The 41,186-nt window shown below is 34.0% G+C and carries 45 protein-coding genes and 1 pseudogene (1 of these 46 cut by a window edge); 37 read left to right on the top strand and 9 right to left on the bottom strand.

The genetic code is table 11. The annotated features are described in order from the left end of the window. From BWGOE10_RS10630 to BWGOE10_RS10640, 3 genes are all read left to right on the top strand, one after another. Window position 1 carries a 1-nt sliver of an aspartate/glutamate racemase family protein gene (locus tag BWGOE10_RS10630; RefSeq protein ID WP_070142369.1) on the top strand. 698 nt of this gene lie to the left of the window's left edge, so a 1-nt sliver of its 699-nt coding sequence is all that appears in the window; the start codon falls outside the window, past its left edge; its stop codon straddles the left edge of the window (only 1 of its three bases is visible, at window position 1). 90 nt (window positions 2–91) lie between these two features. Then, window positions 92–565 (top strand): SAM-dependent methyltransferase, encoded by a 474-nt coding sequence (locus tag BWGOE10_RS10635; RefSeq protein ID WP_070142370.1) that lies wholly within the window; start codon window positions 92–94, stop codon window positions 563–565. Further along, window positions 562–1,002: a GNAT family N-acetyltransferase gene (locus tag BWGOE10_RS10640; protein WP_060750294.1), complete on the top strand. Its 441-nt coding sequence runs from the start codon at window positions 562–564 to the stop codon at window positions 1,000–1,002. Before BWGOE10_RS10635 ends, BWGOE10_RS10640 begins: the two co-directional genes overlap by 4 nt. Window positions 1,003–1,057: 55 nt before the next feature. Here BWGOE10_RS10640 and BWGOE10_RS10645 read toward each other — a convergent pair whose 3' ends face one another. After that, window positions 1,058–1,585: an HAD-IIIA family hydrolase gene (locus tag BWGOE10_RS10645; protein WP_070142372.1), complete on the bottom strand. Its 528-nt coding sequence runs from the start codon at window positions 1,583–1,585 to the stop codon at window positions 1,058–1,060. Window positions 1,586–1,614: 29 nt separating this feature from the next. Next, window positions 1,615–2,046 (bottom strand): GNAT family N-acetyltransferase, encoded by a 432-nt coding sequence (locus BWGOE10_RS10650; protein WP_070142432.1) that lies wholly within the window; start codon window positions 2,044–2,046, stop codon window positions 1,615–1,617. Between the two features lie 167 nt (window positions 2,047–2,213). Between BWGOE10_RS10650 and BWGOE10_RS10655 the strand changes: the two genes are divergently transcribed. From BWGOE10_RS10655 to BWGOE10_RS10695, 9 genes and pseudogenes are all read left to right on the top strand, one after another. Beyond that, complete coding sequence (locus tag BWGOE10_RS10655) at window positions 2,214–2,924, top strand: ABC transporter ATP-binding protein (protein ID WP_070142374.1); 711 nt, start codon at window positions 2,214–2,216, stop codon at window positions 2,922–2,924. Next, a complete protein-coding gene (locus BWGOE10_RS10660) occupies window positions 2,917–4,116 on the top strand; it encodes an ABC transporter permease (RefSeq protein WP_070142376.1) in 1,200 nt (399 codons plus the stop codon). Before BWGOE10_RS10655 ends, BWGOE10_RS10660 begins: the two co-directional genes overlap by 8 nt. A gap of 282 nt (window positions 4,117–4,398) precedes the next feature. After that, window positions 4,399–4,986, top strand: a complete 588-nt coding sequence (locus BWGOE10_RS10665; RefSeq protein ID WP_002031682.1) for a YpjP family protein — start codon at window positions 4,399–4,401, stop codon at window positions 4,984–4,986. A gap of 105 nt (window positions 4,987–5,091) precedes the next feature. Beyond that, window positions 5,092–5,727 carry an HAD family hydrolase gene (locus BWGOE10_RS10670; protein WP_070142378.1) on the top strand — a complete coding sequence of 212 codons (636 nt, stop codon included), beginning with the start codon at window positions 5,092–5,094 and terminating at the stop codon, window positions 5,725–5,727. 1 nt (window position 5,728) lies between these two features. Then, a pseudogene (locus BWGOE10_RS10675) lies at window positions 5,729–6,109 on the top strand (VOC family protein). An 11-nt stretch (window positions 6,110–6,120) separates the two neighbouring features. Next, a complete protein-coding gene (locus BWGOE10_RS10680) occupies window positions 6,121–7,053 on the top strand; it encodes an aminoglycoside phosphotransferase family protein (protein ID WP_070142380.1) in 933 nt (310 codons plus the stop codon). Between the two features lie 140 nt (window positions 7,054–7,193). Beyond that, entirely contained in the window at window positions 7,194–8,075 is an 882-nt protein-coding gene (locus BWGOE10_RS10685) for an AraC family transcriptional regulator (protein WP_070142382.1), read from the top strand. Window positions 8,076–8,187: 112 nt separating this feature from the next. After that, the gene (locus BWGOE10_RS10690; protein WP_070142384.1) at window positions 8,188–9,297 is read left to right on the top strand and encodes an alpha/beta hydrolase; all 1,110 of its coding nucleotides are present in this window, start codon (window positions 8,188–8,190) and stop codon (window positions 9,295–9,297) included. An 8-nt stretch (window positions 9,298–9,305) separates the two neighbouring features. Then, window positions 9,306–10,169, top strand: coding sequence for a phosphatase PAP2 family protein (locus BWGOE10_RS10695; RefSeq protein WP_070142434.1), 864 nt, complete (start codon window positions 9,306–9,308; stop codon window positions 10,167–10,169). Window positions 10,170–10,364: 195 nt separating this feature from the next. Here BWGOE10_RS10695 and BWGOE10_RS10700 read toward each other — a convergent pair whose 3' ends face one another. Continuing rightward, entirely contained in the window at window positions 10,365–11,822 is a 1,458-nt protein-coding gene (locus BWGOE10_RS10700; RefSeq protein ID WP_070142386.1) for a serine hydrolase, read from the bottom strand. Window positions 11,823–12,020: 198 nt separating this feature from the next. Here BWGOE10_RS10700 and BWGOE10_RS10705 point away from each other — a divergent pair, with 198 nt between their 5' ends. From BWGOE10_RS10705 to BWGOE10_RS10725, 5 genes are all read left to right on the top strand, one after another. After that, window positions 12,021–12,977: a thymidylate synthase gene (locus BWGOE10_RS10705; protein ID WP_070142387.1), complete on the top strand. Its 957-nt coding sequence runs from the start codon at window positions 12,021–12,023 to the stop codon at window positions 12,975–12,977. Window positions 12,978–12,996: 19 nt separating this feature from the next. Further along, a complete protein-coding gene (locus BWGOE10_RS10710; RefSeq protein WP_070142388.1) occupies window positions 12,997–13,485 on the top strand; it encodes a dihydrofolate reductase in 489 nt (162 codons plus the stop codon). A 156-nt stretch (window positions 13,486–13,641) separates the two neighbouring features. Continuing rightward, window positions 13,642–15,627 (top strand): penicillin-binding protein 3, encoded by a 1,986-nt coding sequence (pbpC, locus tag BWGOE10_RS10715; RefSeq protein ID WP_070142389.1) that lies wholly within the window; start codon window positions 13,642–13,644, stop codon window positions 15,625–15,627. 235 nt (window positions 15,628–15,862) lie between these two features. Beyond that, the gene (locus BWGOE10_RS10720; RefSeq protein WP_070142390.1) at window positions 15,863–16,498 is read left to right on the top strand and encodes an FMN-dependent NADH-azoreductase; all 636 of its coding nucleotides are present in this window, start codon (window positions 15,863–15,865) and stop codon (window positions 16,496–16,498) included. Between the two features lie 112 nt (window positions 16,499–16,610). Further along, window positions 16,611–17,330 (top strand): lysophospholipid acyltransferase family protein, encoded by a 720-nt coding sequence (locus BWGOE10_RS10725; RefSeq protein ID WP_070142391.1) that lies wholly within the window; start codon window positions 16,611–16,613, stop codon window positions 17,328–17,330. A 37-nt stretch (window positions 17,331–17,367) separates the two neighbouring features. On the opposite strand, the gene trhA is transcribed toward BWGOE10_RS10725, so the two are convergent. Continuing rightward, entirely contained in the window at window positions 17,368–18,024 is a 657-nt protein-coding gene (gene trhA, locus BWGOE10_RS10730; protein WP_070142392.1) for a PAQR family membrane homeostasis protein TrhA, read from the bottom strand. 213 nt (window positions 18,025–18,237) lie between these two features. Here trhA and BWGOE10_RS10735 point away from each other — a divergent pair, with 213 nt between their 5' ends. From BWGOE10_RS10735 to BWGOE10_RS10750, 4 genes are all read left to right on the top strand, one after another. Next, the gene (locus BWGOE10_RS10735) at window positions 18,238–18,417 is read left to right on the top strand and encodes a twin-arginine translocase TatA/TatE family subunit (RefSeq protein WP_002012719.1); all 180 of its coding nucleotides are present in this window, start codon (window positions 18,238–18,240) and stop codon (window positions 18,415–18,417) included. A gap of 53 nt (window positions 18,418–18,470) precedes the next feature. Continuing rightward, window positions 18,471–19,211: a twin-arginine translocase subunit TatC gene (tatC, locus tag BWGOE10_RS10740; protein WP_070142393.1), complete on the top strand. Its 741-nt coding sequence runs from the start codon at window positions 18,471–18,473 to the stop codon at window positions 19,209–19,211. A 328-nt stretch (window positions 19,212–19,539) separates the two neighbouring features. Next, window positions 19,540–19,791, top strand: coding sequence for a DUF2535 family protein (locus tag BWGOE10_RS10745; protein WP_002012715.1), 252 nt, complete (start codon window positions 19,540–19,542; stop codon window positions 19,789–19,791). A gap of 153 nt (window positions 19,792–19,944) precedes the next feature. After that, entirely contained in the window at window positions 19,945–20,787 is an 843-nt protein-coding gene (locus tag BWGOE10_RS10750) for a DegV family protein (protein ID WP_070142436.1), read from the top strand. Window positions 20,788–20,969: 182 nt separating this feature from the next. Here BWGOE10_RS10750 and BWGOE10_RS10755 read toward each other — a convergent pair whose 3' ends face one another. After that, window positions 20,970–21,944 (bottom strand): MBL fold metallo-hydrolase, encoded by a 975-nt coding sequence (locus tag BWGOE10_RS10755; protein WP_070142394.1) that lies wholly within the window; start codon window positions 21,942–21,944, stop codon window positions 20,970–20,972. A 335-nt stretch (window positions 21,945–22,279) separates the two neighbouring features. On the opposite strand from BWGOE10_RS10755, the gene BWGOE10_RS10760 reads away from it, so the two are divergent. Continuing rightward, window positions 22,280–22,867: an SCO family protein gene (locus tag BWGOE10_RS10760; RefSeq protein ID WP_070142396.1), complete on the top strand. Its 588-nt coding sequence runs from the start codon at window positions 22,280–22,282 to the stop codon at window positions 22,865–22,867. 34 nt (window positions 22,868–22,901) lie between these two features. Here BWGOE10_RS10760 and BWGOE10_RS10765 read toward each other — a convergent pair whose 3' ends face one another. Further along, on the bottom strand, window positions 22,902–23,366 hold the full coding sequence (locus tag BWGOE10_RS10765) for an Hsp20/alpha crystallin family protein (RefSeq protein WP_070142398.1): 465 nt from the start codon (window positions 23,364–23,366) through the stop codon (window positions 22,902–22,904). A 217-nt stretch (window positions 23,367–23,583) separates the two neighbouring features. Between BWGOE10_RS10765 and asnB the strand changes: the two genes are divergently transcribed. The 10 genes from asnB to BWGOE10_RS10805 all read left to right on the top strand — a co-directional run bounded on the left by asnB (window position 23,584) and on the right by BWGOE10_RS10805 (window position 32,304). Continuing rightward, window positions 23,584–25,485, top strand: a complete 1,902-nt coding sequence (gene asnB / locus BWGOE10_RS10770; protein ID WP_070142400.1) for an asparagine synthase (glutamine-hydrolyzing) — start codon at window positions 23,584–23,586, stop codon at window positions 25,483–25,485. 91 nt (window positions 25,486–25,576) lie between these two features. Continuing rightward, the gene (locus tag BWGOE10_RS10775; protein ID WP_070142402.1) at window positions 25,577–25,936 is read left to right on the top strand and encodes a GNAT family N-acetyltransferase; all 360 of its coding nucleotides are present in this window, start codon (window positions 25,577–25,579) and stop codon (window positions 25,934–25,936) included. Between the two features lie 45 nt (window positions 25,937–25,981). Continuing rightward, complete coding sequence (locus BWGOE10_RS29800; RefSeq protein ID WP_081338108.1) at window positions 25,982–26,317, top strand: hypothetical protein; 336 nt, start codon at window positions 25,982–25,984, stop codon at window positions 26,315–26,317. A gap of 105 nt (window positions 26,318–26,422) precedes the next feature. Continuing rightward, the gene (locus tag BWGOE10_RS10780; RefSeq protein ID WP_070142404.1) at window positions 26,423–27,424 is read left to right on the top strand and encodes an N-acetylmuramoyl-L-alanine amidase; all 1,002 of its coding nucleotides are present in this window, start codon (window positions 26,423–26,425) and stop codon (window positions 27,422–27,424) included. 290 nt (window positions 27,425–27,714) lie between these two features. Continuing rightward, the gene (locus BWGOE10_RS10785) at window positions 27,715–28,677 is read left to right on the top strand and encodes an ABC transporter substrate-binding protein (protein WP_070142406.1); all 963 of its coding nucleotides are present in this window, start codon (window positions 27,715–27,717) and stop codon (window positions 28,675–28,677) included. A 131-nt stretch (window positions 28,678–28,808) separates the two neighbouring features. After that, window positions 28,809–29,684: a D-amino-acid transaminase gene (dat, locus tag BWGOE10_RS10790; protein WP_070142408.1), complete on the top strand. Its 876-nt coding sequence runs from the start codon at window positions 28,809–28,811 to the stop codon at window positions 29,682–29,684. A 98-nt stretch (window positions 29,685–29,782) separates the two neighbouring features. Next, on the top strand, window positions 29,783–30,430 hold the full coding sequence (locus BWGOE10_RS10795) for a nitroreductase family protein (RefSeq protein ID WP_070142410.1): 648 nt from the start codon (window positions 29,783–29,785) through the stop codon (window positions 30,428–30,430). A 260-nt stretch (window positions 30,431–30,690) separates the two neighbouring features. Further along, complete coding sequence (locus tag BWGOE10_RS10800) at window positions 30,691–31,179, top strand: hypothetical protein (RefSeq protein ID WP_002157997.1); 489 nt, start codon at window positions 30,691–30,693, stop codon at window positions 31,177–31,179. 147 nt (window positions 31,180–31,326) lie between these two features. Continuing rightward, complete coding sequence (locus BWGOE10_RS29805; RefSeq protein ID WP_081338109.1) at window positions 31,327–31,512, top strand: hypothetical protein; 186 nt, start codon at window positions 31,327–31,329, stop codon at window positions 31,510–31,512. Between the two features lie 243 nt (window positions 31,513–31,755). Continuing rightward, the gene (locus tag BWGOE10_RS10805) at window positions 31,756–32,304 is read left to right on the top strand and encodes a cysteine hydrolase family protein (protein ID WP_070142412.1); all 549 of its coding nucleotides are present in this window, start codon (window positions 31,756–31,758) and stop codon (window positions 32,302–32,304) included. Between the two features lie 34 nt (window positions 32,305–32,338). Here BWGOE10_RS10805 and BWGOE10_RS10810 read toward each other — a convergent pair whose 3' ends face one another. Then, window positions 32,339–32,788 carry an NUDIX hydrolase gene (locus tag BWGOE10_RS10810; RefSeq protein ID WP_070142414.1) on the bottom strand — a complete coding sequence of 150 codons (450 nt, stop codon included), beginning with the start codon at window positions 32,786–32,788 and terminating at the stop codon, window positions 32,339–32,341. 362 nt (window positions 32,789–33,150) lie between these two features. On the opposite strand from BWGOE10_RS10810, the gene BWGOE10_RS10815 reads away from it, so the two are divergent. From BWGOE10_RS10815 to adhP, 5 genes are all read left to right on the top strand, one after another. Next, a complete protein-coding gene (locus BWGOE10_RS10815) occupies window positions 33,151–34,044 on the top strand; it encodes a mechanosensitive ion channel family protein (protein WP_070142416.1) in 894 nt (297 codons plus the stop codon). A 173-nt stretch (window positions 34,045–34,217) separates the two neighbouring features. Further along, a complete protein-coding gene (locus BWGOE10_RS10820; RefSeq protein WP_236735960.1) occupies window positions 34,218–35,315 on the top strand; it encodes a GAF domain-containing sensor histidine kinase in 1,098 nt (365 codons plus the stop codon). Between the two features lie 14 nt (window positions 35,316–35,329). Continuing rightward, window positions 35,330–35,965, top strand: coding sequence for a response regulator (locus tag BWGOE10_RS10825; protein ID WP_070142420.1), 636 nt, complete (start codon window positions 35,330–35,332; stop codon window positions 35,963–35,965). Between the two features lie 141 nt (window positions 35,966–36,106). Beyond that, window positions 36,107–36,961, top strand: a complete 855-nt coding sequence (locus tag BWGOE10_RS10830) for a MurR/RpiR family transcriptional regulator (RefSeq protein ID WP_070142422.1) — start codon at window positions 36,107–36,109, stop codon at window positions 36,959–36,961. A gap of 692 nt (window positions 36,962–37,653) precedes the next feature. Then, on the top strand, window positions 37,654–38,691 hold the full coding sequence (gene adhP / locus BWGOE10_RS10835; protein WP_070142424.1) for an alcohol dehydrogenase AdhP: 1,038 nt from the start codon (window positions 37,654–37,656) through the stop codon (window positions 38,689–38,691). A gap of 151 nt (window positions 38,692–38,842) precedes the next feature. On the opposite strand, the gene BWGOE10_RS10840 is transcribed toward adhP, so the two are convergent. Together BWGOE10_RS10840 and BWGOE10_RS10845 are read right to left on the bottom strand one after the other, a co-directional pair. Beyond that, window positions 38,843–39,862, bottom strand: coding sequence for an ABC transporter permease (locus BWGOE10_RS10840; RefSeq protein ID WP_070142426.1), 1,020 nt, complete (start codon window positions 39,860–39,862; stop codon window positions 38,843–38,845). Further along, window positions 39,859–40,761, bottom strand: a complete 903-nt coding sequence (locus BWGOE10_RS10845) for an ABC transporter permease subunit (protein WP_070142428.1) — start codon at window positions 40,759–40,761, stop codon at window positions 39,859–39,861. Before BWGOE10_RS10845 ends, BWGOE10_RS10840 begins: the two co-directional genes overlap by 4 nt. Window positions 40,762–41,186 lie beyond the last annotated feature (425 nt).

Consider the following 41,186-nt stretch of genomic DNA (forward strand, 5'->3'; position numbering starts at 1 on the left):
ATTTTATTATGTAAACAACAATCGCGTATGTGTGGAAAACATTCAGAAAATATTTTATAATGTAAGTGGTTACATTCAAGGGGGAATACGGATGTTTTCAGTTCAACCAATCGCATTTGTACATAATGAAAGAATGGAAATAGTAGATGATGATTGGGGAGAAATAAGATCACTTATTACTTTAAGAGATTCGTTTACAGAGGAAAGTATACAAGGGATTGAAGATTTTTCTCATATTGAGGTTATTTTCTATTTTCATAAAGTAACAGATGAACAAATTCAGTATTCTGCTAGACACCCTAGAAATAATAGTAATTTTCCAAAGGTAGGAATTTTTGCACAGCGTGGAAAAAATCGTCCGAATCGACTAGGAGCGACAATTGTTAAAGTGATAAGAAGAGATGGAAAGACAATTGTTGTAGAAGGATTAGACGCAATCGATGGCACGCCTATTTTGGATATAAAGCCTGTTATGAAAGAATTTATACCGAGAGAAGAAATAAAACAGCCTGAATGGGCAACAGACATTATGAAACAGTATTGGAAGGGGAACGAAGTGAAATGAGAATTTATGAAGCAACAATTGCAGATTTAGATGGACTAGCATCTGTTTTTAATAACTATCGAGTATTTTATCGACAAGATTCCGACATTGAAGGAGCAAAAGCATTTTTACGAAATCGAATTGAGCGAAAAGAATCAGTCATTTTTGTAGCGGTGGAAGACGGGGAATATATTGGTTTCACACAATTATATCCATCATTCTCATCTATTTCGATGAAGGAATTATGGATATTAAATGACTTATTTGTACAAGCGAAGAAACGCGGGGCAGGAACGGGTAAAAAATTGTTAGAAGCTGCTAAAGCGTTCGCTTTAGAAAATGGTGCAAAAGGTTTAAAACTACAAACAGAAATTGATAATTTATCAGCACAGCGACTATATGCTGAAAATGGATATTTGAGAGATAATCGTTATTTCCATTATGAATTAACTTTTTGAAATATATATAGTTAAATGAGACGTTTTCAAAATGAAGACGTCTCATTTAATTTTTTTATTGATGATTTAAAATCCAATTTGTAGCGTCTTCAAAGTTTTCTGCAATGTAATTCGGCTCAATATGTGCCCATTTATCTCGGAAAGTATGTAAAGCGTCATATCCAGCACCAGTTCGAACTAATATTGTTGTTGCATTTACTTTTGCACCAGCAACAATATCAGTCCAGCGATCACCAATTACAGCACATTTTGTTAAATTAAGCTCATGTTTTTCCGCTGCTTGCAGGAGCATACCTGTGCTCGGTTTGCGGCATTCACATCCATCACCATGTTTATGAGGACATAGGTAAATATCATCAAAACCAAACTCTTTTAATTCTTGCACAAAATCATTCGCAGTTGCTTTTCCATCCGCGATACCTGGTTGATTCGTAAAAGAGAATAGTTTAATATTTTGAGCTTTTAACTTTTGTAAAGATTCCTTTGTAAAAGGAAACAATGTGAAAGCACCTGGATAATGTATTGTAGTATCACCGCCAATTGTTCCGTCACGATCAATGAAAATAGCTTCAATGTTTTTCATAGTTATAGTCCTTTCTTTGTACCAGTAGTTTAAAAATGTTTTATAAATCGATACCCATTCACTTCATAGCCCAATTTTTCATAGAAGGGGTGTGCTTCTTTTCGGTTCATTCCACTAACAAGCCAAGTACCAATACAGTTATGCTCTTTTGCTAATTGTTCTGCATAATCCATTAACACTTGTCCAATACCTTTTCGACGTATTGTAGAATCAACACTAATAATTGAAATCTCTCCATAACGAGTTACATCTTCTAAATTTTCACGTATACGAAATCCTAGTAATCCAAAAATAGTATTATCTTCCTCATATACATATAAAAAATCAAAAGGGCTCATTTTTACGAATTGTAAACGATTCTTCATATCGTCATTAGAGATAGAGGATCCTTTTAATTCTTTTGTAAGAGAACAAAGTGAATCTATATCATCTATAGTCGCTTCACGAATTTGAACTGACATATGATCAACCCCATTTACTTTAAAATCTTCAAACATTAAATGTTCTGTTAAAGTATGTATTTTCCTGCTACCGAAACAAATATTTTAGAAATGATATAATACTATATTAAGAGGGATATGTTATCATTTCCCTTGATTGTAATGTAAATGGAAAGAAGGTAAGTATTATGCTAGAGGTGAATATCCGCTCAGCCGGATATGAAATTGGTGAAAAGACAGTTCATGATATTGTATTTGCAATTGAAAAAGGAGAGTTAGTGGCTCTTATTGGTGCAAATGGCGCAGGAAAGAGTACGACAATTAAATCGATACTCGGTTTGCTTGTCAATATGGATGGTGAAATTTCGTTTGGTGAAAAGAAAAATCCATATGCCTATGTACCGGAGCATCCCACTTATTATGATTATTTAACTTTATGGGAGCATATTGAATTGTTAATGGCTGCCCGTGGAAATAAAGTAGGAAATTGGGAGGATAAAGCAAGGGAATTATTACATACGTTTCGAATGGAAAAACATATACACGAATACATATCAAAGTTTTCAAAAGGTATGAAACAAAAATCGATGCTTATATTAGCATTTTTAACAGAGCCAGATTTTTATATTATTGATGAGCCTTTTATTGGTTTAGATCCAGTAGCTACGAAAGAATTCTTGAACTACTTATATAAAGAAAAAGAGCGAGGAGCCGGAATTTTACTTTGTACGCACGTACTGGATACAGCTGAAAGAATTTGTGAAAGATTTTTACTCATTTCGCAAGGTACGTTAGTAACAGATGGACATTTAGAGGCGATACAATCGTTAGCAAAAATGCCAGGAAGTACACTTTTAGATTGTTTCGATGCAATTGTAAGGCGGGAACAGCATGATTAAACAACAGTTTAATAAGAGGTTACGTCATGAGTTGCAAAGAAAATGGAAGGCGATTCGTTCTGTAACAGATTGGACAGTAGCATTATATATTGTTATTCCCGCACTTATATTTATTGTAATGTATTATCGTTCATTATGGGGAAAAGAACTATCAATGGAAGAGACCGTTTATTTTGGATTAGGTTTACTTGCATTTTACTTTGTTACATTTTCAAGAGGAGTTCGCTCATTTTTTGAGCAAGCAGATAGCTTATTTTTAATTTCATATCCAAATCATATGCAACAATTAATGAAGCTGGGCATGATGTATACGTTTATTCGGATTGCAATAACGAACGTATATATAGTATTCATTATGTTACCTATATTGATGAAAAGTATGGGAGCGACAATTATACAAATCGTACTGTTTTGGATTTTCTTTACTGTTTTTCGATTTATGCTATCGTTGTTGACGAGATTCATAAATGTACGTGTGGGGAAACGATGGGTTTTATTGATTATAAAAGATGTTATATTTTCTTTAAGTTTAGTCTATTTTGGAATCAGTGTATTTTTCATTTTTAAAAATCCATTGTATTTCATATTATTTACCGGCCTAGTAGCTGTACTTACTGTAGTCTTAGTAAAAGAAAAGATGAATTATAAAAATTTGTTTTTTAAAGAAGTTGAGAAAGAAAAAGAAGAAAGTATGCGCTGGACTGTAGGGATTATGCAAGTTGGTGGTCATGCTGTGAAGCCGAGTAGTTCGAATAAAAAACCGTGGATGTTCCCTCGTTCTAAAAATATATTAGGAAAAAAATCTGATTCGCGTATTGTAGAATCTTTTTTGAAAGAATTTTTGCGTACAAGTAGTGCTTTAATGTTTTATGTTCAAATTGTATGTATAAGTACTGTAAGTATTATCGTGACTCCGCAGTGGATAACAGCTATTATTCTTGTATTTGCTATAGTTGCTATTTCTCGCTATGCGCGTGATTATTGGAATGAATTTACGAAGAAAATGTTTCTACATTTATATTGTGACGAAGGAGAATTACTATTATTAAGATGGAAGGCGGATCGTTATTTGCTCCTTCCAGTCGTATTTATGTACGGAACAGTCATCCTCTCACAGTTTTATTTATTGCCAGCAGTAATTATTGGAGTTATTTTTATAGTATTCATTGGTTGGATTGTATTTTCGCCATAGAAAAAGAGCCGGAAATGGCCCTTTTTCTAGTCTGTAACACACTGATAAATAAAATATACTAAAACGAGTATGCTTGCGGCGGAGTATATGACATCTAAAGTCATCTGATCGCCTCCTCATTGTTGTTGTATTTATAGTGTATGAAATCTTACAATTTCATATTCAAGTGAAAAACATGTGAACGTTAACAAATTTGTAAAGTGCAAAAATTACAATCATTTTGTATAATAGAAGAAACAACCGTTATATAAAATATAATGAGTGAAAGGGGAGGGAACATAAATGCCAAATTGGTTTAGAAAAACCTTAGTCGCATTAATTACCGTATTTACATTTGGTTTAGTGACGCCTCCTTCCATATTGCTTGATAATGCCAAAGCTGCGGACAAGCCTACGAGCACAGCTGGGCAACAAAATTTGGAGAGTACGTCCTATACATATGAAGAAACGAATGATAGGTTAACCACCGATACTTTTGTTAACTATGCGATGCAAGAAGCAGAGAAGCAATCTATGCAAAAATTTGGCTCTAAAATTGGGCCTGTAATTGAAGATGAATTTAAAGATGTTGTATTACCTAAAATTGAAGAGGCAATTGCGGAACTTGCAAATGATGTGCCAGAAGAATCGTTACAATCATTAGCGATTTCTCAAAGACCAGCTGGCGGAAATAATGAAAAGATTTTTCATGTTTATGACACGAAATCAGGAAATGACTTACTGCGATTTCATGTGAGGAGAGATCATCCACCGCAAGATGGATATTATTTTAATTTCCACTATCATCGTTTTGATGATGGATATTCAGGACACCATGAGTTAGGAAATATTTATTGGAATACCAATGTACCGCCGAAATGGCTTTCTTAAAAAGAACAAGAGAATATCTTGTTCTTTTTTTGTTGATAAAAGGGTAAGACAACTATGTTGTTGAATACCATATGTTTAAGAAAAAGAAGAAAAGGGAGTATGGGGATGCAAAAATATATTGTTTTTGACTTTGATGGCACATTAGTAGATTCACAAAATATATTTGTACCGATCTATAATCAAATTGCTGAAAAGCATGGTTATAAAACAGTAAGGGAAGAAGGAATTGAGCATTTACGTAAATTAACGATGCCAGAGAGATGTAAACGACTCGATGTACCACTGTATAAACTACCGATATTAGCGTTAGAGTTTTATAAATTATATCAACCCGCTATAAAAGATCTCGTTTTGTTCAATGGGATGAAGGATGTATTAGATGAATTACATAAAAAAGGCTACGGGATTGCCGTCATATCATCGAACTCAGAAGAGCATATTCGGGCGTTTTTACACAATAATGGTATCGAAAATATTCAAGAAGTGTATTGTTCAAAAAATTTGTTCGGTAAAGATAAAATGCTAAAAAGATTTATAAAATCGAAAAAAATAACAGAGCAAGATATGTTATATGTCGGTGATGAACAGCGAGACGTAGCAGCGTGTAAAAAGGCTGGTGTGAACGTAATTTGGGTATCTTGGGGATATGATGTCATTGAAACAGTAGAAAAAGATGCACCAGATTATATGGTTAATACGCCTATGGAAATTGTACAAGTCGTACAGGGGGCACATTCTTAATATGAATACACATCGAGTTGGTATTCATCATATCGAATTTTGGGTAGCGAATTTAGAGGAATCCATTTCTTTTTACGATACATTGTTTTCAATAATTGGATGGAGAAAGTTAAATGAAGTAGCATATAGTACGGGGGAAAGTGAAATGTATTTTAAAGAAGTAGATGAGGAAATTGTAAGGACTTTAGGGCCATGACATATTTGTTATCAAGCTATTCATAGAGAAGTAGTTGATGAGGTTACAGAGTTTCTTGCTAGTACGAAAGTTATACGTGGCTCAATTGAAATGAATCAATATTCAGACGGTTACTATACAATCGATTTTTATGATCCGAATGGATTTATTGTAGAAGTTGCGTATACACCGAATGCAGAAATGTAAGGGGAATAGACATGAAGACAATTACGGCATGGAAAAACAATATACAAATAGTAAAAGATGCAGCAAATATTGAAGAAATCTCTAAAGGTTTCTCTCCTGATAAAAAATATATCATTACGACTACTGAAGATGAAATGTATTTGTTACGGACAGGCGATATAAAAGAGTATGAAAGAAAGAAAATAGAGTTTCAAATTTTAAATGGAATGCAAAAATGCAGTGTGCAAGCACAAAAACCAATTGAAATGGGTTTGTTGGCAGAAGAAGGTTTATGCTATAGCATTTTTTCATATTTAGAAGGGGAAGATGCAAAGAAGCTATTGCCTACGTATTCACCAACAGAACAATATGAGATTGGTATAGAGGCAGGAAAAGATTTAGCAAAAATGCATACATATGAAGCTCCTAATGATATACTTCCATGGTATGAAAGAGCCATGAAAAAACATCGAAAATATTTAGAGGCATACAAAACATGCGGAATAAAAATAAAAAATGATGATAAAATTATTAAGTTTATAGATGAAAATGAAATGTATGTACAAAATCGCCCAAATCGATTTCAGCACGATGATTTTCATTTAGAAAATATAATTGTACGGGATGGGAAATATGTAGGTGTTGTTGATTTTAACGGCTATGATTGGGGCGATCCACTTCATGATTTCGTAAAAATTGCACTATTTGCCAGAGATATTAGTATCCCGTATTCTATCGGACAAATTACGGGATATTATAATGGGAAAATACCGGAGGAGTTTTGGAGATTATATGCGGTATACGTTGGCATGACAGTTTTCTCGTCAGTTGTCTGGTGTTTACGAGCAGCACCGCATATGTTAGATGATACGTTAGAACGTCTTACTATAGTTTTAGAGGATCATAAAGACTTTGAGTTATCAAAGCCAATCTGGTTTGATAGTGAAATGATGAATAGAAAATAAGGATAGCAGGTGGGAAATCTCACACCTGCTATTTGTAAATAACTCATGAGACGGTCTCTTTACATACTATATATGTAGTTTTTTTATGAAGGAATGAAAACATTGACGTCTACTTTATAATATAAAAAGGGGGTGGACTATTGAAAATCAGGCAAGGCAAATATGAAGAAATAAAATTACGCGATAGAATTCCAGGAATGGTTGAATATATAGAGGACACAATGTTACCTACTGGTTTTCACTATTATATTCCTCCTCACTGGCATAGAAGTATTGAAATTAGCCTAGTCGTATATGGAGAAGTTTTCTTATATGTGAATGGGCAAAAAAAGAAAGTATCCGCTGGCGAATTTATTTTTGTAAATAGTGGCGATGTTCATGAATTCGAAAAAGTTGAAAATACAAGTTGTGCAGTAATGATGTTAATTATTTCTTATGAATTTCTTAAAGAGGTAAATGAAGATTTTGATAAATATAGATTCAATATAAAGGAATCAGTTGTTCAGAAAACTAACCTCCAGCAAATATTTTATGAATTAAAGGAGTTAGTCACAAATTCTGATGATTTGAGTTACATAAAAATTAATAGTTTAATTTATGAAATTGTTTATATTTTATTGCGATATTGCAAAGATGGAGAGAGTATAGACAATAATTATCAACTTGGAAATAAACAGAAAGAAATGATTACGTATATTTATAAAAATTATGATGAAGAACTTAAACTGAAAGATGTAGCTAAACATTTTTTTGTAAGTGAAGAACATTTTTCACGTATGTTCAAAAAATCATTCGGATCAAATTTCACCACCTTTTTAACGAGATACAGGCTCTATAAAGCGTATGAAGATATTATTAGAAGTACAAATTCTATACAAGATATAGCGCTGAAACATGGATTTCCAACTGTGAAATCATTTATTTCACAGTTTAAAGACAAATATGGTTATACACCATTACAGTATAGGAAAAATATCACATCAAAAAATGACAATAATCGAATCAAATATGAACAACAATAAAAATACGTTCCATGGTACATTTTGTACATGGAACGTATTTTTATTTAGTAAACGGGAAGTTATATAATCCCGAATAATGAAAGCGCTTGAATTTAGAGGGGAGAAATATTAGATGACTAGAAAATATGACATAGACTTATTAGAAAAAATTCAAGAAAAACAAGAAACTATCAATGTGCAGGGGGCAAAAGTCTTAGTAAAAAACATACCGGATTGCGATGAAAAAGGAGCGATGGATCCACGCCTTTATAAGGATACGAAGGTTCAAATGAAAGTAATGAGGTTTATGCCTAAAAATATGATGAAAATGGATGCTTCTGAAAAATCGGTAAAGAATATGCGAAAACAATTTAATGGAATTAAAAGTGTTCCAATTGTCACTAAAGACATAAATATTACGCATAAAACAGTGAAAGCGGAAGATGGATATGATATTCCTATAAGAATTTATAACAGTAGTACTAAACGAGAGAATGCACCAATTTTATACTTTATTCATGGTGGCGGATTCATGGCAGGATCACCAGATGTAGTAGAAGAACTTGTGAAATTGATAGTGGAAAAAACAGATATACTAGCTGTTTCTGTGGATTATCGATTAGCTCCAGAAAATCCTTTTCCAACTGGGCATACAGATTGTTACACTACTTTAAAGTGGATTTATGAGAATGCTGGCACATTAGGCGGTGATAAGAATAATATCTTTGTGGCAGGTGATAGTGCAGGAGGGAACTTAACACAGTATTGTACAACTAAAGATATGGAAGATGGTAGGAAGTACGTGAAGGGACAGTTGCTACTGTATCCTACAATTAATATGTGCGATTATGAAGATGAGTTTTATTCTTGGAGTATAGATAAATATGAAATTGCTCCAAAGTATAAAAAAGGATTAGAAAAAATGCTTAATATTATGCATTCAATGGTTGGAGGTATGTCAGAAGTACTTGGTACGAAAGAAATTAATTCTAAGTATTTAAGTCCATATGTTGATGTATCCCCAGACTATCCAAGTACATTTATTACGGTAGGAGAGCATGATTTTTTAATGATAGAATGCTTAGCTTATGCAGCTAAATTAACTAACAAAGGAGTTGATACCGAAACAGTCCTTTATCGAGGTTTAGGGCACGCTTATGGAGATAACGTAGGTGTTTATCCTCAAAGTGAAGATTTAGCAATTGAAATGGGGAATTTTATATTAAAGCATAGTGGAAAGTAGGGAGAATGGTGAAAAATAGAAAAGTGATATTAATTGCTAGCTTTGCTATTTTACTATGTATCTTTGCATTTACAGACTTACAAATATCCAATAGTTTATATGAACCAACCAATAAGGTTGCTCTTTTTTTACAAGCTATAGGAGAAATTCCAGCGATGCTTATTGCCCTATTTTCTAGTGTGTATTTATTTAAAACTAGAAAGAATCAAGGTTCAAGAGGATATTTTCTATCTGGAATTGGCTATGGAGTAATCATTCTTTTATTCGCTTTTATAGCTGCATTTATGCTAGTACATTATTTAACCATTTCAAAATTCTTAATTCCAATTTTTATGCTTTGCTTTATTGTAGCTTGTTATATGATTTCTAAATCGTGGAGTAAATACGATGATGCAAGATTGAGAGACATTGCATTAATTGGATTATTAAGTGTAGTTATTGTATTAATTACATTCAATCTAATAAAATTAGGATGGGGTAGAGAACGTTATCGTCATATGATTTCTATTGGATCGTTTGAAGGATTTTCAAAATGGTTTATACCGCAAGGAATCGCCAAAAGTGATGAGTTTATGTCGTTCCCTTCAGGCCATAGTGCTAATGCAGCACTAGTCATTTGGTTTAGTTTATTACCGGAATATTTTGCTTCACTAAAAAGAAAAAAAATAGGTGTTTGGATTCTCATTCTTTTATGGATGATAGTAGTACCAATGAGTCGTATTATGGTAGGAGCTCATTTTGCTTCAGATGTTACAGTTGGAGTCGCTATTTCAGTAACTGTGTTTATATGTTTGGAAAAATTTATTTGGAGGGATAAGAAAAATAAGCGTACCAATAGCTCTAATGTTCTCCCATATTCAGTAAATCGATAATAAAAAAGTTATTTCCTTGAGATTATATAACAATTAATGGATAGCTTTTTCATTAAGTTGTTTTTGATTAATAAGTTAGTATTTGGGCTATCCTTAATTCATTCATTCAATTGAATAATAGAATTATTGGTTTATGGATGGATTTCTAATTCCAAAATAATAGAGGGAAGCGCAATCTTCCCTCTATTAAATTAACTATTTAATTTTCGTAAATGTAAGAGGTTGAGTACTTAACATTGCAGGTACATGTAATTGAAGAGCCGGGAATTCACCATTTACATTCATATCATAAGTGAATAAAAGACCCATTTTCATTTGGAACAAACTAATTGATGCTGAGAAGATGTCGTAATGATGGTGCTGTAGTTTAATTTCCGTATCCATGAATTGTACATGTAAGGAATCATCTTGTTTGTATATTTTCAGTGTTCCATAAGCAGGGTGCTCAAAAGTTCCAGCGTAGTCATCTAATGTATGAGAAGGGATAGTCCCATTTATTGCTTCAGGAAGTGATTCATTTGCCTCTTTCATCATTTCTTTCATTTTTTCACTATCTTCTACAGCACGTTCATGCCAGTCGATATATTCTAGTCCGAGAAGTTCGTCGTAAATATGCTTTGTAATATAAGTAGGAAGTAAAGTTTGTCCAGAATTTGTTAGCACGATTATACCGATATTTTCGTTTGGCATAAATGACGCAAGTGCAGAAAATCCATCAATATTACCACCGTGATGAATAAGTTTATAACCGCGGTAAGCACTAATAAACCAACCTAGTCCGTAGCTATTTAATGGTGAATCACTCGTTGATAACATTGGCTGATCTGGGATTGGAGTATGCGGTGTATACATTTCTTGGAGTAGTTCAGTAGAAATTAAATCATGATTTTCTGTTTTTCCTGCGTTTAAATGAAGAAGTACCCAATTTGCCATATCTTCAATAGTAGAGTTAATACATCCAGCAGCTCCAACCGTATCGATATTTCGGAGTGGAATTGCTTTTATTTCACCATTTTCTTCAGCGTAAGGTAATGCATAATCATCTGTATTTTGTGAGTCTGTAACAGAGAAGTTTGTATGCCTCATATTTAAAGGTTCTAAAATATGATCTGTAACGTATTGCTCCCACGTTTGATTCGTAATGTTTTCCACAATATAACTAATTGTTGCATACATTAAGTTGTTGTATAAAAATGCTGTGCGGAACGGTGCATCAAGTGATAAATGTTTTATTTTGTCTACGATATCTTTTCGAGATAAGGAAGAGCTGTACCAAAGAGCATCGTGACGACTTACCCCAGTACGATGAGAAGCTAAATCTCGTCCTGTAACTTGCGAGTTAGCGAGCATATCGGATAAAGAGAAGTTAGGTACGTAAGTTTGGACAGGAGTATCCCAATTAAACTTTTTTTGCTGTGCTAATAAGCTTAATGAAAGTGTACCGAATGCTTTCGTCGCAGAACCGATTGCGAATCGTGTCTGCGGAGTAACAGCCTCTTTTTTCTCTATGCTACGATAACCGAAACCTTCAGACATAATGACCTCACCATCTTTTATAACAGCTATAGCAGCGCCAGGAACGTGTAAATCCTTCATCATCTTCTCAACCTTATGTTGTAACGTACTTAAAACAGGAGTTTTGATTTTAGACATGCTTCCAACCTCCAAATATAATTTTTATGTTCCGCACTATACTTTCTGTAATAGAAAAGTGAAAACCTTTTTATATATTGAAAGTTAATAATTTTGTAAGAAATAGTGAAAGAATTTTTATTAATTTGGATTATTAAATTCGCTGTTTTTCATGTTATGATAAATCTCATATAAGATTGAAAGAAGGTTTTCCTACATATGAAACATGCTGAATATGAATACTTAAATTTATGCCGTCATGTAATGGAGCACGGTACGAAGAAAGAAGATCGTACGGGGACAGGTACTGTATCTGTATTTGGATACCAAATGCGTTTCGATCTAAGTAAAGGGTTTCCTTTATTAACGACAAAGAGAGTCCCATTTCGCCTAGTAGCAAGTGAACTGCTTTGGTTTATGAAAGGTGATACAAATATTCGTTATTTATTGCAACATAATAATAATATTTGGAATGAATGGGCGTTTAAGAGCTGGGTAGAAAGTGACGAATATAATGGTCCTGATATGACAGATTTCGGTCTTCGCTCACAACAAGATGAGGAATTTAAGCAGCAATACGATGAGCAAATGGAATTGTTTAAAAAGAATGTTTTAGAAGATGATGATTTTTCAAATAAATATGGTTATTTAGGAGACGTATACGGAAAGCAGTGGCGTGCTTGGAAAACGACAGCTGGTGAAACACTTGATCAACTAAAAGATGTAATTGACATGATTAAAAAAACGCCAGATTCACGTCGCCTAATCGTTTCTGCTTGGAATCCTGAAGATGTACCAAGTATGGCATTACCGCCTTGTCATACGCTATTCCAGTTTTATGTAGCGGACGGAAAACTTTCTTGTCAGCTATATCAAAGAAGTGGAGATATATTCCTTGGAATTCCATTTAACATTGCAAGTTACTCATTGCTAACACATTTAATTGCACACGAATGTGGTCTTGAAGTAGGAGAGTTTGTTCATACAATTGGAGATGCACACATTTATACAAATCATTTTGAACAAGTAGAAAAACAATTGGCACGTGAGCCACGTTCGTTCCCGAAACTTACATTAAATCCAGATGTGAAATCTGTGTTCGATTTTGAGATGGAAGATTTAACGATTGAAGGATATGATCCACACCCAGCGATTAAAGCACCGGTTGCAGTGTAATTGTAGAGGAGATGACAAGATGATTGTTTCATTTATGGTCGCAATGGACGAAAATAGAGTAATTGGTAAAGATAATAAATTACCGTGGCATTTGCCAAGTGAATTACAGTATGTGAAGAAAACAACGATGGGTCACCCGCTTATTATGGGAAGAAAGAACTATGAAGCGATCGGTAGACCACTCCCAGGAAGACGTAATATTATTGTAACGCGTAACGGTGATTATCATGTAGAAGGTTGCGAAGTTGCTCATTCTGTGGAAGAAGTGTTTGCGCTGTGCAAAGATGAAGAAGAAATCTTTATTTTTGGAGGAGCGCAAATTTATGATTTATTCTTACCTTATGTGGAGAAATTGTATATAACAAAAATCCATCATGCATTTGAAGGAGATACATTCTTCCCAGAAATGGATATGACAAATTGGAAAGAGATTTTTGTAGAAAAAGGTTTAACGGATGAAAAAAATCCGTATACGTACTATTACCATGTATATGAGAAGCAACAATAATAAAAAAGATTGATGTGAGAATTCGCATCAATCTTTTTATTTGTATTCACTAATATAAGTTTATAGATGAGATTCGATAGTGCTATAATGATAGGTAGCATGTGAAAAATGCTAAAATTTTCAAAAGTACTAATATAGAAAGAGGAGGAGAATCGGTTGAGAAAAATATGGGGGATTCTTTTTCTTTGCTTAACATTCATGTTAGTTGGGTGCGGTAAAGAAGAAAAACCAAAAGAAGCGTTTGATACATATGTAAAAGCATGGAATAAACAAAAATTTGCAGATATGTATGATCAATTATCAGAAAATGCAAAAAAAGATATTTCAAAGAAAGAGTTTACTGAGAAATATGAAAAGATTTATTCTGGTATCGAAGTGAAAGACTTAAAGGTAGAAACAGGGGAAGTAAAAGAAGATAAAAAAGATGAAGGCCCTGTTCCTTTTAAGGTAAGTATGGATACAGTTGGTGGTAAAATCACTTTTGGCCATGAAGCAAAAATGGTGAAAGAAAAAGACGGAGATAAAGAATCATGGAAAATAGATTGGACTCCTGATTTTATTTTCCCGGGTATGACAAAGGATAGTAAAGTGCGTATGCAGACAACACAGCCAAAACGTGGTGAAGTATACGATCGTAATGGAAAAGGTCTTGCGACGAATGGTAAAGCTTCTGAAATCGGAATGATTCCAGAACAATTAGGAGATGCTGCTCCACAAACGAAAGAAACTGTAGCGAAGTTGTTAAATGTGTCTGTAGAAGAAATTGATCAAAAACTAGCTGCTAAATGGGTAAAACCAGGGTATCTCGTACCAATTGGAATTTTACCTGATGGGGCAACGCAAAATACGTACATTGATTTACCAGGTGTTGCAACAAAACCTGTAAATGTTCGTACATATCCGTTAGGAGAAGCGGCAGCACATTTAACTGGTTATATCGGAAAGGTAAATGCTGAAGATTTAAAAACGCTTCAAAAGAAAGGGTATCAAGCTGATGATCCAGTGGGTAAAGCTGGTTTAGAGCAAATATTAGAAGAAAAGCTACGTGGTAAAAAAGGTGGCCGTGTCTTCATGGAAGATGCACAAGGAAAAGAAATTAAAAATTTAGCGAAAACAGATGCTGTTGATGGAGAGAATGTAACTTTAACTATCGATAGTGTTGTACAAGAAAAAATTTATAATGAAATGAAAGGAGAAGCTGGATCAAGTGCAGCAATCAATCCGAAAAGTGGAGAAACAATTGCTCTTGTAAGTAGTCCAGCTTATAATCCTAATTTAATTGCACGAGGAACATCAAAAGCACAACGCGAGGCTTGGAATAATGACCCGAAAAAACCGATGACGAATCGATTTACACAATTATCGGTTCCGGGTTCTGTATTTAAGCCAATTACAGGTGCAATTGGTCTTGAAACAAAAATGATTGATCCAAAAGAAGAATTGAAAATTGAAGGATTGAAATGGACGAAAGATTCTTCTTGGGGTAATTATTATGTAACACGTGTAAAAGATGCAAATCCGATTGATTTTGATAAGGCGATGAAATACTCGGATAATATTTACTTCGCACAAGAAGCTTTGAAAATAGGTAAAGATAAATTTATGACTGAAGCGAAAAAATTCGGATTCGATGAGAAATTACCAATCGAATACGGATTCCCTGCTTCTAAAATTGCAAATGACGGCATTAAAAATGATATTCAAATGGCAGATACAGGATACGGACAAGGAGAAGTCTTAATGACTCCTCTTCATTTAGCCTTAACGTATGCACCAATTGTAAATGATGGAACGATTCCGTCACCGTACATCATTAAAACAGATAAACAACCAAAAGCTTGGAAAGAAAATGTGATTTCTAAAGGGAATCAGGATATATTAAAAACAGCATTAACGAAAGTAATTAACGATCCGGATGGTACTGGAAAAATTGCTAAAATTGATGGTATGACTCTTGCTGGTAAAACAGGAACAGCAGAATTAAAAGCATCAAAAGAGGCAGAAGGAAAAGAACTAGGTTGGTTTGCTGCGTTTGATTTAAATTCACCTGATATGGTCATTACAATGATGATTGAAGATGTAAAAGGTAGAGGTGGAAGTAATATTCCGGCTGAAAAAGTGAAACATGTTTTTCAAAAGTAATGATTAATAAAAACTATCTCCATGAAATATGGAGGTAGTTTTTTTATTGGTAAAAATCCTAATGCTTATATACAAAAAAATAAACAATATAATTCTTATTAACTTACGAAAAAAAAGCAACTATTTTTATTGACATCGCGTATGACTTTTTGTATCATACTTACATAAGGTAAGTTATTTACTTTCAAATTATAAATCTTGAATTAAAGATAAAATGCAAAAGGGAGAGAATACAATGACAAAAGTACTATTTATTACAGCAAACCCAAATTCAGCAGAAGGTTCTTTCGGAATGGCAGTAGGAGAAGCTTTCATCGAAGCTTATAAAAACGAGCATCCACAAGACGAAGTTGTAACAGTTGATTTATTCAATACTACTGTACCAGCAATTGATGCAGATGTATTTGGTGCTTGGGGTAAATTTGCAGCAGGTGAAGGCTTTGAAACTTTAACAGAAGTTCAACAACAAAAAGTTGCAGCAATGAACACAAACCTAGAAACATTTATGCATGCAGATCGTTATGTATTCGTAACTCCAATGTGGAACTTTAGCTATCCACCAGTAGTGAAAGCATACTTAGATAACGTAGCAATCGCAGGTAAAACATTCAAATATACTGAAAATGGTCCAGTTGGCTTATTAGAAGGCAAAAAAGCACTTCACATTCAAGCTACAGGTGGCGTTTATTCTGAAGGAGCATATGCATCTGTGGACTTCGGTCGCAATCACTTGAAAACAGTATTAGGATTCATCGGTGTAAATGATACTGAATATATTGCAGTTGAGGGAATGAATGCAAACCCTGAAAAAGCACAAGAAATTAAAGAAGCAGCAATTGCTAATGCACGTGAATTAGCAAAACGTTTCTAATATAGAATACTTTAAAAATGTCCAAACACTTGTTGTTTGGACATTTTTTCTTCTTTTTCCTTCGTTTGTCTAGTATAATGAAGGTCGGAATGATAATAGGTGGGGGTTCTGTATGATTCAAACGTTTTTTAAAATCTTTTATTTAATTTTAATCGTAATTGCGATTACACCAAGGTTGTGGCGTATAAAAAGAAAAGTAAATGCGATGTCACCGCAAGAAAAAGATAGTGTTGTGTATAAAACAACAAACTGGTTTGGTAAGAAAATGGTGCGTGTAACTGGATCGACTGTAGAAGTAAAGGGACTTGAAAATGTTCCGAAAGACAAGCCGGTGCTAGTTGTAAGTAATCATCAAAGTAATATGGATATTCCTGTTTTACTAGGTTACTTAAATAAGCCAATTGGATTCGTTTCAAAAGCAGAAATTAAAAAGTTTCCGGTTGTACCAACATGGATGGAACTAATGAATTGTGTGTTCATGGACCGCAGCGATCGCCGTCAATCTCTTAAGGCAATTAAAGATGGAATTGAACTGTTAAAGAACGGACATTCTATCGTGATTTTTCCAGAGGGGACGAGAAGTAAGGGTGGCGAAATCGGTGAGTTTAAAGCAGGGAGTTTTCACCTTGCTGTAAAATCTGGCGTAGCTATATTACCAGTAACTTTAGATGGTACATATAAGATGTTTGAGGCTAATGGAAATCGTATGAAACCAGCTCATGCAACATTAACAATTTCTAAGCCAATTACACCTGAAGAATATGCAAGTATGGATGCTAAAGAGTTAACCCAGCATACAAAAGATATTATTGCATCTCAATTACATAAGTAATAAAAAAAGTTTCAGCTTAAACAAGCTGAAACTTTTTTTATGCTGCGGGTAAGACATACAACAGTACGCAGAAAAACATCATTGTACTACCGCCTAGTACGAAGAGATGCCAAATGGCATGATTGAACGGAAGCTTTTCCCAAAGGAAGAATATAGCTCCGACAGAATACAAAATGCCGCCTATTAATAGTAGTGAGAAGCCGTGACCGGTTAAATTTTCATAAAGGGGTTTAATGGCAACGATGATGAGCCAACCCATAATGATATAACATAATGTTGATGTTTTAATAAAGCGACGAACAAAGAAGATTTTGAAAATAATGCCACCAATCGCAAGGGTCCAAATAATTGCGAGTAAAGTCCAACCGAGCGGGCCACGCAGTGTAATGAGTAGAAATGGTGTATACGTGCCGGCAATTAATAAATATATGGCGGAGTGATCTAAAATGGTAAATAACTTTTCTACTTTTGGATGATGGATACTATGTAACAGTGTAGAAAATAAGTATAGCAAGAACATGCTTACGCCATAAACGGTAAAGCCAACAACAGCAGATGCTGTACCATGTTTAGAAGCATGAATAATTAATATGATTAAGGCAGGGATGCTTAAAATGGCACCGATACCATGGGTAATTGCATTCGCAATTTCTTCTTTTACAAATTGGGTCATTCTTGTAATTTTTTGCGTCATAATGTTAATCCCTTTCGCTGTTTTGAGATAAGTTATATTTTCCTTAACCATATCATATACAAAAGGAATAGAAAATGATATTTGTATAATTGATTTTATTTTTGAATTTTTTTGACAAAAGACAACGGATACATTGACGTTTACAAAATTTTTTGACAAAATGAACTTATGGAATAGTAGGACAAGGAATCTACTTATGAAGGGGATGGGGAAATGTTTTCAAATATTGGCTTTCCAGGGTTAATTTTAATTTTAGTAGCAGTGTTAATTTTATTCGGCCCAAAAAAGTTACCGGAAATTGGGAAAGCTTTAGGGGAAACGTTAAAAGAATTTAAAAAATCAACAAAAGAATTGACTGATGAGGCATTTCAAGAGAAGGAAAAAAATAAATAAAAGAATCTGATGAAGTTTTCCTCGGAATGGATAAATAAAGTGTGGTGAACGAGATGGAAGATCGGGAAATGAGCGTAGTAGAACATATTGTTGAGCTTCGCAAACGAGTAATATATACAGTTTTATCCTTTGTATTATTTTTAATTATTGGATTTACTTTTACGAAGGATATTTATTTTTGGCTTGTAAAAGATTTACCAATGAAATTAACTGTTCTCGGTCCAAGTGATGTATTGTGGATTTTTTTCTCGATTGCTACAGTATTTGCTATCGTTTGTACAATTCCTTTTGCAGCGATACAAATTTGGTTATTTGTAAAACCAGGTTTACATCCAAATGAACAAAAAATGACATTAATGTATATACCGGTATTGTCTATATTATTTATAGCAGGCCTATCTTTCGGTTATTTTATCGTCATGCCATTTTTATTTCATTTCCTAACTACAATTGGTAATGAGATGTTTAATACAATGTTTACAACGGAAAAATATTTTCATTTCGTATTAAATTTAACAGTTCCGTTTGCTGTTATATTTGAATTACCTGTAGTTGTTATGTTTTTAACGAGTATAGGTCTTCTAACGGCAGAATTTCTTCAGAAAATAAGAAGATATGCTTATGTCGTATTGATTATAATTGCATCGTGTATATCGCCGCCAGATTTTTTATCACATAGTTTAGTGGCGGTACCACTTATTTGTATTTATGAAATTAGTATCGCTTTATCAAAGATAGTTAGTAAACGAAAACAGAAAAGAGAAGAAACACAGTCGAAAAGTGCCTCGCTATAAAGGCACTTTTTAATTTATTTGTTATACTCTAGCTATAATTGTATACAATATATAGAAGAAAAAAATTATAGAATCTCCAAAATTTAGACAAACTTTTCATTTTTATAAGTTTATACTGAAGTTATCAAGCTATATATGGGTAATAAGATTCCCGTCTCAAAGTATATATAGGACAGGGCTCGAATTAGGTGGATATAAATGAAGTATTAACTTCTAAACGGGGCAGCTTAAGGATATTTTAGTATTCATAGGAAACCTACACTAAAAAACGTGTTAAAGAATAAAGTGGAGGAAGTTCAAAAATCCAACGAAAAAGAGGATTGATATTGTGATTACGAAAAGTTTTTATTTCACTCATGCAACAGGGAATTGTATAAAAATATTTGAAATCCCTGTCCTACAAACACAGCATCCATTAGCGTTTCTAATTCAGTCTCGTCTTCAATTGTTTATTGCAAAAATTCAAAAACATAAAAATCCAAGATTCTCGTACTCTTTCCGTGAATATTTACAAAGTTGTTTGAAGTGGAATGATTATTCAAATGTATATAAAACAAATACTCTTGAAAAGAATGCATAATACACAGCAGGGACAGAGTTAGATAGGCTCTGTCTTTTTCATTTTAGGTATAAAAATATAATTAATTTGGTGAAATTTATTCGAAAGTGTTGAAAGCACTGGGAATGCTAGTATAATAACAGGGAGAGCGTATTGGAAAGGGAAGAATATGATATGCAAAAAATTAAAATTGTAACAGATTCAACTGCAGATTTATCTCAAGAAGTGATTGAGAAGTATGAAATTCATGTTTTACCATTATCTATTTCTGTAAATGGACAAACATACTTAGATCGCGTTGATTTGCAACCGGATGAATTTATTGAAGAAATGGCGAAATCAAAAGAATTACCAAAAACATCACAACCAGCTATGGGTACATTTGTAGAAATGTATGAGAAGTTAGGGGAAGATGGAAGTGAAGTACTTTCCATCCATATGACAGGTGGAATGAGTGGCACTGTTGCAACAGCAAATAGTGCTGCATCAATGACAGATATGAAAGTAACAGTTGTTGACTCTCAATTCATTAGCCATGCATTAGCATATCAAGTAATTGAGGCTGCTAAAATGGCAATAGAAGGAAGTTCATTAGAAGCTATATTAAAACGTATTGATGAAGTGAGAAAAAATACTCGTTTATACGTAATCGTAGATACATTAGAAAACTTAGTAAAAGGTGGACGTATCGGTAAAGGTAAGGCACTTATTGGTTCTTTACTTAATATTAAACCAATTGCAAGCCTTGAGGGCGGCGTATATAATCCGGTAACGAAAGTACGTAGCCAAGGGCAAATTGTAAAAACATTGGCTAAAATATTCGAGGAAGATACTACTGGAAAAGTGGTGAAAGCTGTTGCGATTCCACATGCTAAAGCAATTCCTTTAGCGGAAAGCGTAAAAGCTGCTGTTGAAAAAGTGAATGGATTCACTCAATCAGAGATTTTCTATACAACACCAGTTATCAGTACTCATACAGGAACAGGAGCAATTGGTTTTATGTATTTAGCAGAGTAATGAAAAAGCTACTTGAAATGAAATTTCAAGTAGCTTTTTTATGTGTATATGAAGTAAGAAATGAGAAGGGAAATACAGGCGCTACAGCTAATGATATAGCGAGTCTGTAAATAATCGTTCATAGAAAACACCCTTTTCGATTTTCTATAGTATATGATAAATCATTCAAAAAAGTAGTTCTGTTATACATGAGAGATTTCTGTGATTTTTTCTGGTTCTTTATCTGGAACAGTAGGGCTATAAGTGAAAGTTTGGCCCAAAAAGAGAACATGAAGTTGTTCCCACGGTAGCATTCGTAAATTCCAGTTATTACGAAGCCGTGTTACAGCTTCCCTTGGCGTTTCATCTGCTAGCGCAAAAGTACCGTAGTGCATTGGAATAAAGTGTGTAGCGTTTATATCTAGATAGGCTTGCACAGCTTCTTCCGGTGAAACATGGGATACTTTCATAAACCATTCTGGTTCGTAGGCACCAATTGGCATGAGGGCAATATCGATTGAAAAACGTTTGCCGATCTCTTTAAATCCTTGGAAATAACCACTATCACCAGAAAAATAAATGGTTTCTGAAGAAGTCATATTATCAATGATCCATCCTCCCCAGTGAGAGGTGTTCATATCAAATAATGTTCTTCTCGTCCAGTGCTGGGCAGGTACGAAGTGAAAAGAGACTTCATCAATTGTTGTACTTTCCCACCAGTTGTATTCTTCTACATTGGTGAATTTTTTACGAGTAAATAATTTTTTTAGCCCAATAGGAACAAGGTATAAAATATCATCGTTTAGTTGGCGAAGAGATGAAAAGTCTAAATGATCGTAATGACCGTGTGAAATAAGAACGATATCGATTTTAGGTAGTTCTTTTATAGTGAGCCCTGGCTCAGTAAGTCGGGGAACTAACTTTAATTTATTTGCCCATACTGGATCTGTTAAAATATTTAAGCCGTTCGTTTGAATGAGAAAAGTTGAATGACCAATCCATGTGACAGTCGTTTTTTCAAAGTTATTTAGTAGAAATTTACTTTGTTTAACAGGTGATTGTTCTACTAGAAAAGAAAAGTCTTTTTTGCTTTGCTTTCTCTCTTTACGCCAGCGTAAGAAGGAGCGAATTGATTTTTTTGTACTTACATTATCCATATTTTCATAGCGCTTAGCCATGAACATCACCTCATTTAAAATCGTTGTAGTTGTATTGTACCGAAATGTTGTTAAGGAATACAGTGCTTAACATGGATTAATGTTTAAGTGATTGTAAAAAAATAGGAAGATTGATTTACAAATTTAACAATGAACTTTGTTTCGCCAATAATGGTTAGAGAAATAATAGTAGTAAAATATATTTTGTCTAGTAATTCGCTTGAAATAAAGAAGTAACATACGTAAATTCGTACGATTTCGTGAACAAATGATGTAAACAATTTTCTCATAGTGTTTACTTTTGTTATGATATACATAACTTACATAAATTAAGGGTAGAGAAAAGAGGTTTAATAATGAAGCGTTATCAAAAGTTAATTGGTCTTATGGTTGTATTTTGTCTCTTTGTACTTGCAGGTTGTAGCAGTTCAGGTTCAAAATTACGTAAACCGTTAAACTGGGATTTAGAAACTTTCCAATTTACAAATCAAGAAGGAAAGCAGTTTGGTACAAAAGATTTAAAAGGGAAAGTCTGGGTAGCTGATTTCATGTTTACAAACTGTCAAACGGTTTGTCCGCCAATGACTGCTAATATGGCTAAATTACAAAAAATGGCTAAGGAAGAGAAATTGGATGTTCAGTTTGTTTCGTTTAGTGTAGATCCTGACCTTGATAAACCAGAAAATTTGAAAGCTTTCATTCAAAAGTTTACAGAAGATACAAGTAACTGGAACTTGTTAACAGGTTATTCACTGGAGGATATTACAAAGTTTTCAAAAGATAACTTCCAATCGCTTGTAGATAAACCAGAGAATGGGCAAGTTATTCATGGAACATCATTTTTCTTAATTGATCAAAATGGGAAAGTAATGAAAAAATATAGTGGCATTAGTAATACGCCATACGAAGATATAATACGTGATATGAAGCGATTAGTGGATTAAAGAAGAAGGGTGCATAGCACCCTTCTTTTTTTCATTAGTCTATAGATAAAATGTCATGTTGCTGCGGAAGTTTCGGTGCACGAATTTCTAACACACCATTTTGATAGGAAGCTTTCGCTGCTTTTTTATTAATGGAGTATGGTAACTTAATCATTCTTGCTGCTTCTGAAATGGAACGTTCTCGGCGATAATAGTTATGAGATGTTTGTTCTTCTGTCTCTTCAAGGATATCTTCTTTTACAGAGACTTTTAAGTATTCGGTTTGTATTTCAATTTGAATTTGTTCTTTTTGTATACCTGGTAGTTCAGCTGTAACAACGAGTTCTTCACCAACTTCATATAAATCTACAGGAAATGTTAATAAACGATTTCCTTTTTGGAAAAAATGATTCAAATCAGCGATTACGCTACGAAGAGGTGTTTGCTCAAAAAAATCATCAATTTGCTTTAAATAATTGCGAACCGGTGGGCGAGAAGTATCTTTTTTTTCTTCACTCATGGTATTCCCTCCTAGAAATCAATTTGCAATATCATATGACAAAAGCGGAGAAAGGTGAGTGCCTAGTTTTCATGTTTTCATAAAAAAATGTTAAAAATGTGAAATGGAGTGATTTTTTTATAGTTTTTGGTCGCCATATTCAGTTGATTATGCTAGTATAAATAGGGTTGATATAGTAGTATTGAGACAGAATGAAAACTGAAAGAGGGTAAGAAGTATGTGTGGTTTTGTAGGATGTTTATGTGAAAACCCTAGAGAGTTTTCAGAAACAGAAAAACATCAATTTGAAAATATGAACACGATGATTTTCCACCGCGGTCCAGATGACGAAGGATATTTTCGTGATGAACATGTACAATTTGGCTTCCGCCGTTTAAGTATCATTGACTTAGAGGCAGGACATCAGCCGCTAACTTATGAAAATGATCGATATGTAATTATTTTTAATGGTGAAATTTACAACTATGTAGAATTACGTGAAATGTTACTTGAAAAAGGTGCAACTTTTGCAACACAATCTGATACAGAAGTTATCATTGCATTGTATGCACATATGAAAGAAAAATGTGTAGACTACCTTCGTGGTATGTTCGCATTTATGATTTGGGATCGTGAAGAAAAGAAACTTTTCGGTGCACGTGACCACTTTGGTATTAAACCTTTATACATCGCGCAACAAGGTGATACTACATTCTTCGCATCTGAGAAGAAAAGTATTATGCATGTATTGGAAGATAAAGGGGTAAACCCAAAGTCATTACAACACTACTTTACGTACCAATATGGTCCAGAGCCAGAAACATTAACAATTGATGTTAACAAAATTGAGCCTGGTCATTACTTCGTAAAAGAAATCGGTAAAGAGATGGAAATTCATCGTTACTGGAATCCTTATTTCAACGCTTCAAGCGCAACGAAAGAGGAACATATCCAAGCAATTCGTGATGTATTATACGATTCTGTAAAAGTGCATATGCGTAGTGATGTACCAGTAGGTTCTTTCTTATCTGGTGGTATCGATTCATCTATTATTGCTTCTATCGCAAGAGAAATGAATCCAAATCTATTAACATTCTCTATTGGTTTCGAACAACGTGGTTTCAGTGAAGTTGATGTTGCGAAAGAAACTGCTGAGAAATTAGGAGTTAAAAACCATAACGTATTCATTACAGCGCAAGAATTTATGGATGAGTTCCCAAAAATCATTTGGCATATGGATGATCCTTTAGCGGATCCAGCAGCTGTACCATTGTATTTCGTTGCGAAAGAAGCGCGTAAACATGTAACGGTTGTTCTTTCTGGTGAAGGTGCAGACGAGCTATTTGGTGGATATAACATTTATCGTGAGCCAAACTCTTTAAAAATGTTCTCTTACATTCCTAGCCCAGGAAAGAGTGTTCTAAAGGCATTAAGTGGTGCTCTTAAAGAAGGGTTTAAAGGAAAAAGCTTCTTAGAGCGTGGATGTACGCCAATTGAAGAGCGTTACTATGGAAATGCGAAAATCTTCCGTGAAGAAGAGAAAGCTGAATTAATGAAGTATTACGATGAAAGTGTTAACTATATGGATATCACGAAACCATTGTATAACGAAATTAAAGATTATGATGATGTAAGTAAAATGCAGTACATTGATATGTTCACATGGTTACGCGGCGATATTTTATTAAAAGCTGATAAAATGACGATGGCAAATTCATTAGAACTTCGTGTACCGTTCTTAGATAAAGAAGTATTTGACGTTGCATCTAAAATTCCGACAGAATTTAAAATTGCAAACGGAACAACGAAAGCTATATTACGTGAAGCTGCTCGTGGAATTGTTCCGGATCACGTGTTAGATCGTAAAAAGCTTGGATTCCCAGTACCAATTCGTCACTGGTTAAAAGATGAAATGCACGATTGGGCTGTAAATATTATTAAAGAAAGCAAAACTGAGCATTTAATCGACAAACAGTATGTATTAAACTTACTGGAAGCACATTGTGCAGATAAAGGCGATTATAGCCGTAAAATTTGGACTGTACTTGCGTTTATGGTATGGCATCAAATTTATGTTGAGCATAAATACGATACGAATAAGTTCCACGAAGAAACAAAGCGTGCGTATAGCTTAGTTTAATAAAAAACCTTAAGATCGCATTCGATCTTAAGGTTTTTTTCATAAATTGCATTTATTATTGATACAATAATAGTAAAAGGATGGACAACATATGATTACGTTTGAGAAAGTAAATACAGAAAATGAAAGCGCTGTAAAAGAAATGTTTCACTCACACAGCTTAGATATGAAAATGGTTCAGTATTGTGTAAAAGTTGATGATACATATATTGGTGTAATAGATTATAGCGTTCAAGAAGAGAGTGCTATTTTGTCACAGTTAATTATTCATTTTGATTATCAAGGTTATGGATACGGGACAAATACGTATTTTACATTTGAAGAAATGATGAAACAGAGAAATGTGAAAGAAATAAAAGTATTGCAAGAGATGTTTACGGAACAAGCTAAATCTTTCATAGAGGGATCTGGTTTTAGTGAGGAAAATGGAATGTATGTAAAGAAAATATAGTGAATATTGATTGCTTGATGAAATGAATATGGGGTAGGTGAACGTATGACGATGACTGCTGGTCTTGTATTAGTTGGAAGTTGTTTCATTGTAGCAGAATTATGTCAGATTTTCATTCGAAAAAGAATGTATAAGAAGAGAAGACCATATGAATTACAATATATACCCGTGTTTGTAATTTTGTTTTGCATGTTATTTGTATTACAAAACGCATCTCATTTCCCGCCTCTTTTGAACATCTTTTTGAAGTTTGGTTTGCTATATAGCGGCGTTGGAATATTTCTTTTATTTCTTTTATTTTGCGTACGCTACATCCACTATCAATCATACATATTCATTTTAAATTGGTTAAAAAAAAGTGATAGAACCCCCCTTACATAAGGGGTTTTTTTATTTGTACTTGTAACGGAACTTGTACAATTAACATAAAATAGGACGAGTAGAAATGAAAGCTTATTACAATAAAGAAAGGAACGAAAAAGATATATGAAACTTGTTATAGACGCAGGGCATGGTGGATATGATTCTGGTGCTGTTGGTAATGGGTTAGTGGAAAAAGAGTTAACACTTCAAATTGCTAGACGTGTGCGAGATATTTTATCTGCAAATTACCCAATCAATATTAAAATGACACGTGATAGTGATGTGTTTATCTCTTTATCAGAACGTGCTAATATTGCTAATTCATTTGGTGCAGATTATTTTATCTCATTTCACATTAATAGTGGCGGTGGCACTGGATTTGAAAGTTATATTTACAACGCGCTATCTAATAGTAGTTCCGCATATGAAAAGCAACAAAAAATGCATGCAGCAGTCAATCCTGTATTAACGAAATATGGTCTTCGTGATCGAGGGGCAAAAAAAGCAAATTATGCGGTACTAAGAGAGACTGCAATGGATGCAATTTTAACTGAGACTGCTTTTATTGATACAACGTTTGATGCTAATTTATTGAAAAACCCACAATTTATTGAAGATTTAAGTCAAGCATATGCAAACGGAATAGCAGCTATCTTTGGAGTAGCTCCAAATCCGAATCCTCCCAATCCAAAACCTCCAAATCCTCAGCCAACACCACAAACGAAGGGGATTGCTTATATCCTTGGGAAAAATGTGAATTTAAGAAGTGGTCCATCAGCGTCTTCTTCGGTTATTCGTCAACTCAACTCTCCAGAATCTTATGTCGTATATCAGGAAAGTAACGGGTGGTTAGATTTAGGAAATGGACAATGGGTGTATAATGACCCTTCGTATATTAATTTTGTAAAGACGAGCAATAGTGATGGAAGTCCAATTGGTGTCGCTTATATACAAGGAACGAATGTGAACTTAAGAAGTGGTCCATCAACATCTTCTTCAGTTATTCGTAAATTAAATAATCCGGAATCGTATTTAGTATATATTAATCAAAACGGTTGGTTGAACCTTGGTGGAAATCAGTGGGTGTATAATGATCCGTCATATATTAAATATAATCAATATTGAAAAGTATAATTGAACATGTCTCCATCTTATTGCTGAGATGGAGACATGTTTTTGTATTACTTATGTTATTTGTTGACTGGAATAATAATTACTTTCTTATGGTCATTGATTTTTCAAATGTTTCGAATGAAAAAATGAGGATTAAAGACGGATATATATGTATTTCGAATGGGGACGAGTGTCTAAATTATATGTATTTAAAAAGTTTTCTGATATATGTATTGACAATATGTAAGATATGCATTATTCTTTTGAATGTTATTGATAATCACTTTCAACTAGGAGGACATATGACACGAACTAAAAATATGCTTATACTTTGCATTATGTTACTAATGGTCATAATCGCAGGGTGTGGTAAAGAAGAGAAGAAAGAAAACGATACATCAGTAAAGGCAAAAGATTCATATAGTATAAAGCATGCAATGGGCGAAACGACAGTAAATGGGACACCGAAAAAAGTTGTTATATTAACAAATGAAGGTGCGGAGGCTCTTCTAGCTGTCGGAGTAACGCCAGTTGGAACTACAAAACCACGTGCTGGTGATGAATGGTATCCTCATTTAGCGAAAGAGTTAAAAGATACGAAAGTTGTAGGAACTGAGCGTGATATTAATTTAGAGGCAGTTATGAAGCTTAAGCCGGATTTAATTATCGGGAATAAAATGCGTCATGAAAAAATATATGAGCAATTGAACGAAATAGCGCCAACTGTATATGCTGAAACGTTGCGAGGGGATTGGAAGGAAAACTTTACGCTCTATACAAAAGCTGTAAATAAAGAAAAAGAAGGCCAAAAGGCAATTGAAGATTATAAAAAGCGTATTGAAGGAATGAAAGAGAAGTTAGGAGATAAATTGAATTCTAAAGTTTCTATTATTCGCTTCGTACCAGGTGATGTTCGGATTTATCAGAAAAACTCATTCTCAGGTGTTGTTTTAAATGATGTTGGATTTAAGCGACCGCCACTACAAGATAAAGATGAATTTGCGATAAAAGGAATTACAAAAGAACAAATACCGAATATGGATGGGGACTACATATTCTACTTCACATCTGATAAAGATGCAGATAAGAATAACGAAGGAACCACGTTAGCAAAAGAATGGACAGAAGATCCACTCTTTAAGCAGCTACAGGCTTCTAAAGACAATAAAGTATTCCAAGTGGATGAAGTAATTTGGAATACAGCAGGCGGTATTAAAGCTGCAAACTTAATGCTAGATGATATTGAAAAATATTTTTTAAAATAAATGAATGGTGGAGTGCATCACTTTAAATAGGTGATGTACTTTTTTGTTTGTTTAAATACAGAAAATTCCTTCTTTTGCGTGTGGATAAGTTGTACAATAAAACCAATCATGGAATAAAGGAGTGGGAAGGAATGAAAGCTACTCATAAAGATTGGATTTTGTTTAACGGAAGAATTGTAAATACGAAAAAAGAACAGCCGATGGTTGCATTAGAAGAGCGAGGACTCCAATTTGGTGATGGCATATATGAGGTATTTAGGCTATACGATGGGAAGCCTCATTTATTAGACTTACATTTGGAACGCTTTTTTAAATCTATGAGGGAAATAAATATTGTTCCGCCGTTTACAAAGGAAGAGTTAGTTGAAGAACTTCATCAAATGATTGAAAGAAATCAATTTCAAGAGGATGGGAATGTGTATCTTCAAATATCACGTGGAGCTCAAGCGCGAAATCATGTGTATGAAAAAGATTTACAGTCAACATATTTTGCGAATATCGTTTCGTTTCCAAGACCTACTGCTACTATGGAACAAGGAATAAAGGTTACTGTAGAAGAGGATATACGCTGGAAGTTCTGTCATATAAAATCTTTAAACCTTCTACCTAATATCATGATTAAAAATAAAATAAACGAGCAAGGGTATCAAGAAGCGATATTAGTACGAGATGGAATTGTAACAGAAGGGTGTCATTCGAATTTCTTTATGGTGAAAAATAATAAATTAATTACACATCCGGCCGATAATTTCATTCTACACGGCATTACTCGCCACTACGTAATTACATTAGCGAAAGCTTTACATATTGAAGTAGAAGAGCGTGAATTCTCATTGCAAGAAGTATACGAGGCTGACGAATGTTTCTATACAGCGACACCACTTGAAATATTCCCTGTTGTTCAAATTGGTGATGAGAAGTTTGGAAGCGGCGAAAGAGGACCAATTACGAAAAAACTACAAGCTGCATATGAAGAAAGTATTAGTTTGTTTAAAGTGAAAAATTAATAATGAGGAAAAAAGCTGGTATTCCCCCAGCTTTTTTTCATGCTATAATTCAATCATAGGACAAATTTTGAAAACGCTGTAAAAAGGGGATTTAATGTATGAATTATGAAGATTTTAAAGAAGTAATTCACGGTAGACGAAGTGTTAGAAAGTTTACAGAACAAGAAGTATCCACTAGTGATATAAAAGAAATTATTGATTGTGCTCGTTATGCACCGAGTGATACGAACTCACAAACGTGGGAGTTCTTGGTCATTATGAACCGAGAGAAAATTAAAGAAATTGAACAAATGACATGGGATGCATTACATAAACTTGCGGCAAAAGCAGCAGAAAATGGAGAAGAGAAAGCAGGGAAATTACTTACGCGTTCTTTCGGTCCATATGCGACAGCTTTCTCTGAGGCGCCCGTATTAATCGTATGTTTGGCAACACCATATGAATCAAAGTTTCGTGAAAAGATATTTGATCCAATTGCCTTCGTTCCTGATTCAGTATGGGAAGAGGAAGGGATTAAGAGTAGCTGTTTGGCAGCACAAAACTTAATGCTAGCTGCACATGCGAGAGGACTGGGTACTTGTCCAATGACAGGACCTGTATTATTAGCTCAAGATGAACTGCGACAATACTTAGAAATTGAACCTGAAAAACAAATTAATATGGTAATTTCACTCGGGTTTCCGAAAGATAAGCCGAAGAAACTTTCTCGAAAAGAAGTTGATGAGATTACAACATTTATTTTCTAAATGTTATGTAGAAAAGACATTGAAATGACAATGTCTTTTTATTTTGAATGGATATTTCTTTAGTGAATTGGGCTAAAATGATGAATAGAGTGGAATTACTATTTATTTCTTTAAAAAAATTAATGTTCTTAAAATGAAAGTATGGTACAGTAATCGTGAGCAAGCTAATATTTGTTCATGAAAGTGTTAAAAACTAGTTTTAAAATTAAGAAGTTATTTTTGTATAATAAATTATAATGAAATAACAGGGGGGATGAATTTTGAAGAAATTCATAATCACTGGATTGTCTGTATTGTTATTAGTAGGCTGTGGTGCTCCAAAGGAAAAAGAAGATGCACAGTCAAACCAGGAAGAACAAGTTGTAAATGCAAGTGATGAGAATATGGTCGTATTTCCTGAAGGAGCAGTGCCAATCGGAGAAGGGAAAGTAAAAGTAACTACGCCAGATGGTACTTCTGAAAATGGCAATATACCAACTGTATTCATAAAAAAGGATACTTTAATTCAGCAAGTCGAATTAGAACTTTCCAATTTTCAAAATGATAAAGAAACATTTGTATTTGTAGATCAAATATTTGCAGATAAACATCAAGTAACTAGTACAACACAGACAACAGTACAATTAAAAGAAAAGACGCTTGAGACAGGTAGTCATACGATTACCGCAGCTCAGTTTGAAAACAATGACCCAAAAGGAAAAGTCATTAGCTTTAATCAAGCGACGTTTGAAACGAAGCCTGCGTCTTAATATGGAAAAAAGTACATTACTCAAAAGTAGTGTACTTTTTAGTTTGGATTGAATTATGTCATTGAGAATAATTTGTTTCACCTTCTAGTATGAATGAATAGGAAGAACTTATTCTTTACTATCACGTAAGAGGAAGGGATTGAAAGTTTGAAACGAGTTATTCGTATTTTCTTATTTATTATAATGTTTTCGGTCATTTGGTTTACTTTACAAGAGGCGGTTGAAGTTACGCTCAATTATCAAATTCATGACTTGTTAATTGGAGCTGTATGTTTTGTCATTGTGTACCGGTTTTATCCCGCTTTAACGGGCAGTAAGAACCCCACCTCATAATTCGGCACATGCGAGTGGGAGATCACCTTCCCGTAAAAGCCCGATTGGTGAAGGCTGATAATCGGAGGGGAATGGACAAAACTCCCTCTGATTAAAGTTTCACTTTATGATAAACTCGGATTAATGTAAGTATTGAGAGAGAAATGTAGGTATTTCATTTGTAATGTCGAATAGTACATACGATGTCGTAATAACAAATTTTCTATTGTTTACTGTGAAACAGAAGAAGGAGAGATTGTAGTTATGAAAAGAGCTCTTATAAATATTGATTATACATATGATTTTGTAGCTGAAAAAGGTGCTTTAACTTGCGGGAAACCAGGTCAAGAAATTGAGAAGGAACTTGTAAATGTAACGAAACAATTTATTGAAAAAGGTGATTACGTAGTATTTGCGATCGATAAACATGAAGACAATGATGTATATCATCCTGAAGCGAAATTGTTTCCACCTCATAATATAGCAGGTACAAATGGAAGAGATTTATTCGGTGAATTACAAGATGTATGCGAGAAATATAAAAATGCTGAGAATGTATATTACATGGACAAAACGCGATACAGTGCATTTGCTGGAACAGATTTAGAGATGAAGTTAAGAGAACGCGGCATAGAAGAAGTTCATCTTGTAGGTGTATGTACCGACATCTGTGTTCTTCATACGGCAGTAGATGCTTATAATAAAGGATTTAAAATTGTCGTTTATGAAAAGGCGGTTGCATCTTTTAATGCGCAAGGACATGAATATGCACTTGGACATTTTAAATCTTGTTTACTTGCAGAAGTGAAGTGAAAAAGAGGCCTTCAAAAAGGTCTCTTTTTCACATTTAAATAGAAACGACTTGCTGTTGAATTAACTTTTTAATGAACGGGCTAATGTTTTCTGGTAGCCCATTTAAATCAAAAAATTGTACATGTAATGATTCAACTCCATCAGTTTTTAGCAAGCCACCTTTAATGTCTTTGCAAAGGTAAGCGATTGTTATAGGATAAAATTCATCTCCGTTCGCTAATTTCACAAAAAACTCTTTACCTGAAAATACACTTACTAACTGAAGTGTACCAATTTCAATACCTGTTTCTTCAAGTACTTCTCGTCTTCCAGCTTCTTCTGTGGATTCACCGAGTTCCACAAAACCTCCAGGAACACCCCAAATGCCATTTCGTCTTTGTTGTAGTAATATTTGTCCTTGGTCATTTAAAACAGCCACAGCAACTCCTGCTAGATTGAGTGGTCTTGATCCAACAACCTCTCTTAGTTCTTCGATATATCCCATTGCTTGTAACCTCCACGAGTAAAAATATTATTAAATGAACTATTCGGTGTAATGTGAAAATATTCCTTGTAACGAGGTGAGTATTGCGGACTTAAAAGAAAGTCGTTTATAAAATATTCTATTGTAATATCCCTTTAGGGGATTAAAAAGGGTTATAGTAAATAGAAAAGGGCATCTGAAGTTGAAAGATTGATTAAAGGGTTATAGTGTTGAAGATGAACAATGAATACAAATACATAGTTAAGAAAGTACGATTTAATGTCAGGATAAAAGATGTTTCGAAAACAAGTGTTGAGATGATAAATACGTATTTAAAATAAAGTAGCTCTGTATGAAATTTTCATTAGTAAGGAAGTGGATGGATGAGTTTATTAACGTATACTGAAGAGTTTTTTAATTATGTAAGGGAATTTTTACTTTTAAGGTTTTTACTATTTGCTTTAGTTCTTATCATTATTTCTTTTGTCATAAATCGCATTATTGATTGGTTTTTTAAAAAATCAAGCTTTTTTGATGAAGAGGTAGAACAGACGATTCAAAGTGTAATTCGATCTATTTTTAGATATATCATCATCATCAGTCTTATCATATATTTAATTAGTCAATTTGTAGATATAAAAAGTATTATTGCGGGTGCAGGGATAGCGGGTGTTGTCATCGGTTTTGCTGCACAACAGATGCTAAAAGATGTAATATTAGGCTTTGCAAGATTAGCGGACAAAGAGTTTCGTGTTGGCGATTTTGTAACTTTTAACGGAACAAATTCAGGAACTATTGAGGAAATTAGTATTCGTTTTATGCAAATTCGTGAATGGTCAGGAAAACTCCTTACCATACCACATGGAGAGATTAGAACGATACAAAATTTTAATAAAGGATGGATGCGAGTTATTGAACGCATCACGGTAAGTTATCAGGAAGATCCTACAAGAGTTAAGGAATTATTAGAAGAAGTATGTGTTATTTGTAATGAAAAATTGGATCAAAGTCTTTATAGAGTAGATAATGAAGCTGTTGAACCATTTAAATATGTTGGAGTTACAGACTTAAATCCTAACCTTAAATATGTTGGATATGAATTTTGTATTACAGGTTTGATTAAACCGGAAGATTATTTTGAAACTTCTAGACAAGTAAGATTTGAATTAATGTCTATGTTCCATAAAAATCAAGTGCAAATGCCAGCAGCGAATATGTTCGTTAACACTGAAAGTTTACAGAATATCCATGTGGGAGAATCTTTATCGGACAGTTAATGAAAACTAGCTAATTTCTGTTTTGGTTTAGAATTTAGATTTGAATGAACTGTATGGGATATCTCCTAAAAAAGAGCTGAAGGAATTCGGTTCTTTTTTCGTTTGTAGTATTTAGAAATTTCTTAATGTTATAATGATAGTTGGTGATGAGAATGAACATAGATGAAAAAGAGATGCATCGTTTAGAAGCATTAAAAGAAATTGCTGAGTTACTGAATGAAGCAACAAGCTTACCGGAAATGTTAGAAAAAGTGTTACATACATTGTTACAAGTTATGAATTTACAAACAGGGTGGATATTCTTTATTGATGAAAGTGGAAAGCATCGTATGCTTGTAGATCAAAACTTACCCTCAGCTCTTACGTGGCAAGAAAAGAAGCCGATGTGTGAAGGAGATTGTTGGTGTGTAGAACGTTTTGTGAATGGAAGATTGGAAAAAGCGACAAATATTATTGAATGTAAACGAATAGAAGATGCGATTGAATGTAACTGGGGAGAGACCGAAGATGTTACACATCATGCGACAATTCCTCTGCGAGCTGGATCAGAGAAATTCGGTCTATTAAATGTGGCCTCACCTCATAAAACACATTTTTCTGAGGAAGAGTTAGCGTTATTAGAAGCGATTGCATTTCAAATTGGAACGACAATACAACGTATTCAATTAGTTGAGAAAGAACGGAAATATGTAGTTGTAGCTGAAAGAAATCGACTTGCACGTGACCTACATGATTCCGTTAAACAATTGTTATTTTCAATTATGCTAACAGCGAAAGGGACTCTAAATATGACGAAGGATAGAGACTTGCAAGAGATGTTAAGTTATATTGGAGAATTATCACAGGAAGCATTGCAGGAAATGACACTTTTGATTTGGCAATTAAGGCCTGAAGGGTTAGAGAAAGGTTTAGCAGAAGCGATTCAAAATTACGGAAAACTGTTAGGGATTCAAGTGGAAGTTCGAATTGATGGAATGGTTTTAATTGAAGATGAAATAGAAGAAGTTTTATGGCGTATAGGCCAAGAGGCATTACATAATTGTAAAAAGCATGCTTCGTGTGAAAAAGTATGTGTTCATTTAAGGATTGAAGATAATAAGCTGCACTTTTACATAGAAGATAACGGAATAGGATTTATACAGGATCAAGTAAGAGAGTCAGCACTTGGTTTGAAAAGTATGAAAGAACGAATTGAATTAATGAGGGGAATTTTTCGAATAAAAGCAGAACCGGAAAAGGGGACAAAGATAGAAATTCAATTACCGGTTTGAGAGGGAGAACATCAGTGGAAATTAAATTATTACTTGTAGAAGATCATCATATCGTTCGGAGGGGACTCGTATTCTTTTTGAAAACGAGAGAGGAATTTGAAATTATTGGAGAAGCAGAAAATGGTGAAGAGGCATTGACATTTGTTCAAAAAGAAAAGCCAGATGTAGTTTTAATGGATATATCAATGCCTATAATGGACGGTATTGAAGCGACGAAACGTATAAAACAATATGATGAGACGATAAAAATTCTTATGCTCAGTAGTTTTTCAGAACAAAATTATGTTTTACCAGCATTAGAAGCTGGGGCAGATGGTTATCAATTAAAAGAGGTGCAGCCAGATCAACTCGTTGCGTCAATTGTTGCGGTATATCAAGGAAATGCAAATTTTCACCCGAAAGTAACACCTGCACTATTAGGACGGTCAGCAGTCAAGAAAGAAAAAGAGAATCCTTTTTCTATGTTAACGAAAAGGGAGCAAGAAGTACTTCGTGAAATTGCGAAAGGAAGAAGCAATAAGGAGATTGCAGCAGAGCTTCATATTACAGAACAAACTGTGAAAACACACGTTTCTAACGTATTGGCTAAATTAGAAGTAGATGATCGTACACAAGCTGCATTATACGCAGTAAAGCATGGGGAAAACTAGAAATAAGTATGAATAATTGTGTCACATGTTACGGTAGAATACATAAGAGCAAATAAAATGTATAGTGATGCGCTAAATAAAGGTGTTTCTTCTTTCGATTATTAGGTACAATATAGCTACTATGGAAGGGGAAGATACGATATGCCTGGTACAAAAAGTGGGATTGGAAAGATTCAGGCTTCGGTAAATGGTTTATCACCGAAATTACGAAGTATTGCCGAACATATTTTGAAACATCCACAAGATGTTGTACATAAATCGATTACGGAATTAGCGGAAGTTACGAATAGTTCCGAAGCAACGATATTCCGCTTATGCAAACACCTAGGTTTTCAAGGGTTTCAAGACCTGAAAATTACATTAGCTCGTGAGATTGTACATACCCCGATGCAAAATATTCATGAGGAAGTATCGGTAGAAGATAATATGGTCACTGTTGCTAAAAAAGTTTTTCATTCACATATTACAGGACTGCAAGATACATTGCATTTGTTAAATGATAACGCGTTGGAACAGGCAGTAAGTGCGCTGAATGAAGCGAAACGAATTGAGTTTTATGGAAATGGTGGTTCGGGTATTATTGCGATGGATGCTTATCATAAGTTTATGAGAACGGGTATTTCTTGTATTGCTCATACGGATTCTCATTTTCAAATTATGGGATCTGGCTTACTGACAAAAGAAGCAGTGGTCATTGCAATTTCTCATTCGGGAAGTAATAAAGGATTACTTGAAGCATTAGAAGTAGCAAAAGCAAGAGGAGCTCGCATTATTGCGATTACGAGCTATCAAAAATCGGCATTAAGCCAACTTGCTCATATAACGCTATATACTTCGACGCGTGAGACTGAATTTCGTACAGAAGCAAGTTCATCACGATTAGCGCAGCTTAGTTTATTAGATACTTTGTATGTGGGTTTGTCGTTGCAACGACAGGAGGAAACACTGCGGAATTTACAAAGCATACGTGAAACAATTTCAATGAAGCGAATATAAAAAGCTCTTCAAATGAAGAGCTTTTTAGTTTGTTGATATATCCTCAAGATCTACTTGCTCGTAGAAATAAGCAACGGGGTCATCTTTAGCGTTTCAATTAGTTTTATCCCGCTATTTGCGGGCAGTAAGACTCCCGCCTTAAAATTAGGAACATGCGAGGAAGTTAGGTAGGAGATTAACTGCCCGTAAAAGCCCGATTGGTGAGGGCTAATAATCAGAGGGGGATGGATAAAACCCACTCTGATTAAAGTTTCACTTTATCGGTGATATCCCATCACAATCAAGCTAAGAAAAGTAAATACCCCAAGATGAACTACAAAAAAATTGTTTAAAACGTTTTACTTATAGTCATAATCTCCTATCTTTACAACCATTCATTTTTTCAACCTCTATACTCTTTATATTTTTTCATCACATTACTTCACATTTAAAATCAAAAGAATAGCTTGATAAATTCAAATGTAGATATAATAAAGTTTCAGATTTTCCCTTTAAATACATAAAAAAACCTTTATGTAATAATTCAAATATTGTTCAATATTTCAAAATATGTTTGTGAAATTCCATGTTATGATGAACCTGTAATGATGATTGAACACTTAAATTTGGTACAATAATTAGCCAAAATAGTGAGGACAGTAGTTGTGAGATAAACTCATTAAAACTCTAAAACACTAAAGGGGAGATCACATATGAAAGCAGTAGTAGTTAATAAAGACAGCAAAGCAAACATTGAAGTTATTGAAAAGGAATTACGTCCGTTACACTCGGGTGAAGCGCTAGTAGATGTAGAGTATTGTGGAGTTTGCCACACTGATTTACACGTTGCGAATCATGATTTTGGAAACACAGATGGCCGCATCCTTGGTCATGAGGGTGTAGGTATTGTTACTAAAATTGCTGATGATGTTACTTCACTAAAGATAGGTGACCGTGTAAGTATTGCATGGATGTTCCAATCTTGTGGACGTTGTGAATATTGCGTAACTGGTAGAGAAACATTCTGTCGTGAAGTTAAAAATGCTGGTTATACAGTAGATGGTGGTATGGCTGAACAATGTATCGTTACAGCTGATTATGCTGTGACAGTACCAGAAGGATTAGATCCTGCTCAAGCATCATCAATCACATGTGCAGGCGTAACTACATATAAAGCTATTAAAGTATCAGACATTAAACCTGGTCAACCTATCGTAATCTATGGTTGTGGTGGATTGGGTAACCTAGCAATCCAATATGCTAAAAATGTATTTGGTGCAAAGGTAATTGCAGTTGATATCAATGACGACAAATTAGCCTTAGCAAAAGAAGTTGGTGCCGATATGACTATCAATCCAATTACTCAAGGCCCTGCTGATAAGATTGTTCAAGAGGCGTTTGGTGGCGCTTATGCTGCTGTAGTAACAGCCGTTTCTAAAGTAGCCTTCAATTCAGCAGTTGACGCAGTACGTGCTTGCGGTAAAGTAGTTGCAGTAGGTTTACCAGTAGAAACTATGGATTTAAACATTCCACGACTTGTATTAGACGGAATTGAAGTAGTTGGTTCTCTAGTTGGTACTCGTAAGGATCTGGAGGAGGCATTTATGTTCGGCGCAGAAGGAAAAGTAGTGCCGGTTGTTCAAACTTGTCCTTTAGATGAAGTACAAAATGTATTCGAAGAAATGGAACAAGGTAGAATTCAAGGGCGTATGGTAATTGATTTTAAACAGCATAATTGCAATTGCAAATAATTCACTTTAAACATAAAAAGCATGAGTCTAGCAAAGGACATTTAAAAAAGTTAGACGGCATTTAGAAGATGATTTCTGTATTCAACAGAGATCATCTTCTTTATATTCTACTAATATCGATGCCGATTAATGCCCGATTGGTGAGGGATGATTAAAGGTTCAATTTATTTGCAAACGAAAAAGAATCTTTATGTTTAACAAATTTCTTTTGATCTGGAACGGATTGAATTGCTACAACTTGCGAATCTCTTGCTTTCAGTGCATCTTGAATCCCGATTGTCATAAGCTTAATAAATAGAATCGTAATAAAGAATGAAACGAGAGTATAAAAAATAATCCACCATGAAAGATTCATTTCATAACGATTTAATCCAATAAGGCCTGCCCAATCATTAGATAGAGAAACAGGTTTGAGCACTCCGTCATAGAGTTCGCGCATTTGTATCCCGCCAATTACAATATTAAGCAACGCTAAATGGATAACGAGTATGAGTGTTTGGACGATATGTTCCATGAATAACACAAATAAGCGGTCAAGTAATAAGACTCGTAAGTGTTTTTTTATAATATGAAAACGGCTAGCACCCAGTAATTGTGAACTTAAAATGTAATCTCGTTTCATAAATTCATCAACCTCTGAGGATATATATAAAGAAAGTGTAGGCAGAGCGACGAAAATAAGTACGAGTACTTGATAAAACGTAAATGAAATATTTGGGTCTAATCTATCAGCATTTGATGTAATTACAATATTAACGGGCGTGATGAGTATGAATGCGATAAATAAAGTTGGAATATAATAAAAAACTTCTGAGCATGCCTGGAAAAATCTCTTGAATTTTGGAGCATATAAACTTAAGAGGATTCCTATACATGTTCCGCATAAAATTCGAAAGAAGCTAATTGCCACGGCTAATAAAATGGTGAATTTTGCTCCTTCTACAATTTGTAAGAAAACAGACTCTCCAAAACGATCAGTTCCAAAAGGCGGCATTAACGATGGTGGAAAGGGGGCCTTTCCAAGTAATTCGTTATTGTCATTGTAAAGTAACTGAGGAGGTTTTGGGATGTTATCTTTAAAGAACCAACTATAAATAAAACTAGCTGAAATAAGTATGAAAAGATAAGTAAAGCCGATTAAAAAGCGTTTTGATTTCCAAATAGATTTCATAGAGCTGCTCCTTTCAATTGTTTTTGCCATCTATTCATCATAAAAGTGATTATTTGAAAAATAGAATAAAACGGTAAAATAATCATGACGAGTATGATAAATGCAGCAGGAGGTGAAACAAATGCCTTCCTAAATAAAAATTGAATAATGCCTTCCATATTAAAAACAAATTCTAAAATGAATAAGTTAGAAAGTAAGAAAACAAAAATCGTTTTTAAATGGTGAAAGAAGTGGATAGATATATTTTTGAATAAATGAATGCATAGTATATAACTTGATGAAAGGCCTTTTCCATATGCAACCTCTACGTAATGTTTTCCATGTTCTTCTTTTATGTATAACACCATCATCCGAAACATTTGTAATGTAGGTAAGACTGCTAAAGATAAAATAGGGAGTAAATAAGCTCGATTTTCATTAAAAGAAATAATGGTGACAGGAGATTCCCCGAATTTCTGAAGTACCCATATGAAAAATATTTGCAAACAAATCATCATCATCATATCAGGGACAGCTTCTAATATGAACACAATTCGGTTTATCCATTTTTTTATATAATCTTTTGCTAAAAAATAAAAAAATGCCATACTAGATGATAGAAAGAGCGCAAGAAAAAAGGCTATAAATAATACAGTAAATGAATATAGGTAAGGTTCTAAAACAGTTGGAAATAATGGTGTCTTTTTGAAACTACCAAATTTCGGGTCTGATCCGATAACTACTAATGATTCAGGGGAGAAAACCTCTTTTAACATAGTAACGATCTGATTAAAAAAATAAATTGGTTGAAAGGTAAATCCTTGTTGAGTGATAAATAAATAAGGTAAATTTAATAATAGTAAGAGTGATAAAAGAATTGATGAAAGCTTAATTGTGAATTGAGATATTGTATTTAACATTAAATCCCTCCGACATCTTTTTACAACATTATACAATAAAATTCATATTTCGTTTTGATTTTTCTGAAAAATATAAATACTATTAGGTTTTATAGTATGGAACATATATTTACAAGGTAAAAAAGTGATAGTAGGGAGCCGTGCTCTATGTCCATCAAGATAAAAGGACTAGTGAACCTAAAGCAATAAAAAGAGCAAAATGCACAAAATTTCCGTATTGGTGGTAATTGCTTTTCTTAAGTTGATGGATATGTGATGTGACCCCACATCCATCAACTTAAGGATTTAGACTATTTTAAAACTTAAAAGCACGTTACTATTCTCTTATGTTAATGAGAAAGGGTGACGTGCTTTTTATGAATATGCATCAAAAACAAGAGCTGTCTTTATTTGCCGAAGAGTTATATCGATATATGTCTCCCGCT

This window comes from Bacillus mycoides (assembly GCF_001757995.1).
Lineage (GTDB): Bacteria > Bacillota > Bacilli > Bacillales > Bacillaceae_G > Bacillus_A > Bacillus_A mycoides_B.

Bases quoted from the DNA above. Each gene is read 5' to 3' on its own strand.
- BWGOE10_RS10785 (WP_070142406.1), top strand. From the start codon at position 27,715: ATGACACGAACTAAAAATATGCTTATACTTTGCATTATGTTACTAATG.
- trhA (WP_070142392.1), bottom strand. From the start codon at position 18,024: ATGACGCAAAAAATTACAAGAATGACCCAATTTGTAAAAGAAGAAATT.
- BWGOE10_RS10810 (WP_070142414.1), bottom strand. From the start codon at position 32,788: ATGGGATATATCGAAGAACTAAGAGAGGTTGTTGGATCAAGACCACTC.
- BWGOE10_RS10845 (WP_070142428.1), bottom strand. From the start codon at position 40,761: ATGTTAAATACAATATCTCAATTCACAATTAAGCTTTCATCAATTCTT.
- asnB (WP_070142400.1), top strand. From the start codon at position 23,584: ATGTGTGGTTTTGTAGGATGTTTATGTGAAAACCCTAGAGAGTTTTCA.
- BWGOE10_RS10830 (WP_070142422.1), top strand. From the start codon at position 36,107: ATGCCTGGTACAAAAAGTGGGATTGGAAAGATTCAGGCTTCGGTAAAT.
- BWGOE10_RS29800 (WP_081338108.1), top strand. From the start codon at position 25,982: ATGACGATGACTGCTGGTCTTGTATTAGTTGGAAGTTGTTTCATTGTA.
- tatC (WP_070142393.1), top strand. From the start codon at position 18,471: ATGGAAGATCGGGAAATGAGCGTAGTAGAACATATTGTTGAGCTTCGC.
- BWGOE10_RS10660 (WP_070142376.1), top strand. From the start codon at position 2,917: ATGATTAAACAACAGTTTAATAAGAGGTTACGTCATGAGTTGCAAAGA.
- BWGOE10_RS10705 (WP_070142387.1), top strand. From the start codon at position 12,021: ATGAAACATGCTGAATATGAATACTTAAATTTATGCCGTCATGTAATG.
- BWGOE10_RS10650 (WP_070142432.1), bottom strand. From the start codon at position 2,046: ATGTCAGTTCAAATTCGTGAAGCGACTATAGATGATATAGATTCACTT.
- BWGOE10_RS10665 (WP_002031682.1), top strand. From the start codon at position 4,399: ATGCCAAATTGGTTTAGAAAAACCTTAGTCGCATTAATTACCGTATTT.
- BWGOE10_RS10700 (WP_070142386.1), bottom strand. From the start codon at position 11,822: ATGTCTAAAATCAAAACTCCTGTTTTAAGTACGTTACAACATAAGGTT.
- BWGOE10_RS10750 (WP_070142436.1), top strand. From the start codon at position 19,945: ATGCAAAAAATTAAAATTGTAACAGATTCAACTGCAGATTTATCTCAA.
- dat (WP_070142408.1), top strand. From the start codon at position 28,809: ATGAAAGCTACTCATAAAGATTGGATTTTGTTTAACGGAAGAATTGTA.
- BWGOE10_RS10765 (WP_070142398.1), bottom strand. From the start codon at position 23,366: ATGAGTGAAGAAAAAAAAGATACTTCTCGCCCACCGGTTCGCAATTAT.
- BWGOE10_RS10655 (WP_070142374.1), top strand. From the start codon at position 2,214: ATGCTAGAGGTGAATATCCGCTCAGCCGGATATGAAATTGGTGAAAAG.
- BWGOE10_RS10735 (WP_002012719.1), top strand. From the start codon at position 18,238: ATGTTTTCAAATATTGGCTTTCCAGGGTTAATTTTAATTTTAGTAGCA.
- BWGOE10_RS10710 (WP_070142388.1), top strand. From the start codon at position 12,997: ATGATTGTTTCATTTATGGTCGCAATGGACGAAAATAGAGTAATTGGT.
- BWGOE10_RS10795 (WP_070142410.1), top strand. From the start codon at position 29,783: ATGAATTATGAAGATTTTAAAGAAGTAATTCACGGTAGACGAAGTGTT.
- BWGOE10_RS10645 (WP_070142372.1), bottom strand. From the start codon at position 1,585: ATGAAAAACATTGAAGCTATTTTCATTGATCGTGACGGAACAATTGGC.
- BWGOE10_RS10815 (WP_070142416.1), top strand. From the start codon at position 33,151: ATGAGTTTATTAACGTATACTGAAGAGTTTTTTAATTATGTAAGGGAA.
- adhP (WP_070142424.1), top strand. From the start codon at position 37,654: ATGAAAGCAGTAGTAGTTAATAAAGACAGCAAAGCAAACATTGAAGTT.
- BWGOE10_RS10690 (WP_070142384.1), top strand. From the start codon at position 8,188: ATGACTAGAAAATATGACATAGACTTATTAGAAAAAATTCAAGAAAAA.
- BWGOE10_RS10670 (WP_070142378.1), top strand. From the start codon at position 5,092: ATGCAAAAATATATTGTTTTTGACTTTGATGGCACATTAGTAGATTCA.
- BWGOE10_RS10720 (WP_070142390.1), top strand. From the start codon at position 15,863: ATGACAAAAGTACTATTTATTACAGCAAACCCAAATTCAGCAGAAGGT.
- BWGOE10_RS10725 (WP_070142391.1), top strand. From the start codon at position 16,611: ATGATTCAAACGTTTTTTAAAATCTTTTATTTAATTTTAATCGTAATT.
- BWGOE10_RS10775 (WP_070142402.1), top strand. From the start codon at position 25,577: ATGATTACGTTTGAGAAAGTAAATACAGAAAATGAAAGCGCTGTAAAA.
- BWGOE10_RS10680 (WP_070142380.1), top strand. From the start codon at position 6,121: ATGAAGACAATTACGGCATGGAAAAACAATATACAAATAGTAAAAGAT.
- BWGOE10_RS10780 (WP_070142404.1), top strand. From the start codon at position 26,423: ATGAAACTTGTTATAGACGCAGGGCATGGTGGATATGATTCTGGTGCT.
- BWGOE10_RS10640 (WP_060750294.1), top strand. From the start codon at position 562: ATGAGAATTTATGAAGCAACAATTGCAGATTTAGATGGACTAGCATCT.
- BWGOE10_RS10755 (WP_070142394.1), bottom strand. From the start codon at position 21,944: ATGGCTAAGCGCTATGAAAATATGGATAATGTAAGTACAAAAAAATCA.
- BWGOE10_RS10840 (WP_070142426.1), bottom strand. From the start codon at position 39,862: ATGAAATCTATTTGGAAATCAAAACGCTTTTTAATCGGCTTTACTTAT.
- BWGOE10_RS10635 (WP_070142370.1), top strand. From the start codon at position 92: ATGTTTTCAGTTCAACCAATCGCATTTGTACATAATGAAAGAATGGAA.
- BWGOE10_RS10805 (WP_070142412.1), top strand. From the start codon at position 31,756: ATGAAAAGAGCTCTTATAAATATTGATTATACATATGATTTTGTAGCT.
- BWGOE10_RS10820 (WP_236735960.1), top strand. From the start codon at position 34,218: ATGCATCGTTTAGAAGCATTAAAAGAAATTGCTGAGTTACTGAATGAA.
- BWGOE10_RS10760 (WP_070142396.1), top strand. From the start codon at position 22,280: ATGAAGCGTTATCAAAAGTTAATTGGTCTTATGGTTGTATTTTGTCTC.